52 protein-coding genes (1 of these 52 cut by a window edge) are annotated in these 56,298 nt (G+C 69.0%); 23 read left to right on the forward strand and 29 right to left on the reverse strand.

Annotated features, from left to right (window positions below):
- Window positions 1–858: 858 nt before the first annotated feature.
- Window positions 859–1,338: a cysteine dioxygenase gene (locus ACZ5ZX_RS09300; protein ID WP_465501638.1), complete on the forward strand. Its 480-nt coding sequence runs from the start codon at window positions 859–861 to the stop codon at window positions 1,336–1,338.
- Window positions 1,339–1,355: 17 nt separating this feature from the next.
- Here ACZ5ZX_RS09300 and ACZ5ZX_RS09305 read toward each other — a convergent pair whose 3' ends face one another.
- From ACZ5ZX_RS09305 to ACZ5ZX_RS09330, 6 genes are read right to left on the reverse strand one after another with little or no spacing between them, the layout of a single operon-like run.
- Window positions 1,356–2,366, reverse strand: coding sequence for an asparaginase (locus tag ACZ5ZX_RS09305; protein WP_465501492.1), 1,011 nt, complete (start codon window positions 2,364–2,366; stop codon window positions 1,356–1,358).
- Window positions 2,367–2,401: 35 nt separating this feature from the next.
- The gene (locus ACZ5ZX_RS09310) at window positions 2,402–3,226 is read right to left on the reverse strand and encodes a class I SAM-dependent methyltransferase (protein WP_465501493.1); all 825 of its coding nucleotides are present in this window, start codon (window positions 3,224–3,226) and stop codon (window positions 2,402–2,404) included.
- On the reverse strand, window positions 3,223–3,603 hold the full coding sequence (locus ACZ5ZX_RS09315) for a VOC family protein (RefSeq protein WP_465501494.1): 381 nt from the start codon (window positions 3,601–3,603) through the stop codon (window positions 3,223–3,225). Before ACZ5ZX_RS09315 ends, ACZ5ZX_RS09310 begins: the two co-directional genes overlap by 4 nt.
- Window positions 3,604–3,645: 42 nt before the next feature.
- The gene (locus ACZ5ZX_RS09320) at window positions 3,646–4,383 is read right to left on the reverse strand and encodes an FAD:protein FMN transferase (RefSeq protein ID WP_465501495.1); all 738 of its coding nucleotides are present in this window, start codon (window positions 4,381–4,383) and stop codon (window positions 3,646–3,648) included.
- The gene (locus ACZ5ZX_RS09325; protein WP_465501496.1) at window positions 4,380–4,799 is read right to left on the reverse strand and encodes an FMN-binding protein; all 420 of its coding nucleotides are present in this window, start codon (window positions 4,797–4,799) and stop codon (window positions 4,380–4,382) included. The genes ACZ5ZX_RS09320 and ACZ5ZX_RS09325 overlap by 4 nt, the downstream gene beginning before the upstream one ends.
- An 18-nt stretch (window positions 4,800–4,817) precedes the next feature.
- Window positions 4,818–6,164: a ferredoxin reductase family protein gene (locus tag ACZ5ZX_RS09330; protein WP_465501639.1), complete on the reverse strand. Its 1,347-nt coding sequence runs from the start codon at window positions 6,162–6,164 to the stop codon at window positions 4,818–4,820.
- A 145-nt stretch (window positions 6,165–6,309) separates the two neighbouring features.
- Between ACZ5ZX_RS09330 and ACZ5ZX_RS09335 the strand changes: the two genes are divergently transcribed.
- Both ACZ5ZX_RS09335 and ACZ5ZX_RS09340 read left to right on the forward strand, forming a co-directional pair.
- On the forward strand, window positions 6,310–7,005 hold the full coding sequence (locus ACZ5ZX_RS09335) for a response regulator transcription factor (protein ID WP_465501497.1): 696 nt from the start codon (window positions 6,310–6,312) through the stop codon (window positions 7,003–7,005).
- On the forward strand, window positions 7,002–8,438 hold the full coding sequence (locus tag ACZ5ZX_RS09340; protein ID WP_465501498.1) for a sensor histidine kinase: 1,437 nt from the start codon (window positions 7,002–7,004) through the stop codon (window positions 8,436–8,438). The genes ACZ5ZX_RS09335 and ACZ5ZX_RS09340 overlap by 4 nt, the downstream gene beginning before the upstream one ends.
- 78 nt (window positions 8,439–8,516) lie before the next feature.
- On the opposite strand, the gene ACZ5ZX_RS09345 is transcribed toward ACZ5ZX_RS09340, so the two are convergent.
- Window positions 8,517–9,170, reverse strand: a complete 654-nt coding sequence (locus ACZ5ZX_RS09345) for a pyridoxamine 5'-phosphate oxidase family protein (protein ID WP_465501499.1) — start codon at window positions 9,168–9,170, stop codon at window positions 8,517–8,519.
- Between the two features lie 90 nt (window positions 9,171–9,260).
- On the opposite strand from ACZ5ZX_RS09345, the gene pdxR reads away from it, so the two are divergent.
- Together pdxR and ACZ5ZX_RS09355 are read left to right on the forward strand one after the other, a co-directional pair.
- Window positions 9,261–10,622: a MocR-like pyridoxine biosynthesis transcription factor PdxR gene (gene pdxR, locus ACZ5ZX_RS09350; protein ID WP_465501500.1), complete on the forward strand. Its 1,362-nt coding sequence runs from the start codon at window positions 9,261–9,263 to the stop codon at window positions 10,620–10,622.
- Window positions 10,623–10,716: 94 nt separating this feature from the next.
- A complete protein-coding gene (locus tag ACZ5ZX_RS09355) occupies window positions 10,717–10,848 on the forward strand; it encodes a zinc-binding dehydrogenase (protein WP_465501501.1) in 132 nt (43 codons plus the stop codon).
- Window positions 10,849–10,854: 6 nt separating this feature from the next.
- Here the strand turns inward: ACZ5ZX_RS09355 and ACZ5ZX_RS09360 are convergent, their stop codons facing one another.
- Window positions 10,855–11,397 (reverse strand): DUF3515 domain-containing protein, encoded by a 543-nt coding sequence (locus tag ACZ5ZX_RS09360; protein ID WP_465501502.1) that lies wholly within the window; start codon window positions 11,395–11,397, stop codon window positions 10,855–10,857.
- Window positions 11,398–11,416: 19 nt separating this feature from the next.
- On the reverse strand, window positions 11,417–11,650 hold the full coding sequence (locus tag ACZ5ZX_RS09365; protein ID WP_061986752.1) for an Lrp/AsnC ligand binding domain-containing protein: 234 nt from the start codon (window positions 11,648–11,650) through the stop codon (window positions 11,417–11,419).
- 133 nt (window positions 11,651–11,783) lie between these two features.
- Here ACZ5ZX_RS09365 and ACZ5ZX_RS09370 point away from each other — a divergent pair, with 133 nt between their 5' ends.
- The gene (locus tag ACZ5ZX_RS09370) at window positions 11,784–12,740 is read left to right on the forward strand and encodes a thiamine-phosphate kinase (protein ID WP_465501503.1); all 957 of its coding nucleotides are present in this window, start codon (window positions 11,784–11,786) and stop codon (window positions 12,738–12,740) included.
- Here ACZ5ZX_RS09370 and ACZ5ZX_RS09375 read toward each other — a convergent pair.
- Window positions 12,737–13,486, reverse strand: coding sequence for a GNAT family N-acetyltransferase (locus ACZ5ZX_RS09375; RefSeq protein ID WP_465501504.1), 750 nt, complete (start codon window positions 13,484–13,486; stop codon window positions 12,737–12,739). The genes ACZ5ZX_RS09370 and ACZ5ZX_RS09375 overlap by 4 nt on opposite strands.
- A gap of 52 nt (window positions 13,487–13,538) precedes the next feature.
- On the opposite strand from ACZ5ZX_RS09375, the gene ACZ5ZX_RS09380 reads away from it, so the two are divergent.
- From ACZ5ZX_RS09380 to ACZ5ZX_RS09390, 3 genes are read left to right on the forward strand one after another with little or no spacing between them, the layout of a single operon-like run.
- Window positions 13,539–14,009, forward strand: a complete 471-nt coding sequence (locus tag ACZ5ZX_RS09380; protein WP_465501505.1) for a GNAT family N-acetyltransferase — start codon at window positions 13,539–13,541, stop codon at window positions 14,007–14,009.
- Between the two features lie 9 nt (window positions 14,010–14,018).
- Window positions 14,019–14,540, forward strand: a complete 522-nt coding sequence (locus ACZ5ZX_RS09385) for a gamma carbonic anhydrase family protein (protein WP_465501506.1) — start codon at window positions 14,019–14,021, stop codon at window positions 14,538–14,540.
- Window positions 14,541–14,560: 20 nt separating this feature from the next.
- Complete coding sequence (locus ACZ5ZX_RS09390; protein ID WP_061986757.1) at window positions 14,561–15,238, forward strand: uracil-DNA glycosylase; 678 nt, start codon at window positions 14,561–14,563, stop codon at window positions 15,236–15,238.
- A gap of 131 nt (window positions 15,239–15,369) precedes the next feature.
- On the opposite strand, the gene rpmB is transcribed toward ACZ5ZX_RS09390, so the two are convergent.
- Window positions 15,370–15,561 carry a 50S ribosomal protein L28 gene (gene rpmB / locus ACZ5ZX_RS09395; RefSeq protein ID WP_007031450.1) on the reverse strand — a complete coding sequence of 64 codons (192 nt, stop codon included), beginning with the start codon at window positions 15,559–15,561 and terminating at the stop codon, window positions 15,370–15,372.
- A 133-nt stretch (window positions 15,562–15,694) separates the two neighbouring features.
- Between rpmB and ACZ5ZX_RS09400 the strand changes: the two genes are divergently transcribed.
- The 5 genes from ACZ5ZX_RS09400 to ACZ5ZX_RS09420 all read left to right on the forward strand — a co-directional run bounded on the left by ACZ5ZX_RS09400 (window position 15,695) and on the right by ACZ5ZX_RS09420 (window position 22,485).
- Complete coding sequence (locus ACZ5ZX_RS09400; protein ID WP_465501507.1) at window positions 15,695–17,278, forward strand: DAK2 domain-containing protein; 1,584 nt, start codon at window positions 15,695–15,697, stop codon at window positions 17,276–17,278.
- Window positions 17,279–17,282: 4 nt separating this feature from the next.
- Window positions 17,283–19,436, forward strand: a complete 2,154-nt coding sequence (recG, locus tag ACZ5ZX_RS09405; RefSeq protein ID WP_465501508.1) for an ATP-dependent DNA helicase RecG — start codon at window positions 17,283–17,285, stop codon at window positions 19,434–19,436.
- An 81-nt stretch (window positions 19,437–19,517) separates the two neighbouring features.
- Complete coding sequence (locus ACZ5ZX_RS09410; RefSeq protein WP_465501509.1) at window positions 19,518–19,898, forward strand: hypothetical protein; 381 nt, start codon at window positions 19,518–19,520, stop codon at window positions 19,896–19,898.
- Window positions 19,895–21,979 carry a caspase family protein gene (locus ACZ5ZX_RS09415; protein ID WP_465501510.1) on the forward strand — a complete coding sequence of 695 codons (2,085 nt, stop codon included), beginning with the start codon at window positions 19,895–19,897 and terminating at the stop codon, window positions 21,977–21,979. Before ACZ5ZX_RS09410 ends, ACZ5ZX_RS09415 begins: the two co-directional genes overlap by 4 nt.
- A gap of 2 nt (window positions 21,980–21,981) precedes the next feature.
- Complete coding sequence (locus tag ACZ5ZX_RS09420) at window positions 21,982–22,485, forward strand: GNAT family N-acetyltransferase (RefSeq protein WP_465501511.1); 504 nt, start codon at window positions 21,982–21,984, stop codon at window positions 22,483–22,485.
- Here the strand turns inward: ACZ5ZX_RS09420 and ACZ5ZX_RS09425 are convergent.
- The 3 genes from ACZ5ZX_RS09425 to ACZ5ZX_RS09435 form a co-directional block, all read right to left on the reverse strand.
- Window positions 22,475–22,882 carry a hypothetical protein gene (locus tag ACZ5ZX_RS09425; protein WP_465501512.1) on the reverse strand — a complete coding sequence of 136 codons (408 nt, stop codon included), beginning with the start codon at window positions 22,880–22,882 and terminating at the stop codon, window positions 22,475–22,477. The two genes, ACZ5ZX_RS09420 and ACZ5ZX_RS09425, sit on opposite strands and share 11 nt — an antisense overlap.
- 926 nt (window positions 22,883–23,808) lie before the next feature.
- Complete coding sequence (locus ACZ5ZX_RS09430) at window positions 23,809–25,065, reverse strand: HNH endonuclease signature motif containing protein (RefSeq protein ID WP_465501513.1); 1,257 nt, start codon at window positions 25,063–25,065, stop codon at window positions 23,809–23,811.
- Between the two features lie 562 nt (window positions 25,066–25,627).
- A complete protein-coding gene (locus ACZ5ZX_RS09435; RefSeq protein ID WP_465501514.1) occupies window positions 25,628–26,236 on the reverse strand; it encodes a TetR/AcrR family transcriptional regulator in 609 nt (202 codons plus the stop codon).
- Window positions 26,237–26,267: 31 nt separating this feature from the next.
- Here ACZ5ZX_RS09435 and ACZ5ZX_RS09440 point away from each other — a divergent pair, with 31 nt between their 5' ends.
- From ACZ5ZX_RS09440 to ACZ5ZX_RS09460, 5 genes are all read left to right on the forward strand, one after another.
- Window positions 26,268–27,428, forward strand: a complete 1,161-nt coding sequence (locus ACZ5ZX_RS09440) for an erythromycin esterase family protein (protein WP_465501515.1) — start codon at window positions 26,268–26,270, stop codon at window positions 27,426–27,428.
- 45 nt (window positions 27,429–27,473) lie between these two features.
- Window positions 27,474–28,397, forward strand: coding sequence for a S8 family peptidase (locus ACZ5ZX_RS09445; protein WP_465501516.1), 924 nt, complete (start codon window positions 27,474–27,476; stop codon window positions 28,395–28,397).
- 88 nt (window positions 28,398–28,485) lie between these two features.
- Window positions 28,486–31,863, forward strand: coding sequence for a pyruvate carboxylase (locus tag ACZ5ZX_RS09450; RefSeq protein WP_465501517.1), 3,378 nt, complete (start codon window positions 28,486–28,488; stop codon window positions 31,861–31,863).
- 102 nt (window positions 31,864–31,965) lie between these two features.
- Window positions 31,966–32,760 (forward strand): arginase family protein, encoded by a 795-nt coding sequence (locus ACZ5ZX_RS09455; RefSeq protein ID WP_465501518.1) that lies wholly within the window; start codon window positions 31,966–31,968, stop codon window positions 32,758–32,760.
- A gap of 230 nt (window positions 32,761–32,990) precedes the next feature.
- Window positions 32,991–34,274, forward strand: coding sequence for a PucR family transcriptional regulator (locus ACZ5ZX_RS09460; protein WP_465501519.1), 1,284 nt, complete (start codon window positions 32,991–32,993; stop codon window positions 34,272–34,274).
- Window positions 34,275–34,286: 12 nt separating this feature from the next.
- Here ACZ5ZX_RS09460 and ACZ5ZX_RS09465 read toward each other — a convergent pair whose 3' ends face one another.
- On the reverse strand, window positions 34,287–35,654 hold the full coding sequence (locus ACZ5ZX_RS09465) for a DUF6801 domain-containing protein (RefSeq protein ID WP_465501520.1): 1,368 nt from the start codon (window positions 35,652–35,654) through the stop codon (window positions 34,287–34,289).
- Between the two features lie 70 nt (window positions 35,655–35,724).
- The gene (locus ACZ5ZX_RS09470; RefSeq protein ID WP_465501521.1) at window positions 35,725–36,351 is read right to left on the reverse strand and encodes a DUF6801 domain-containing protein; all 627 of its coding nucleotides are present in this window, start codon (window positions 36,349–36,351) and stop codon (window positions 35,725–35,727) included.
- Window positions 36,352–36,697: 346 nt separating this feature from the next.
- On the opposite strand from ACZ5ZX_RS09470, the gene ACZ5ZX_RS09475 reads away from it, so the two are divergent.
- On the forward strand, window positions 36,698–37,615 hold the full coding sequence (locus tag ACZ5ZX_RS09475; RefSeq protein WP_465501640.1) for an RCC1 domain-containing protein: 918 nt from the start codon (window positions 36,698–36,700) through the stop codon (window positions 37,613–37,615).
- 112 nt (window positions 37,616–37,727) lie between these two features.
- Here the strand turns inward: ACZ5ZX_RS09475 and ACZ5ZX_RS09480 are convergent, their stop codons facing one another.
- From ACZ5ZX_RS09480 to ACZ5ZX_RS09535, 12 genes are all read right to left on the reverse strand, one after another.
- Entirely contained in the window at window positions 37,728–38,384 is a 657-nt protein-coding gene (locus ACZ5ZX_RS09480; protein WP_465501522.1) for a hypothetical protein, read from the reverse strand.
- Window positions 38,385–38,446: 62 nt separating this feature from the next.
- Window positions 38,447–39,055 carry a hypothetical protein gene (locus ACZ5ZX_RS09485; protein ID WP_465501523.1) on the reverse strand — a complete coding sequence of 203 codons (609 nt, stop codon included), beginning with the start codon at window positions 39,053–39,055 and terminating at the stop codon, window positions 38,447–38,449.
- Window positions 39,052–39,555, reverse strand: coding sequence for a hypothetical protein (locus ACZ5ZX_RS09490; protein WP_465501524.1), 504 nt, complete (start codon window positions 39,553–39,555; stop codon window positions 39,052–39,054). The genes ACZ5ZX_RS09485 and ACZ5ZX_RS09490 overlap by 4 nt, the downstream gene beginning before the upstream one ends.
- Window positions 39,540–40,730: an MCE family protein gene (locus ACZ5ZX_RS09495; RefSeq protein ID WP_465501525.1), complete on the reverse strand. Its 1,191-nt coding sequence runs from the start codon at window positions 40,728–40,730 to the stop codon at window positions 39,540–39,542. The genes ACZ5ZX_RS09490 and ACZ5ZX_RS09495 overlap by 16 nt, the downstream gene beginning before the upstream one ends.
- Window positions 40,730–41,785, reverse strand: a complete 1,056-nt coding sequence (locus ACZ5ZX_RS09500; RefSeq protein WP_465501526.1) for an MCE family protein — start codon at window positions 41,783–41,785, stop codon at window positions 40,730–40,732. Before ACZ5ZX_RS09500 ends, ACZ5ZX_RS09495 begins: the two co-directional genes overlap by 1 nt.
- Window positions 41,785–42,777 carry an MCE family protein gene (locus tag ACZ5ZX_RS09505; protein ID WP_465501527.1) on the reverse strand — a complete coding sequence of 331 codons (993 nt, stop codon included), beginning with the start codon at window positions 42,775–42,777 and terminating at the stop codon, window positions 41,785–41,787. Before ACZ5ZX_RS09505 ends, ACZ5ZX_RS09500 begins: the two co-directional genes overlap by 1 nt.
- Window positions 42,774–43,763 (reverse strand): MCE family protein, encoded by a 990-nt coding sequence (locus ACZ5ZX_RS09510; RefSeq protein WP_465501528.1) that lies wholly within the window; start codon window positions 43,761–43,763, stop codon window positions 42,774–42,776. The genes ACZ5ZX_RS09505 and ACZ5ZX_RS09510 overlap by 4 nt, the downstream gene beginning before the upstream one ends.
- Window positions 43,760–44,761, reverse strand: coding sequence for an MCE family protein (locus ACZ5ZX_RS09515; protein ID WP_465501529.1), 1,002 nt, complete (start codon window positions 44,759–44,761; stop codon window positions 43,760–43,762). Before ACZ5ZX_RS09515 ends, ACZ5ZX_RS09510 begins: the two co-directional genes overlap by 4 nt.
- Window positions 44,758–46,017 (reverse strand): MCE family protein, encoded by a 1,260-nt coding sequence (locus tag ACZ5ZX_RS09520; protein WP_465501530.1) that lies wholly within the window; start codon window positions 46,015–46,017, stop codon window positions 44,758–44,760. The genes ACZ5ZX_RS09515 and ACZ5ZX_RS09520 overlap by 4 nt, the downstream gene beginning before the upstream one ends.
- Window positions 46,018–46,090: 73 nt before the next feature.
- A complete protein-coding gene (locus tag ACZ5ZX_RS09525) occupies window positions 46,091–46,945 on the reverse strand; it encodes an MlaE family ABC transporter permease (RefSeq protein ID WP_465501531.1) in 855 nt (284 codons plus the stop codon).
- Entirely contained in the window at window positions 46,945–47,739 is a 795-nt protein-coding gene (locus ACZ5ZX_RS09530; RefSeq protein ID WP_465501532.1) for an MlaE family ABC transporter permease, read from the reverse strand. The genes ACZ5ZX_RS09525 and ACZ5ZX_RS09530 overlap by 1 nt, the downstream gene beginning before the upstream one ends.
- A 423-nt stretch (window positions 47,740–48,162) precedes the next feature.
- Entirely contained in the window at window positions 48,163–49,158 is a 996-nt protein-coding gene (locus ACZ5ZX_RS09535; protein WP_465501533.1) for an LLM class flavin-dependent oxidoreductase, read from the reverse strand.
- A gap of 173 nt (window positions 49,159–49,331) precedes the next feature.
- Between ACZ5ZX_RS09535 and ACZ5ZX_RS09540 the strand changes: the two genes are divergently transcribed.
- A complete protein-coding gene (locus ACZ5ZX_RS09540; protein WP_465501534.1) occupies window positions 49,332–53,147 on the forward strand; it encodes an nSTAND1 domain-containing NTPase in 3,816 nt (1,271 codons plus the stop codon).
- Window positions 53,148–53,420: 273 nt separating this feature from the next.
- Here ACZ5ZX_RS09540 and ACZ5ZX_RS09545 read toward each other — a convergent pair whose 3' ends face one another.
- Window positions 53,421–55,535 (reverse strand): HelD family protein, encoded by a 2,115-nt coding sequence (locus ACZ5ZX_RS09545; RefSeq protein WP_465501535.1) that lies wholly within the window; start codon window positions 55,533–55,535, stop codon window positions 53,421–53,423.
- A 122-nt stretch (window positions 55,536–55,657) separates the two neighbouring features.
- Here ACZ5ZX_RS09545 and rsmD point away from each other — a divergent pair, with 122 nt between their 5' ends.
- Both rsmD and coaD read left to right on the forward strand, forming a co-directional pair.
- Window positions 55,658–56,212 (forward strand): 16S rRNA (guanine(966)-N(2))-methyltransferase RsmD, encoded by a 555-nt coding sequence (rsmD, locus tag ACZ5ZX_RS09550; protein WP_465501536.1) that lies wholly within the window; start codon window positions 55,658–55,660, stop codon window positions 56,210–56,212.
- A gap of 53 nt (window positions 56,213–56,265) precedes the next feature.
- Window positions 56,266–56,298, forward strand: the start of a protein-coding gene (gene coaD / locus ACZ5ZX_RS09555; protein ID WP_465501537.1) for a pantetheine-phosphate adenylyltransferase. Its footprint extends 450 nt past the window's final position; 33 of the gene's 483 nt are visible here — the first part of the coding sequence; its start codon is at window positions 56,266–56,268; its stop codon lies off the right edge, out of view.

Here is a 56,298-nt window from a genome sequence, read left to right on the forward strand (position 1 = left end):
TTTTCGTCCCGCGTGGTTGTGTGTGTTTGGGGGGGGGTGGGTGGTTTCGGTGTATAGGCTGTACAACCCGTAGCACAACACCACCACCCCCCCGCGCGGAACCGCACATAGCGTCATCAATCGGACACTCATTCCTCGAAAGATGTCCCTTGTGGACAGTTGCCCCCGTCTCTGCGGGGTCCTCGCCTGCCGTCAGGTGGCGAGACGAATACGCCACGTTTGAATGCCCCTCGATAGGCGGCTGCTTACGCCCAGTTTGACCGTATTCCTGAGTACGTGAAGGCCCCCTTCACTGCGCTGGACGCAGTGAAGGGGGCCTTCACGTAGTTACCTGATCGAGTCGGCGCGAAATCGCCATACGCGGGCCACTCCATCGCCCACTGGACCGCGGTCTTTGGCGCAAGCAGCCCCTGCCAGGGCGAGTTACCAGTCGTTCATGCGGGATCCTCCGTTGATCAACGACCGGAATCTCCCCACCCGAACGGACGGCACTTACCGGAGTCAGGCCACCCGACCTGGTCTACGCGGTCAAACAGCGATAATCCGGACATTTCGACTTGTGTCCCTTGAGGGGGTCGGGCACCCCGGTGCGCGCAAGCAAGACCGCACGATCGCGACAGACCAGGGCGGATTCGTGCTGCCAGCATGGTCGGTACGTGCGGAACTCATGGTCCACGGTATGAGATCGGTTGACCGCCGGGCTCCGCACTGGTTCGCTGTGGGCATGTTCGCACGTGGGATGACTGTGTCGCGGGGCCTCTCGGGTCTTGGCGCCGTCGCGTGTGTGCCGTGTCGCTGTTGTCGGTGAACCCCGCCCCGGCCCAGTTCGACACCCTTTTCTTCTGCGAGGACACCTCCATGTTCGCCGTCCCGGACAACACGCTCGTCATTCCCGAAAACCCCGCCCTGCGCCACCCGGTGCGCGTCGCGCTCGAGTTCGCGGCGGACCGTGACCGCTGGCGGCATCTGCTGCGCTACGACCCGGAGCAGCGGTTCTCCGCGCTCGTCGACAGCGACGAACTGCAGGAGATCTGGCTGATGAGCTGGCTGCCTGGCCAGCACACCGACCTGCACGACCACGAATTCGCCGCGGGCGCGTTCACCGTGGTCAGCGGGCAGCTGAGCGAGACCGTCGCCCGGCGCGCCGTCGACGGACGGGCGGTGACGGAGCTGCATTCGCTGTCGGCCGGTCAGTCACGCGTCTTCGGGCCCGGCTACATCCACGAAGTGCGCAACGAGGGCCCGGACCCCGCCGTCAGCGTGCATGTCTACCGGCACCAGCCGCGTGCCATGCGCCCGTACCACCTGGACCCCATCTCCGGCCCGATCCGGGAATGACCGCCGGGCGTCGCGGGTCAGGTGAGGTCGCCGCGTAGGCGGAATTCGGCCTCGACGCGCTCTCGCGGGGCACCGGTGGCGAGCAGGGTGTGCAGCAGGAGCCGGGATTTACGCGGATCGAGCCAGCCTGCCATGGTCGCGCCCATCGCGATCAGGTCCGACTCCGAACCACGGAAGCCATAGGTACTCCGGAACGTCGGCCCGGCGCCGGTGCGGCCGGCGACCACGATCGGCACCTCGGGCAGCGCGAGTTCGATCACGTCGGCGGTCGCGGCCGAAACGTGCCCGGCCCCGTTCGCGGCGAGCACCACTCCCTTGACCCCGGCCTTGACCAGCGTCTCCAGCAATTCCCCGGTGTCCTCGACGCCGCTCTCGACGATCGGCACCAACCCGGAGAAGTCGGCGTTCTCCACCGGCAACGCCTCCGGGCGCGGCGCGACCGGGTGGAAGTAGTGCACCGCGCCCTCCGCGAGCAGCCCGAGCGGTCCGGCGGGATGCGACGAGAACGCCTCGACGTGGCTCGAATGCGTCTTGCGGACCCAGCGCGCGAGGTGGACGTCGTCGTTGAACGCGACCAGCGAACCGCGTCCCCGGCTGCGGGGTTCGGCCGCGACGGTCAGCGCGGCGAGCAGGTTCGCCGCGCCGTCGGCGCTGGGCAGACTGGGATTGCGCATGGCGCCGGTGATGACGATCGGCGCCTCGGAAGCCCAGGTCAGCTCGAAGAAGTACGCCGTCTCTTCGAGGGTGTCCGTGCCTTGGACCACGACGACGCCTTGGGCGCCTTCGTCGACGGCTCGCGCGGCCCAGTCGCGGGTCTTGATCAGCGTCGCGAAGTCCATCGAGGCGCTGGAAATGCCCGCGAGCGTCTCCGCGCGGACGTCCATCTCCAGGTCCTCGCCGAGGCCGCCGAGCAGGTCCTTGGCGCTGAGGCGGGGGACCGCGTGCTCTTCCCCGTCACCGGGGACCATGGAGATGGTGCCGCCCAGGGCGGCGACGGCGACCAGCGGCCGTCGGGATTCACTCGACATACCTTCTATTCTTCACCACGCACGCATTTCGTCCTCTAAACGCGCTTGACGGCCTCGATGGTGAAGCTCGCCGCCAGTCGCTGAGGCTCCTCCGTCAGCCGCCATTCCTCCGTCGCGGGGTCCACGGTCATGAAGCCGGGCAGCGCTTCCCACGGCACGCTGTCGTGCTCCACCAGCCGGGTCAGCGTCAGTCCCGCGTCGAGCAGTGACATGACGATCTCGCCCAGCCCGTGGTTCCACTCGTGCGTCCGGTTGTTCCGGAACTCCACGTCGGTGTCCACATAGGTCCCCGGTACGTCGAAGACCAGCGGTTCGGCCTGCTCGAAATACGGGAACCGCGGCGTGATCACCGGCTGCGTTTCGTCGAGGGTGGCCAGCATCGGGTGCATGTCCCGGATGAACAGCCGCCCGCCCGGCTTCAGCAACTTCCCGACGACCTGTCCCCAGCGGGCGATGTCGGGAAGCCAGCAGATCGCGCCGATTCCGGTGTAGACGAGGTCGAACTCCCCGGCGCCCAGCACGTCGGCGGCACTGTACACATCGGACTCGTGGTAATCGATCTCCGCACCGGCCTCGGCGGCCAGCCGTCGCGCGATCTCCAGCGACGGCGGGGAAAAGTCGAGTCCGGTCATCCGCGCGCCGAGGCGCGACAGGGAAAGCGTGTCGGTGCCGATATGGCACTGCAGATGCACTCCGCGCAGACCGTCGACGTCGCCGAGCAGCGGCCGGTCGAAACGGACAACACCGCTGAGATGCGCGGGGTCCTTCACGAACCGTTCGTAGCCGTAATCCGCCGACGCCGCGTGCGCCGGGGCGCGTTCGTCCCAGTTCGCGCGGTTGAGGGTGAGGTACTCGCTCATGCCGTGGCCGCCTTTTCGTCCGCACTGCGCAGCACGCAGAACTCGTTGCCCTCGGGGTCGCCGAGGACGGCCCAGCCGGTGCCGTCCGGGTTGCGCCGGTCGTGCAGGAGGGTCGCGCCGAGCTTCAGCAGCCGCTCCACCTCCTCGTCGCGCGGGATGTCGGGCCGCAGGCAGAGATGGATGCGGTTCTTCACCGTCTTCGGCTCCGGGACCTGCCCGAAGAACAGCGTGACACCGTTGTCCATCTCAATGATCGCTTCGGGGTCTCCGGGCTGATCGTCGTCCGCCATCGGCTTGCCGACGACGCCGCTCCAGAACCGCCCCAGCTCGTAGGCGTCCGCGCAGTCGAAGAAGAAATTCTGTACGACAGAGGTCATGACGCCGCAGTCTGCCCGAGCCCGCGAAGCCCGGCCAACGGTTTAAGCGAGCCGAAGCCCCGGCGACCGGTGCACCTGCCGTTCCGCGTCGATGATCAGCACCTGGCAACCCGGCTGCGACGCGACCCAGGAGATCCCTTCGGTCCCCATCGCGAAAGCGGCCGTGGCCAGGGAATCCGCCGTGACGAGGTCGTCGGCGACGACCGTGACACTGAGCAGCCCGGTGGCCGGGAGCCCGGTCCGGCCGTCCAGGATATGCGCGCCGCGCTCGTATCCCGCCGACGTCGCGACGGCGCCGCCGGACGATTCCACCACGGCGCAGATCGCGTCCGGCTGTTCGGGATGCCGGATGCCCACCCGCCAGGGACGACCGGGTTCCGGTTCGCCGGAGGTGACGACATCGCCGCCCGCGTTGATACAGAAGACGTCCAGCCCTTCGGCCAGCAGCGACGCCGCCGACCGCTGCACCGCCCAGCCCTTCACCACCGCGTTCGGGTCGAGCCGCCGTCCGGGCAGCCGGGCGGTGAACGCCCCGCCGGACAGCCGTTCGTAGTGGTCGCACAGCGAAAGCACCTCGAGCAGGTCGTCACTCAGTGCCGACGGCGCGAGTTCGCCGCGGTCGTAGCGGCAGACCTCGCTGCCGTCCTTGAACGGGCTGAACCGGGCGTCGACCTCGCGCAGCCGGTCGAAGACGCCGTCGATCGCGCGCTCCACGAGGTGGCCGCCCGCCCGGACGTCGACCGAGACCGGCAGGCCCATCACCTGCTCGACGCGGTTCATCTGGCGTCCAGCGCCGCCTGCAGCGATTTGACGTACGACTCGCTCGTCGCCGTGGCCCCGGAGACGGTGTCGATGTCGGCGCTCTGCGCGGTCAGCGTTTCCTCCTGCAGGACGGGGATCGCGGCGACCCCGCGCCCGCTGGTCGGCCGCTGCAGCAGCCGGACTTCGGAGATCCTGTCCTCGGCCGAAATCACGAGCCGTACCTGGACGGTGCCGTAGCGGTTGCTTTCGACCGAGCCGTCCAGTGTGCGTTCGGATCCTTCGGACGCGCCACCGTCTGAAGTGGACGTGCTCGGTGCCGCGGGTGCGGCGACGGCCACGGTCTCCGAACCGAGCGGACCCGGTTCGTACAGCCAGACACCGAGGAAGCCGGCGGCCGAAAGGGCGACCGTGGCGGCGACGATGGTCTTCTTCATGATCGGGGACTCCCTGACTCAGGCGGCGAGGCTGAAGCGTTCGGCGTGGACCTGCTGATTCGGCACCTGCAGTTCGCGCAGGCTGCGCAACGTCGCCGACGTCATCCCGGGCGGGCCGCAGACGAAGACGTCCCGCTCCGTCACGTCCGGCACCATCCGGCGCAGGTTGTGCGGCCCGAGCACCGGACCGTGCGGGCCGGACAGATCGGACGGTCCACTGAGGACACGGACGACCGCGCCGCGCGCCCGTGCCAATCCCATCAGTTCCGGCAGCAGGACGGCGTCGTTTTCGCTGCGCACGCGGTAGAGCACCACGACATGCCCGGAGATCTCCTCCAGCAGCGCGCGGATCGGCGTGATCCCGACCCCGCCCGCGACCAGCAGCGCGTCCGGTTTCCGTTGGTGCATAGTGGTGAACGCGCCGTACGGGCCTTCGGCGAACACCCGCGTGCCGACCTTCAGTGACCGCAACGACGCACTGCCGTCACCGGCCGCCTTGGCGGTCAACCGCAGGGTACGGCCGTCGGGCGCGGCCGACAGTGAGAACGGATTGGCCTGCCACCAGCGATCCCTCGTCATGAAGCGCCAGAGGAAGAACTGTCCGGCCTTCGCGGGCATCTTGTCGAGGTGTTTGCCGGTCATGTACACCGAGACGACGTCGTGGGATTCGGGGACCACGGCGACGACCTTCAGCTGGTGACGCAGATTCCGCGCCAGCGGCAGTACCACGCGGCCGGCGATCACCGAGCCGAGTGCGACACCCCACATCGCCCACCAGTAAACCTGTGCCCCCGGCGACGACGCGAACGATCCGCCCAGCGCGATCTGATGGGTGAAGGCCAGTACGACCGCGGCGTAGGTGTAGAGGTGGATGAAATGCCAGGTTTCGTAGGCCAGGCGGCGGCGGGCGAAGCGCGCGGAAACGGCGCCGACCAGCAGGATGAGCGCGAACGCGACGACCGCGCGCAGGATCCCCTCCAGTTTGGTCACCATCGTGACGAACTCGTCCACCACGCCGTTGTCCTCGACCTGCGCGTAGCCGAACACGATGAAGACGAAGTGGGCGAGCAGTGTCCACAGGAGGCTGAACCCGGTCCAGCGGTGCCACACGGTGAGCCGGTCCATGCCGAGACGGCGGTCCAGCCACGGCAGCCGGGCGACCAGGAGCAACTGGAACGCCATCGCCAGCGCCCCGTACAGCCCGGCCAGCCTGCCGATGCTGATGAGCACGTTGTCCGACGGCCCGGCGGCGAAGAAGAGCATGGTCACGGCGGCCACGTTGGCCCCGAGGAAAATGAAGAGCCCGGCGCGTGCGGCGATCCTGGGACGGATCGCCGGGCGCGGTTTCACGGCGGTCTGCGTCATGGTGGTCACACGTGGTCCCTTCCGGTCCGGTTCAAGTACCGAGCCTGCGGTGCCAACCTGTGACCTTTCTTGGCGGAAGCTGTCGGCTTCCTGTCGTGTGCGCTCCCGCCTCGCCCTCGCGCGCGCGTTCACGGAGGATGGGTTCGTGCACACCGAGAACCCCGTCCGCCTGCTCGTGGTGGACGACGAGCCGCATATCGCCGACCTGGTGGCCACCGTCGCCAGATACGAAGGCTGGCAGGCCGTCACCGCCGGCTCGGGTGAGGACGCGCTCGCCAAGGCCGCCGCGTTCGCGCCCGACATCGTCGTGCTCGACCTGATGCTGCCCGGCATCGACGGGTTCACCGTGCTGGACAAACTCCGCGAGGCGGGGACGGCCGTCCCGGTCGTCTTCCTCACCGCGAAGGACGCGACCGCGGACCGCGTCGCCGGGCTCACCCGCGGCGGCGACGACTACCTCGTCAAACCGTTCTCGGTCGAGGAGCTGATGGCGCGGCTGCGCGCGGTCCTGCGGCGGAGCACGAACCAGGCCAAGGCGGCGCTGTTGCGGGTCGGTGACCTGACCCTGAACGAGGACACCCGCGAAGTCGCTCGCGGCGGCGAACCCGCCGAGCTGACGCCGACCGAGTACGAACTGCTGCGCTACCTCATGCGGCGTTCGCCCTCGGTGCTGACGAAGGCGCAGATCCTCGACCACGTCTGGGAATACGACTTCGGCGGCCGGTCCAATGTGGTCGAACTCGTCATCTCGCATCTGCGCCGCAAACTCGACGCCGGCCACGAGCCGCTCATCCACACCGTGCGCGGAGTGGGCTACGTGGTCCGGCAGGCGGCGAGATGAAGATACTGCGCCGGTGGTACGACGCCTGGCGCTCCTCCAGGCTCGGCACCCGCCTGGCGCTCGGGCTCGGCGTGCTGGCGCTGGTCGTGTTCGCGGTCGTCGGCACCGTGATGGTCGGCATCATGAAGGGCTACCTGGACGACCGGCTCGACGAACAGCTCGCGAAGACCCAGATCAGCCAGGTCCCGTCGTTGCGGACCACACACGGTGGGAAACCGCAGCAGTCCTACGGCTGGTTCTCGGCGGTGTTCTCGGTGCGGAACGGCGACGCCCTGCCGCAGGCGGGCGGTTCCCTGCCGCCGGACACGAAGGCGCTCGAAAAGGTCGCCGAGGACGCGACGCGGACCGAGGTGCTGCGCACCGTCTACATCGAGGACATGGGCACCTACCGCGTCCGGGCCTGTCCGATCGAGCCGAGCCAGAACATCGTGCTGGTCAGCGCCGCGCCGCAGGCGGATCTGGACCGGACGGTGAGCCAGCTGGTGATGGTCGAGGTCGTCGTGTTCCTGCTGGCGCTGGCGGTGCTGGTGATGGTCGGACGGCTGGTGCTGCGGCGCGGGCTGCGGCCGCTGAGCGACATGGCCGGGACGGCACACGACATCGCTTCGCACGATCTCACCACGAACGCCGATCTCCCGGTGCGCGCCGAGGCGAACGGCGGCGGCGCCGAGGTCGAGGAACTGCGGACGGCGTTCAACGTGATGCTGGCGCACCTCGATTCCTCGCTGGCCGCGCGCCGGGAGGCGAACGAACGGCTGCGGCGCTTCATCGCCGACGCCTCGCACGAACTCCGCACGCCGCTGACGTCGATCCGGGGCTACGCCGAGCTTTTCCGGTACGCGGCGGCGAACGAACCCGCCGAACGCGACGCGCATCTGTCGAAGATCCGTGAAGAGACCGAGCGGATGAGCGTGCTCGTCGACGACCTCCTGCTGCTCGCGCGCCTCGACGCGCCGGAAACCGAAGCGCCGCTGCGACTGGTGGACGTCGACGTCGCCGAGCTCATCACCGACGCGGGCGAGGCCTTCGCCGCCGGTCGCCCGGATCATCCGTTGACCGTCGGCCCGCTACCGGAAGGTGTTGTCCTGCAAGCGGATCCCGTGCGCCTGCGGCAGGTGCTGGACAATCTGCTCGCCAACGCCGCGGTGCACACGCCGCCGGGGACGGCGGTCACGCTGTCGGCTTCGGCTTCGGCTTCGGAGGTCGTCCTGCGGGTGAGCGACGTCGGGCCGGGGATCCCGCCGGACGCGCGGGACCGGATCTTCGACCGGTTCTACCGGGTCGACACCGCCCGCACCCGCGGCAACGGCGGGACCGGGCTCGGGCTTTCGGTGGTGCTCTCGCTGGTCTCCGCGCACGGCGGGACGATCGAGGTCGAGAGCGTGCCGGGGTCGACGACGTTCACCGTGCGGCTGCCACGCCACCGCCCGTAATCCCCCCAGCGCGCGCAATGAAAGGACCTTTCCTTGCAAAATTTGCGAGGAAAGGTCCTTTCCTGGCGCGCGTGAGCGCTACCCGACCCGCGCCTTCACGTGATCCGGCACCACCCACTCCGAAGCCAGGTCCGCCGACGGCTCCGGCTCTCCGAACACGGTCCGCACCGGCAGCACCCCCGCCCACGACAGATCCGCCGCGACCTCGTCCTCGGGATCGTCGGGACCTTCGCCGCGCATCTTCACCGACGCCTCGGTGAGGTCCAGTTCCAGCACCGAAACCGACGCGAACTCTTTCGCGTTGACGTCCCGCGCGTGCTCCCACGAGCCGGGCGCGAGATGGTCGGTCAGCACGCGGAGACCGTGCATCTTCCGCTCGGCGTCGGTCACCGCGGTCGCCTTGCCCAGGATCACCGCGCTGCGGTAGTTCATCGAATGGTTGTTGACCGAGCGCGCGTAGACGATGCCGTCGAGCAGGGTCACCGTGACGCAGACCTCGACGCCGTCGGAGTCGCGCATACTCCTCGCGCCGGTCGATCCGTGCAGGTAGAGCGTGTTCCCGTCGCGGCCGTAGCCGGTCGGGATGACCAGCGGGAAGCCGTCGCGCACGACGCCGAGGTGGCAGATCAGGGCTTCGTCGAGCACCGCGTACAGCGCCGCGCGGTCGGTGAGCGCGCGGTTCTTCTTGCGGCCGAGGGTGGTTCGGTCGGTGGGAGAGAGCGGGGTGGACATGCGAGCAGTCTCACCCACGAGAGTGGCCTGTAATAACGGCCAATTCTCCTATACTCGAGAAGGCCACTTCTCGGAAGCGCGGAGTACAGCATGTCCGACACCGCTCTGCCGGTCAGCCTCGACCGCGATTCCGCCGTCCCGCTCGCGGTCCAGCTGGCCGACGCCTTGCGCGCGGCCGCCGGCGACGGGCATCTGCGCGGCGGTGACAGGCTGCCCTCCACCAGGGCGCTCGCGCACCGGCTCGGCGTCAGCCGCACGGTGACGTCGGCGGCGTACGAGCAGCTTCACGCGGAAGGCTGGATCGCGGGCCGTCACGGCTCCGGCACCTATGTCACCACCACGCCGCCCGCGGACAGGCCGTCGAAAGGTCCCGCGCCCGGCGCGCCCGCCACGCCGCCGACGCTGGTCGACCTCACCCCCGGCGTGCCGTGGGCCGACGGACTCGAGAAGGCGGCCTGGCGCCGCGCGTGGCGGGCCGCCGCCGACCCGCGGCCGACCTATCGCGAGGACAGGTCCGGTCTGCCCGCGTATCGCGACACGGTCTCCGAACATCTGCTGCGGCACCGCGGCCTCGCCGCCGGAACGGTCTTGGCCACCGGCGGTACGACGGCGGCGGTGATCGAACTCGCGGGCGCGGTCCTCACGAGGGGGGACCGGGTCGCGATCGAGGAGCCGGGCTACCAGCGCGCGGTGCAGGCGTTCCGGCGGGCGGGACTGGAGGTCGTCCCCGCCCCCGTCGACGAGGAGGGCCTGCGCCCGGACGCGATCCCGGCCGGCGTCCGCGCCGTCTACTGCTCGCCCGCGCACCAGTACCCGCTCGGCAGCCGGATGAGCGCCTCCCGCCGGGTCGAGCTGGTCGAACTCGCCCGGACCGAGGGCATGCTGGTGATCGAGGACGACTACGACGGCGAGCTGCGGTTCGACGTCGCGCCGCTGCCGTTGCTGGCCGCGCTCGCCCCCGACGTCGTCGCGCATCTCGGGACCACGAGCAAGATCCTGACCCCGGCGCTGGGCGCGGGCTGGATGGTCGCACCGCCGCCGGTCGCGGCCGCGGTGCTGGAATACCGGGAAGCGACCGGGACGCGCCCGTCACCGGCAGGTCAGCGGGTGCTCGTCGAGCTGGCGCGGCACGGTGATCTGGGACGCCACTTGCGGAAGCTCCGGCGGGAACTGTCGGAACGCCGGTCGCTGGTTTCGGATGCCTTGACCTCGGCCGGTATCCCGGTGCTCGGCGACGACGCGGGCGCGCATCTGGTCGTCCCTTGTGGATCGGCGCCCGAGGAGGCGGCGCGGATGGCGGCGGCGGAACGCGCCGGGATCCGGCTCGACGGTCTCGCCCGGCACTTCGCCGGGACACCGACGGTGTTCGGGAATCTCATCGGCTACGCGGGTTGTTCGCGAGAAGCGCTCCAGTCCGCGTTGAAACCGCTGATCTCCCTGCTCGGCGGCTGATCTTGACCTCCAGTTCGCTGGAGGTCGTAGCTTGCGCTCTGTCCAGCGGTGCCGAGACCGTGCTCGGCGACGCCGACCGCGCCGGGTGCGGGAAGTGCTGCGGCTGGCCGCCGACGGCGCGCTGACGCCGGTCATCGGCCGGACGTATCCGCTGGCGGAGGCGGCCGCCGCGCATTCGGACATCGAGGCGCGGCGCTACACCGGGAAGAGCCTGCTCGTGCCCTGACGGCGATCAGAAGCGCAGCGGTACCGCAGGGAGATTGGCGGCGATGACGTCCGAAATGGTCTGGAGCGGACCTGTTCCCGCGGTACCCGGCACGGTGAGCGCCGTGTAGACGGGGCGGTCCACCACGAACCAGGTCGCACTGCCCTCGCCCTCGACCTGCAGCCACTGGACGCCGTTGATCGTCCGCAGCTGCGAGGTCGGGGTCAGCTCCGGCGGTTTGCCGAGCCCGCAGCGCAGGACCACCGGGTCGCCGGTGCCCCAGCCGACCGTCGCCTCGGGGGCGGGGTCGGCCAGCTTCCGCCGGACCAGGGTGTTCCCGGACGACGTGAGCTCGTGCGGCAACGCGCCGACGAGTTTCGCGCATTCGGGTGACCCCGACTGCGGCGCCGGGACCGGGACGAGCGGAAGGGGGTCGTCGGCGGCCGGGGCGCCGGAATCCGCGCCCCGGGTCAGCCCGAAGACGGCCACACCCGCGACGAGCAGGATCGCCAGGCAGGCGGCCGCGATCAACAGTGGTTTCGGGGGAGCGCCGGTGTCCGTGTCAGCCACCGCACCACTACACCATTTGTCAAAGATTGACGACCGGGCAGGTCAGCGTCCGAGTGATGCCCTCCACGTTCTGCACCTTGGCGACCACGAGCTGGCCGAGCTGATCGACGGTGTCGGCCGCGGCCTTGACGATGACGTCGTAGGGACCGGTGACATCCTCCGAACTGGTGACACCGGAGATGGTGGAGATCTCCGCGGCGACCGCGGCGGCTTTGCCGACCTCGGTCTGGATGAGGATGTATGCGTGGACCACGGCGCGCCCCTTCGTAAAAGTCGGCTCAAGGTAGGAACGTTGTAGCAACGTATCGCCAGCCCCGGGAAAAACCTAGGGCTTCCGACTATCGGTGATCGACATTTGTCCGGACAAGGGAAAGTGGAGGTGACGGGTGTCACCGAATGACGGCACGGTCGCCGGGACCGGTGAATTCCGGCTGATCGAAGCGGTGACGGCCGGCCGGAAACAGCCGGAGACGACACTGCTCGGACCGGGGGACGACGCGGCCGTCGTGGCCACCCCGGACGGCCGGACGGTGGTGTCCACCGACGTTCTCGTGCAGGGAGTGCATTTCCGTCTCGACTGGTCCAGCGCCGAACAGGTCGGGCGCAAGGCGGTCGCGGTGAACCTCACCGACATCGCCGCCATGGGCGCCCGCCCGACGTCCGTCCTCATGGGATTCGCCTGCCCGCCGGACACCGAGACGGCGCTCGTCACCGAACTCACCCAGGGCATGTGGGCCGAAGCCGACCGCGCCGGCGTCGGGATCGTCGGCGGCGACATGGTGCGAGCCGACCAGATCGTGATCAGCGTCACCGCGCTGGGTGACCTCGGTGGCCGGGAACCGGTGACGCGGTCCGGCGCCCGCCCCGGCGACGTCGTCGCCGTCTGCGGACGGCTCGGCTGGGCGGCCGCCGGGCTCGCCGTGCTCGGGCGGGGTTTCCGCTCCCCGGTCAGCGTGGTCAACGCGCAGCGCTGCCCCGAACCGGACTACGAGGCCGGGATCCGCGCGGCCGACGGAGGCGCGACCTCGATGATCGACGTCTCCGACGGCCTCCTGTCCGACCTCGGCCACATCGCCACCGCCTCCGGCGTCGGGATCGACGTGCGGACGGCGGATCTCGACGTGTCGAGCAGGCTGACCGAGGTCGGCACCGCGCTCGGCGCCGACCCGCTGAAATGGGTACTCACCGGCGGTGAGGACCACGCGTTCGCGGCCACCTTCCCGCCGTACGGCGAGCTACCTGAGGGCTGGTCGGAGATCGGGGTCGTGACCATGCCGGATTCGGGGGTGACGGTGGACGGGAAGAAGTACGGTCACCACAGCGGCTGGGAGCACTGGCGCTAGGAGCGGGTGGCCCACCAGGTCGAGGGCGCGGCAAGGGTGAAACCGAGGGATTCGTACAGCGGCCTGCCGAGCCGGGAAGCGGTGAGGGTGACCGGCAGCTCCGCCAGCGGGGCGAGCGAACCGAGCATCACCGCCCGTCCGACACCGCGAGAGCGGAAGGCCTCGGGCGTGCCGACCCAGTAATGGCTGCCGAAGCCGTCCTCGACGAACGTGACGCACGCCCCGGCGACCTCGCCGTCGAGCCGCGCGACGAATACGGCGACCCCCGGCTGTTCGAGAATGGCCATGGGGAACATCTCACCCGGCCGGAAGCGCGCCGCCAGTTCGAAACCCTCGATCACGGCACGTTCCGCCGCGCGCAGCTCCGCCTCCTCGACCACCCGCGTCACCGCCATGGCGGGTTCGGCGACCGGGGCGGGCGGGCGCAGCATGACGGGCATCTGCCAGCTGCGCATCTCCCCCAGGTGGTTCAGGTCGGTGGCGCTGAAGGGATCTTCGGCGTCCACCGGGCCCGCTGCCCGCTCGGCGAGCTCGGTGATCTCCGCCACCTCGTCGGCGGTGAGCTCGGGTTCCTGGATCAGGACGCGGAGACCGGCGCGCTCGTCACCGGCGACGGCGAGAAAGCCGCGTCGGCGGATCACCTCGTGGCCGCGGGAAAGACCGGTCGCGGCCCAGAACGCCGCGGAGTTGCGGGCCTGGCGCAGTGGTGCCTCGGCGAGGCCGGTGGTGGGGACTTCGATCGACATGAGCGCAAATCTACGGTGGGGAACGGCCCCTCCACTCGCTAATCTCGCGCTCATGGACATTCGCGTGCTGCCCTACGATCACCCCGACGCGGCGAAGCTGCTGGCCGAAGCCCAGCTCGAGCTGACCGCCCGGTACGGCAGCGAAGACGAGACGCCGATGGACGCGGCGCAGTTCGCCTCGCCGAAGGGACTGTTCCTGGCCGCCTACCTCGACGACGTCCCGGTCGCGTGCGGCGCGTGGCGATCGCACGACGGTCCCGAGCCGCTGGTGCCCGGTGACGCCGAGATCAAGCGCATGTACGTGACGGCTTCGGCGCGGGGGCGCGGGCTCGCGCGGGCCGTCCTCGCCGAGCTGGAGCGGACGGCCGCCGAGGCCGGGCGGCGGCGCATGGTCCTGGAGACCGGTGACAAACAGCCGGAAGCCATCGCCCTGTACGAGTCGGCGGGCTATCGGGAGATGCCGGGCTTCGGGTACTACAAGGACGAGCCGGAAAGCATCTGCTACGCCAAGCCGCTGGTTTAGGGAGAACACATGCCGATCTACGCACTGGGTGATCGCGAACCCTCGATCCACCCGGACGCCTACGTCCATCCCGACGCGACGGTGATCGGCGACGTCCGGATCGCGGCGTTCGCGTCGATATGGCCGCAGACGGTGCTGCGCGGCGACTTCGGCTACATCGAGATCGGCGAGCGGTCCAACGTCCAGGACGGCTGTGTCCTGCACTGCACCCGGAACGAACCGACGGTGATCGGGAACTCCTCCGCCGTCGGGCATGCCGTGCACATCGAGGGCGCGCGCATCGGCGAGGGCTGCCTGATCGCGTCGGGATCGGTGGTGCTGAACGGAACCGTCGTCGAGGACGGCGGGATGGTCGGCGCGGGCGCGGTCCTCTCCTACGGGTCCCATGTGGACAGTGGGCAGATCGCGCTCGGCGTCCCGGCGAAGACGCGGCCGAACACGTCGTTCGGGCCGGACAAGATCAAGCTCGTCGTCGACGGCTATGTCGAGCGTGCGGCACGGTTCCGGGTCGAACTCCGGCGGCTCGCGTGACGTGAGTAAGCTCGCACGCCGTGACCGCACGACCGCTGCAGGACATCGTCGAAGCAGGCTGGGCGCAGGCCCTCGAACCGGTGGCGCCGCAGGTCGCCGCGATGGGGGAGTTCCTCCGCGCGGAGATCGCCGCGGGCCGGACCTACCTCCCGGCCGGGGAGCACGTGCTGCGGGCCTTCCAGCAGCCGTTCCACGACGTGCGGGTGCTGATCGTCGGGCAGGACCCGTACCCGACGCCAGGGCACGCGGTCGGGCTGAGCTTCTCGGTGGCGCCGGACGTCCGGCCGATCCCGAAGAGCCTGATCAACATCTACAAGGAGTACTGCGAGGACCTCGGGCACCCGTTGCCGTCCAACGGTGACCTGACGCCGTGGGCCGAGCAGGGGGTGCTGCTGCTCAACAGGTCGCTGACGGTGCAGCCCGGGAAGTCGAACTCGCACCAGGGCAAGGGCTGGGAAGCGGTCACCGAACAGGCCATCAAGGCCCTCGCCGCGCGGGACGAGCCGATGGTGGCGATCCTGTGGGGCCGCAACGCGCGGAACCTGAAGCCGATGCTGGGGAAGGTGCCGTGCATCGAGTCGGCGCACCCGAGCCCGCTCTCGGCGCACGCCGGTTTCTTCGGCTCGCGTCCGTTCAGCCGGGCGAATCAGCTGCTGGAGCAGCAGGGCTCCGCGCCCGTGGACTGGAAGCTCCCCTAGCCTTTTGTCGCGCGTGAAGGCCCCCTTCCCTCGGCTGAGCCGAGGGAAGGGGGCCTTCACGGAACGGCGAAGGGGCCCATAAAAAATGGCGGATGCTCCGAAGAGCACCCGCCATTCCCCAAAAACCCGGCTCAGCCGCGAACGACCTTGCCCGCCTTGATGCACGAGGTGCAGGCGTTCAGGCGCTTGCGCTGGGACAGACCGATCTTGGCGTGAACAGTCTGGATGTTCGGGTTCCACCGGCGGTTGGTACGCCGGTGGGAGTGCGAGACCGACTTGCCAAAGCCCGGTCCCTTGCCACAGACGTCGCACACGGCAGCCACGTCGAACTCCTCTGGATCTGGGACAAAGAATGACGCGCCCAGCATGCTGGGCAACTCGACCATAGTAACCAGTGGCTCAGCGGCCTCCGGCACCGGGTCGATACCCTCGCTGGAACAGCTAGGAGGTTACGGGGTGCGGGTGCTGGACGTGGCGGCGGTGTCGGCCTGGTCGGCGGCCTGTGTGCACAGCTTGGCGGTGCTGCGGCCGTCGATCGACGGCATCAACGTCTACCCGGTCGCCGACTCCGACACCGGCTCCAACCTGCTGTTCACCATGACCGCCGCCCGCGACGCGCTGGCCGGGGCCGAGCCGGAGGACGCCGCCGAGGCGCTGTCGGCCTTCGCCAAGGGCGCGGTCGCCGCGGCCAAGGGCAACTCCGGCGTGATCATGTCGCAGGTCGTGCGCGGTATCGCCGAGACGGCCGCGGCCAGGGAACTCGACGGGCCGGGGCTCGCGGCGGCGCTCGACTGCGCCGACAAGGCGGCGACGGGGGCGGTGAGCCGTCCGGTCGCCGGGACCATCCTCACCGTCCTCCACACCGTCGCCGCCGCCGTCCGCGACGCGACCGGGTCACTCGAAGAGGTGGCCGCGACGGCGGCGAGCGTCGCCGCCGAAGCACTGGAAGAGACCCCGAAACAGCTTCCCGTCCTGGCCGTGGCCGGTGTGGTCGACGCCGGTGCCCGCGGCCTGGTCGCGGTCCTCGACGCCCTGTCCGGCGTGATCTCCGGCGGCGTCACCGAACCGGAGCATCCGCTCGAAGCGCATCACCATCACGCGATCGAGTCGCCGACCGCCTGGGAGGTCATGTACCTCCTCGACGGCGTCGACGAGGAAAGCCTCCCCGCGCTGCGCAAGACCCTCAGCGGGCTCGGCGACAGCGTCACCGTCGCGGGTGACGGCGCGGGCGGCTTCGCCGTCCACGTGCACTGCGCCGACATCGGCGCGGCGCTGGAGGCCGGGATCGAGCTGGGCCGTCCTCGAAAAGTCCGGGTCGAGCCGCTGATCACGCCGACCCCGGTCGAGGTCGGCGGCGGACTCGATCGTTCGGTGGTCGCCGTGGTCCACGGCGGGCCGCTGGCGGAACTGCTGCGCGCGGAGGGGGTCGCGGTGCTGTCCGTGCCGCACGGGGTCTCGCCGACGGTCGAGGAGATGCTGGGCCTGATCAACGAGGCCGCCGGGCACCACGTCACCGTCCTCCCGGGCGGCAGGCAGCTGACCGCGGCGGCCGACGCGGCGGCGGGCCACGCGATGGCCGCCGATCGCGACGTCGTGGTCATCCCGTGTGTCTCGCCGGTCCAGGTACTGGCCGCGCTGGCCGTGCACGATCCGGACCGCCGCACCAACGACGACGTGGTCGCGATGGCCGAAGCGGCCGCCGCGACCAGGCGTGGCGAACTGCGGATCGCGCAGGAGGAATCGCTAACCTGGGTGGGCAGGGCGCAGGCCGGTGACGTCGTCGGCCTCGTGGACGGCGAGGTCGTGTTGATCGAGCCCGCGCCCGCCTCGGAGACGAACCTGGTCGCGGCCGCGGTCAGCGTGCTGAACCGGATGCTGGCCCTCGGCGGGGAACTGGTCACCGTGCTGACCGGGATCGACGCGCCGGTCCGGCTTCCCGGTGAGCTCGCCGACCAGCTCCGCCTGGAACATCCCGAGATCGAGCTGACGAGTTACGCCGGCGGCCAGTCCGACGCCGTGCTGCTGATGGGGGTGGAGTGACCGCATGACGAACCTGCGCGCGGACCTCAAGCTGGTCGTGGGCGCGGCGACGGCGAAGGCACTCGCCAACGGCCTCAAGATCGAAACGGTCAGCGACCTGCTGCGCCACTATCCGCGCCGCTACGCCGACCGCGGCCAGCTCACCGACATCGCCGGACTCGAACTCGGTGAGCACGCGACCGTCATGGCGCGGATCGAACGCGTGAACAAGCGCCGGATGAAGGCGCGCAACGGCACCCTGCTGGAAATGGTGATCACCGACGGCAAACGCCGTCTGCAATGCACCTTCTTCAACCAGGCCTGGCGTGAGAAGGAACTCGTCCCCGGCAAGAACGGTCTCTTCGCGGGCAAGGTCACCGCCTTCCGCGACGTCCTGCAGCTGGCGAACCCCGAGTACGAACTGTTCGGCGCCGAGCGGCAAGCGGAGGCGATGGACGACTTCCTCGCCGAGATCATCCCGGTCTACCCGGCGGCGCAGGGAATCCCGACCTGGGTGATCGCCAAGGCCGTACGGCAGGTGCTGGACGTACTCGAGGTCGACGAGGACCCGATGCCGACGGAGCTGCTGGCCCGATATGGCCTGCCCAGCCTGGAAAGCGCGCTCCGCGGTATCCACCGCCCGTCGAGCTGGGAGGCGCTGAACTCGGCGCGCCGGCGGCTCAAATGGGACGAAGCCATGGCGGTGCAGCTGATCTTCGCGCAGCGGCGGCATTCCCTGGTCTCCCGGCCCGCGAAAGCCTGCCCGCACACCGAGGACGGCATCCTCGCCGCCTTCGACAAACGGCTCCCGTTCGAGTTGACGGCGGGGCAGCGCGAGATCGGCGAAGAGATCGCCCGCGACCTCTCGACCGAGCATCCGATGAACCGGTTGCTGCAGGGCGAGGTCGGTTCAGGCAAGACCGTGGTCGCGCTGCGCGCCATGCTGCAGGTCGTCGATTCCGGACGGCAGGCGGCGATGCTGGCGCCGACGGAGGTGCTCGCCGCGCAGCACGCGCGCTCGCTGCGCGAGATGCTCGGGGACCTCGGGCAGGCCGGTGAACTCGGCGGCGCGGAGAACGCGACGCGGGTGACCCTGCTGACCGGTTCGATGGGCGCCAAGGAACGTAAGAAGGCTTTGCTGGAGACGGTCAGCGGCGAGGCCGGGATCATCGTCGGCACGCACGCGCTCATCCAGGACACGGTGTCCTTCGCGGACCTCGGCCTGGTGGTGGTCGACGAGCAGCACCGGTTCGGGGTGGAGCAGCGGGACGCGCTGCGCTCCCGCGGTGCCGACGAGACCAGCCCGCACGTGCTCGTCATGACGGCGACGCCCATCCCGCGCACGGTCGCGATGACCGTCTACGGCGATCTGGAGATCTCCGCGCTGCGCGAGATGCCGGTCGGGCGGTCGCCGATCAAGACGTCGGTCGTGCCGGTGGCGGAGCGGCCCGCGTGGCTGGACCGGGCTTGGCAACGGGTCCGTGAGGAATGCGGCAAGGGACATCAGGCCTACATCGTCTGCCCGCGCATCGGTGACGAACCGGCGTCGGACAAGGGCGACAAGCGGCCGGCGCTCGCCGTCCTCGATGTCGCGCCCGAACTGGCCGAAGGCCCGTTGAAGGGACTGAAGATCGGGGTCCTGCACGGCCGGATGCCCGCCGACGACAAGGACGCCGTGATGCGGGCGTTCTCCGCTGGCGACCTGGACGTCCTCGTCGCGACCACCGTGATCGAGGTCGGCGTGAACGTGCCGAACGCGACCGCGATGGTGATCATGGACGCGGACCGGTTCGGCATCAGCCAGCTGCACCAGTTGCGCGGCCGGGTCGGCCGGGGCAGCGTGCCGGGGCTGTGCCTGCTGGTCACCGAAACCCTGGACGGGACGACGACCCGCGAGCGGCTGGCGGCCGTCGAGTCCACAACGGACGGTTTCGAACTGTCCAGAATGGACCTCGAACTCCGCCGCGAGGGTGACATCCTCGGCGCCGCGCAGTCCGGCAAGAAATCGACGTTGAAACTGCTGTCACTCCTGCGCGACGAGGACGTCATCGCCGAGGCGAGGGCCCGCTCGTTGGAAATCGTCGAAAAGGATCCGGCCTTGGGGAATTTCTTGGGGCTCGCGCATATGATCGCCGACCTCGTCGACGAAGACCGCGTGGAGTATCTGGAAAAAAGCTGACGTGAGGATTTCTGCCCGATCGGACCTTGTCGCCGGACGGGCGGAGAGGTTCCCTTGTGGTGCGGGCGAGGGAGGCCATCGATGACGTCAGCGGTGCGGGTTCAGCTCGGCGAGGACGGCGCCGACGCCGAGCGGGTCGACCAGCTCGCCGGATACCTTCGCGGGGAACTGATCGAACGCGGTGTCGCCGACGTCAAGGCGCTGCCCTCCGGTCCAGCGCCGCCCGGGTCACGCGGATTCGATGTCGCTACGGCAGGCGGGCTGCTGGTCACGCTGGGGAAGTCCGCCGACGGCCTGCGCTCGGTCGTCGCGGCCGTACGGGAATGGCTGTCGCGCGGCGGGCGGGTCAAGCGCACGGTGCGCCTGGAAATCGACGGCGACGTGCTGGAATTGTCCGAAGCGAGCCTCAGCGATCAGGACAAGCTGGTCGACCTCTTCGTGCGCAGGCATTCGGGATCATGACCGGCGAGCGGCGTGCCCTGATCATCGCGAACGGGGAGTACGACAACCCCGGGTTGAGCGCGTTGCGGTCCCCGGCCGCCGATGCCGAGGCACTCGCCGAAGTCCTCGCCGATCGCACCATCAGCGAGTTCGACGTCCAGGTGGTGCGGGACGAAACCGCGCACGTGATCGCGAGCCGGGTCGAGGATCTGTTCGCCGACAGCGCGCCGGACGACGTCCTGCTGGTGCACTTCTCCTGTCACGGCTTGAAAAGCGAGTCGGGCGAGCTGTTCTTCGCCGCCCGCAACACCCGGCCGGAGCGGCTGGCGTCGAGTGCCGTGCCCGCCGATTTCGTCCAACGCTGTATGCGGATGAGCCGGTCTCGCAGCATCGTTTTGCTGCTGGACTGCTGCTACGGTGGCGCTTTCAGCCAAGGGGTCGCGGTACGCGCCTCCGGCGAGGCGGGAGTTCTCGACGCCTTCCCCGGCGGCGGTTTCGGTGGCCGCGGCCGCGCGGTGATCACCGCGTCGAACTCCATCGAGTACGCCTTCGAAGGCGATCACCTCGCCGACGATCACGCCCGGCCGTCGGTGTTCACCTCGGCACTGGTCGACGGGCTCCGTACCGGGGACGCGGACCGCGACGAAGACGGCTGGATCGCGCTCAGCGAGCTTTACGACTACCTGTTCGACAGCGTCCGCGAGCGGAACCCGAACCAGACGCCCAGCCGCGACATCGAAATGCAGGGCGAGCTGTACCTGGCCAGGAGCAGGCGCCGCCGGATCAAACCGTCACCCGTCCCGGCCGATCTGCGCGCGGCGAGCGAGGATCCGAACATGTTCACCCGCCTCGGCGCGGTGACGGAACTCCAGCGACGGCTCACGAGCGAGAACCTCTCCGTCGCGATCGGCGCCCACGAAGTCCTCACCACGATGGCGCAGAACGACATCCAGCACATCGCCGACGCGGCGGCCGCGGCACGGGAGGAAGCGCGGGTGCGCACCGAGCCCGAGGTGCTGCGCTTCGGCCAGGTCGTCCGGGGATCGCGGCCGGTGGCGCGGATCCGGCTCACCGGGCCGCCGATCGCGCGAGCCTGCCGGTTCGCGTCGTCGCATTCCTGGCTGCAGGTGACCGAAGTCGCCGACGGGGCCGAAGTTTCGCTGGACCGCGTGGAGGCCGGGCCGTTCGACGGCCGGGTCACCGTGACCGGGCCGACCGGGGAGGTGGAGGTGCGAGTCGAGGGCGAGGTCATCCAGGAACCGGAGACGCGGCCGGCCCCCGAACCCACGCCCGTGCCGGAACCCGAGCCCATACCGGAACCAAGGCCGGTGCACGCTCCCGCACCGATGCCCGAGCCCGCCCGGCGACCCGCGCCCTCTCGAACGAAACCTGACCCGTATGCCGTCGCAGCCGCCCTGTTCGCCTTCGTGGCCGCGGTCTACCTGGTGGCCATCGCGTTCTCGCTCAGCAGCAGTGCGGAGGACTTCTTCGAGGACGGCGGCTGGACCATCATTCCGCTCGTCGCACTCGCGACCGGGGCGGGGATCGCGATGTTCCCGGCGAAAACGCGCCGGATGACCGGGCCGGGGCTGGTGTGCGGGCTGGCGCTGCTCTCGATGATCCCGTTCGGCCCGGTCGCCCTCGTGACCGCCGACGGCTGTCTGCTCGTCGCGGCCGTCTGCGCGCTGGTGTCGGTGCGACGTGACCGGAGTTTCCGGCTCGGGCTGGGGAAACCGCAAGGCGCGCTCACGGTGGCGGCCCTCGTTTCCGGGAGCTGCGCGACGCTCGCTCTTGTGCTGGAGGCGATCGAGCTGTTCGATTACTCGTCGTCCCGGGCCGACGAGGGCGCCATCTACGTCATGGTCTCGGTGGTCCTCCTGATCGGCACCGTGCTCGGCGCGTTCCTGCGGCCGGTGGCGTTCGGGGTCGCCTTCCACGGAGGAGTGGCCGGTGGCGGCCTCGCGATAGTGGGCGCGCTGTTCTACGCGATGCCGCACAGTTCGAGCGTGACCGGTGCGGGCTGGGGGATCGCACTGTCGATGGTGACCGCGCTCGCCGTCGTCACCGCCTTCGCCGCGCGCAAGGCATCGGCGAAGAACTGACGATGGCCACGATCCGGCCCGCGACCGTCGAGGACGCCTGGCCCATCGCCGAGGTGAACGTCCGGTCATGGCAGTCGGCGTACCAGGGCCTGCTGCCCGAGGTCTACCTCCGCGATCTCTCGGTCGAGGGCCGGGCCGCCCGCTGGCAGCGGATCCTCGCCGACCCCGCCAACCGAGGCGACATCCTGGTCCTCGCCGAGGACGATGCCCTCCTCGGTTTCACCGCCGTCGACCGGCTCCGCGGCGAACTGCGCGCGATCTACCTCGCGCCGGAGCGCTGGGGCACGGGACTGGGCAAGCTGCTACACGACACCGCCATCGCCGCCCTGCGGGACGCGGGGCATCGCGAGGCGACGCTCTGGGTGCTCGACACCAACGAACGCGCCCGGCGGTTCTACGCCGCCGCGGGCTGGGTGCCGGACGGGGCGAAGAAATCCGACACCATGCCCGGCGAGGACGTCCTGCTTTCCGAGACGCGCTACCGGATCGACCTCGTCAGCGGGTGAACCAGGCGCGTTCCTCGGGTTTGTTGAGCGTGACGATGATCCCGATGGCGATGCCCATCCCGATCAGCTGAGTGATCGGCCCGCCGCTGATCAGCCCGATCACCGCGATGACCACGGTCAGCGCCTCCACGACGATGACCGCCATCCGCACCCAGGGCGCCCCGCGGGAGATCCGCACCGCGCTCGCGATCAGCACCACGGCGACCACGAAACCGAGCAGCGCCAACACCAGTGCGAGGCCGGCCTCCTCGTTGCCGTGGTCGAGTTCGTTCATCGCGACCGCGGTCACGAGCGCGCTGACGAGGATGTTGAGGACCGCCTGGAGCCAGAGGAAGCCACGGACGAATTTGAGCTGGCGCGGCATTTCCAGCGGCCGGTTCCGGACTTCTTCGGTCATGACGGTCTCCCTCTCTCGGCACGAGGAGAACAGTGTGGGCGCGAACGGCGTGGGTGTTGACGGCAAAACTGACCTCCAACGGTGGCGAATGGGTGCCGGTGGCGGTGGGCTGGTGGGGTTCTCCACTTAGTGGCTGTGTTGGCTCGCTCGGCTGTGTCGGCTGTGTCGGCTCGCTCGGCTCGCTCGGCGAGCGGTGCAGTGAAGGCCTCGTTGAGGGGCTCGCAGTTGCTTGCCCACTGGTGTGGGGCTTGTGTGGGTTGCCGGGGCGGTCCGGGTGGGGAAGATTTCGGCCGTTGAGCGTCCGGAATCTTCCCCGCTCGGTCGCCGGTCCACCGGTCGTGGTCGAGCTTGATCAACGGCCGTTGAGCGGCCCGGATCTTCCGTTGATCAAGGGACGAGACCGGGCGACGATGCCCGCGGAACCACCCTCGTCCAGGTCAGGCGTAGGTACACAAGTGCGGGTGCTCCTTGAGGGACTTGTAGTCCGCAAGGAGGCCTTCAATCGGATGAATCGACCCTCTGTAGATCCTTTGTGGACAGTTTGAGAGCCTCAGGAACCGCCGCCTATTGAGGGTAAGTTAAGGTGTCGTGAATGTGAGCCGTCTGTTCGCCGGGGTAGCGGCCGAGCGAAGGCGTGACACGCGTGCTCAGACACGGGACACGGTGCCTGGATCCCGCACTCGGGTGTTCCGGCTTCAAGCACGCGAGACCCGGCTCTGAGCACGCGAGTGCGGTGTCACGTCACCCAGGTCGCCATCCTGCCCGAACGTGCCACCTTTGGCTTGCCCCTCAATAAGTTCCTGGCAGTGCCCCTGAGGGTAGGGAAGGAGGCCTTCACGGCTTCGACGCGTTCTCTAGAGCGGTCTGTGGGCATGATGAGGGGCCCGTCGCCGGTGTGGCTGGCGGGCTCCTCGGGTCGTGCGGGGTTAAGCGGCGCGGTGGAGGGTGTTGCGCCGGGGTCTTCGTAACGGATCCAGATACTGCGGCGGTGTGAACTCCGGTAGCCCGTCGGCCGCCATGCGGACTTCCCAATCCCCATGGTGGATCAGCCGGTGGTGGAAGCCGCAGAGCAGGGTGAGGTTGCGGAGGTCGGTGGGTCCGCCGTCGGCCCAGTGATCGATGTGGTGGGCGTGGCAGTGTTTCGGCTGCCGATGACAGCCCGGGAACGCACAACCCCGGTCTCGGATGTTCAACGCCCGTCGTTGCCCGGGGGTGACGAACCGTCGCAGCCGCCCCATATCAAGGGGTTCCCCAGCGGCGCTCAGCACCACGGGCAGCATCAGGCAGTCGCAGGCCGCGAGTCGGGCTTCGCGGGCGGTCATCTCCCCGACGAAGTCCAGGCACGCGGTCCCGATCCCAGACTTGAGTTCGTCGAGCCCGATGGTGACGTGCACCAAGGTCCGATATCCGCTGGTGCCGGGCTGGTCCGGGCACGCGATCGCCAAATCCAGCACCTCGGCGAGGGCGTCACCCTGGCGTTCCGCTTTGGTGCGGGGATCCGTTTGGCCGAACTCATCGACCGGCCGTGGTTTCGCGTAGGCATCGAGCACGGCCGCGGTGCGGGCACCCAACTCGTCGTCGAGGAGGCCGGTGAGTTTCCAGAACCCGTCTTTGCGGCGTTCCAGGGTGACTTCCCGTACGGGTGGGGCGGGTTCGGGGTCTTTGGGTTCCTTGCCGTCGGGGTCGAGCCAGCCGAGCAGGTTCTCCTCGGCTTTCCCGAGCTGTTTCGGCCCTGCCTCCCGGGCCAGATCGGCCAGGACTTTCTCCGCGTACTCCCGGTCCTCCGGGGCTGTATCCGCCGGGATCTTCTTCAAGATTTCCAGGATCTGATCGATGCGATGCTCCCCGATCACCCCCTCGGCAGCCGCCGCCGCGGTCGCCGGAGCGAACGCCGGGATCTCCGTGCCATCAAGTGCGCGGGTCGGGTTCAACGCGATCGCCCGACGCACGATCGCGCCCGCCTCACCTCGGGTCAACCCCGCCACATCAGCAAGCCACGACGCCGTCGAACCGTAGCTGTACAAGTCTTTCGGGCCCCGGGACTCGATCTCCGCCAGAAACTGCCCCAGCGCGGCGGAGGCGATCCGGATCACCTGCAGGGTCTGCTGCACGCCATGGGCAAGCTCCAGCCTGCCGGCACGCCACAACTCCTGCGGGAGTTCAGGAAGAAAAGTCTCGGACACCTCTCAATAATACCAAACAATGCTCGAACATGTGTTCGTAATTTTACGTAACAATGAATCGGCGCATTGACCACTGAAGGGTGATATCACCAGGCAAGCGCGGCTACTGTGCGAAACTCCGCTGTTGGCCGACTTTGTGTCACATGGTCAGTGCGCCGGCTCGGACGATGATTCGGCGGCGAACGGCGTTCCGTGTCGTGCGGCGTTCCGCTGCGCCAGCACCTTCCCCCGGCGAACAGGGTCGCTCGATGTCGTCGTGGACGCCCTCGACGACCAGTCCACAGCAGCCGCCGGGACCGAACCGGTCGGCATCGCCAGGTAGTCCCGCTATCGTGCGGCGTTCCGCTGCGCCAGTACCTTTCCCCGGCGAACGTGGTCATTGGATGTCGTCGTGGACGCCCTCGCCGACCAGTCCACGGCGGCCGCCGGGATCGAACCGGTCGGCATCGCCAGGTAGACCCGCTATCGTGCGCCGTTCTACTGCGCCAACACCTTCCCCGACAAACAGGCCACTCGAGTATTCACGAGAAACCACCCGTTGCGAAAACCCGCATTTAACCGACTAAATACGAAAGACCACAAAAGCGCCTTCCCGCGCCGCCACTGCCACCGCCCGCGCCGTCACCCGCGCGTCCGCCGGCGTGACGCCCTCCCGCGACACGAAAAGCCGGTAGAACACCGGCCCGCACACCGCCCGCACCACCTCGACCGCGTCGGTCCCCTCGGGGACCTCGCCCCGCGCGATGGCCCGCTCCACGATCGGCGTCATGCGTTCATGCCGGTCCTGATAGAAGCCGTGCAGTGCTTCAGCCGCTTGTGGAGACTGGAACGCCGCCAGTACCGACGCCGTCGGAAGTTCCTTCAGCGCCGGTTCGGTGAAGTACCGCACGACCTCCGCCGCCACCTCGTACAGATCGTCTTCGACCGATCCGGTGTCGGGCGCCTTCCAGTCGTCTTCGGTGCCCATCCGCAGCGCGGCGGCGACGAGACCGTCCGGTGACGACCATCGCCGGTACACCGTCGTCTTGTGCACTCCGGACCGCTCGGCGACCGCGTCCACGGTCAGCTCGCTGAACCCGCGTTCGGCCAGCAGGTCGAGGGTGGCGTGCAGGACGGCGAGGCGCGTGCGTTCGGTCCGGCCGCCGGGCCGCTGGGTGCCGGAGGTTGCCAATTGCTACTCCTGTTGCGTTAGTGTGCTCAGTATGTCAGACCCAGCCGAGATCGCCGAACTCGTCGGTGACGCGAAGATCGTCGCCATCGGCGAGAACAACCACCACATCCACGAGTTCGGGGAGCTGCGCAAGCGTTTGCTCCAGCATCTCGTCGAACAGCACGGCTTCCGCGTGATCGGCTTCGAATCCGGCTTCGCCGAAGGGAAGCTCGTCGATGAGTGGCTGAAAGGAGGCCCCGGCGACGTCGCCGAAATCGGCCGTGACGGCTTCACCTTCTCGCTCGGAGAGTCGCCCGAGGCGCACGAAATGCTGACGTGGCTTCGTGAACGCGGTGACGTCCGCTACTTCGGACTCGACTTGCCGAGTTCCGCGGGTTCGCCCGTGCCGTCGCTCGACGCGGTCCGCGCCTACCTGTCCACTGTGGACGAGTCCGCCACGGGCCTTGTCGACGCGGCGATCGAGGCCACCAGCGGTTACGCGTCGGTCAGCAGCGCGGACGCGCCTGCCAAGTACGCCGCCCTCGACGCCGCCGCGAAAGACAAGGCGACCGCGGTACTCACGCGGCTCAAGACGCATCTGACCTCGTTGCGTCCCGTCTACGGGGATACAGCCGTCGTGGAGCATCACGCCGAAGGCGCGCTGCGCGTCGACACCTACCTCGCGGAGGTCGCCGCGATGATGTCCGGTGGCGCGCCCGCCCTGCAGAGCGGTTCGCGCGACCTGTACATGGCCGAAACCGTCCGGCTGATCCGGCGGCTTCACGGCGACGACACGAAGATCGTCGTGATGCTCCACAACGGACACCTCCAGCGCGTGCCGTTCTCGCCGTTCCCCGGGCTCACCGCACCTTCGGCGGGCACACATCTGGCCGCCGAGTACGGCGACGACTACTTCGCGCTGGCGCTCACCGCGGTCACCGGCAAGACCACCGGCCTCAAGCCGGATCCGGCCGCACGGCTCGGGTTCACCGTCTACGAACAAGATCTCGACGGCCCGGTCGACGGGAGCGTCGAAAGCGAAGGCCCCGGACTGGTGGACCTCCGTGCGCGACGCGGTACCGAAGGACCCCGGAGCATCCGGCACGCGCATGTGTTCAACCCCGTCGACGTCGTCGACGCCTTCGACGCGCTCGTCTGCTTGCCGGAATCGACGGTCAGTGGCCACGTCGGACAAGACAAACCGAACGGGTGACACTCCGGGGTTGCCGCTCCCCGGGGACAGGCGTAGAGCCAAGGCATGATCATTCGACTGGTACGAGTCATGGCCGCGCTGGCCCTCGTGATCTTCCTGGCGCAGCCTGCCTCCGCGACGGAAGTCCAGCAGAACCCGCCGAACTGGGGACTGGACCGGATCGACCAGCGAACGGGCCTCGACCAGCTCTACCACTACGAGACCGACGCCCAGGACGTCACGGTCTACGTGATCGACAGCGGTGTCGACGCGGCGCACCCGGACTTCGGCGGCCGGGTGAAGCCCGGTAAGGACTTCATCGACGGCGGCACCGACACCTCCGACACCAACGGGCACGGTACCTACCTGGCCGGGGTCGCCGCGTCGAAGACCTTCGGCGTCGCCAAGGGCGCGCAGATCGTCCCTGTCCGGGTGATCGACGCACAGGGTGGCGGCGCGACGGACAAGATCATCGCGGGGATCGACTGGGTGACGCAGAACGCGCGGCAGCCCGCCGTCGCCGTCCTCGGCATCGGCGGCGCGCCGAACGACCAGCTCGACGCCGCGGTCCGCGCGCTCGCGGCGGTGGTCCCGGTCGCCCTCCCGGCGGGTGGCGAGGCCACCGACGCGGGCCAGTTCTCCCCCGGCCGGGTGACCGAAGCGCTCACGGTCGGGTCGACCGACGCGAGCGACCAGGTCGGGCCGACGTCGAACTACGGCGAGGTCGTCGACCTGTTCGCCCCCGGCGTGGACGTGCCGGGACCCAACGCCGGAGGCAGCGGCGGCAGGGTGCTCAGCGGGACGTCGTCGGCCGCCGCGCATGTCGCCGGGGTGGCCGCGCTGTACCGGTCCCTGCACCCCGCGGCCCCGGCGGCGGACGTCGCGAAGGCGCTTGTCGACGGCGCCGCGGCCGACGTCCTGACCGGGGTCCACGAGGGCACCGGGAATCGGTTGCTGCAGAGTCCGGGTACGCAACTCAAGCGGGGATGATGTCCATCACCTGGGCAACGGCTCCCGCCCTCCGGGAGCGAGCAGGTAACGTGCCTCACCTACCGATCCGATGATGGGAAGGACCGGCATGTTCCGCAAGGTACTGGTCGCCAACCGGGGTGAGATCGCCATCCGCGCGTTCCGCGCCGGATTCGAGCTCGGCGCGGGCACGGTGGCTGTGTTCCCGCACGAAGACCGCAATTCGCTCCACCGGCTGAAGGCCGACGAGGCCTACGAGATCGGCGAACCCGGTCATCCGGTGCGGGCCTATCTGTCGGTCGAGGAAATCGTGGCGGCCGCGAAGAAGGCGGGCGCGGACGCCGTTTACCCCGGCTACGGCTTCCTCTCCGAGAACCCCGACCTCGCGCGCGCGTGCGAGGAAGAAGGCATCACCTTCGTCGGGCCGAGCGCGGACATCCTCGAACTGACCGGGAACAAGGCCCGCGCGGTCAAGGCCGCCCGCGAGGCCGGGGTGCCGGTGCTGGGCTCGTCCGAACCCTCCTCCGACATCGACGCGCTGGTGGCCGCGGCCGAGGAGATCGGCTTCCCGGTCTTCGTGAAGGCCGTCGCCGGCGGTGGCGGGCGCGGGATGCGCCGCGTCGGGGACCCGGCACAGCTGCGCGAGTCCATCGAGGCCGCCGCGCGCGAGGCCGAGTCGGCCTTCGGCGACCCGACGGTGTTCATCGAGAAGGCCGTCGTCGAGCCGCGCCACATCGAGGTCCAGATCCTCGCCGACGGCGAGGGCAACGTGATCCACCTCTTCGAGCGCGACTGCTCGGTCCAGCGTCGGCACCAGAAGGTGATCGAGCTGGCCCCCGCGCCGAACCTGCCGTCCGAGTTGCGGGACCGGATCTGCGCGGACGCGGTCAAGTTCGCCCGCCAGATCGGCTACCGCAACGCCGGCACCGTCGAGTTCCTGCTCGACCGGGACGGCAACCACGTCTTCATCGAGATGAACCCGCGCATCCAGGTCGAGCACACGGTGACCGAGGAGGTCACCGACGTCGACCTCGTCCAGTCGCAGCTGCGCATCGCCTCCGGCGAGACACTCGACGACCTCGGGCTCTCGCAGGACAAGGTGTACCTGCGCGGCGCCGCCCTGCAGTGCCGCATCACCACCGAAGATCCCGCCAACGGGTTCCGCCCGGACACCGGCATGATCAGCGCGTACCGCTCGCCCGGCGGTTCCGGTATCCGCCTCGACGGCGGGACGGCGTTCGCCGGCACCGAGATCAGCGCGCATTTCGACTCGCTGCTGGTGAAGCTCAGCTGCCGCGGCCGCGACTTCAAGACCGCCGTCGGCCGCGCCCGCCGCGCCGTCGCCGAGTTCCGGATCCGCGGGGTGGCCACGAACATCCCGTTCCTGCAGGCCGTCCTCGACGACCCGGACTTCCGCGAAGGCCGCGTCACGACCTCGTTCATCGAGGAGCGCCCGCATCTGCTCACCGCGCGCCATTCGGCCGACCGCGGGACCAGGCTGCTGACCTATCTCGCCGACAAGACGGTCAACAAGCCGCACGGCGAGCGTCCGCGCACCCTCGACCCTCAGGTCAAACTGCCGAAGCTGCCCAAGGACCTCGAACCGGCCCCCGGCTCGAAGCAGAAGCTCACCGAACTCGGCCCGGACGGCTTCGCGCGCTGGCTGCGGGAGTCGCCGACCATCGGGGTCACCGACACGACCTTCCGTGACGCGCACCAGTCCCTGCTCGCCACCCGCGTGCGGACCAAGGACCTCCTCGCCGTCGCGCCGGTGGTCGCGCGGACCACTCCGCAGCTGCTCTCGCTGGAGTGCTGGGGCGGGGCGACCTACGACGTCGCGCTGCGGTTCCTCGCCGAGGACCCGTGGGAGCGGCTGGCCAAGCTGCGGGAAGCGGTGCCGAACATCTGCCTGCAGATGCTGTTGCGCGGCCGCAACACCGTCGGTTACACGCCGTACCCCACCGAGGTCACCCACGCCTTCGTCGAGGAGGCGACGGCGACCGGTATCGACATCTTCCGGATCTTCGACGCGCTCAACGACGTCGAGCAGATGCGCCCGGCGATCGAGGCCGTGCGCGAGACCGGATCCGCCGTCGCCGAGGTCGCGCTCTGCTACACCTCGGACCTGTCGGACCCGGCCGAGAAGCTGTACACCCTGGACTACTACCTCAGGCTGGCGGAGCAGATCGTCGGCGCGGGGGCGCACGTCCTGGCCATCAAGGATATGGCGGGCCTGCTGCGGGCACCGGCGGCGGCAAGGCTGGTTTCCGCGCTGCGCAAGGAATTCGACCTGCCGGTGCATATCCACACGCATGACACGGCGGGTGGCCAGCTGGCCACCTACCTCGCCGCGATCCAGGCGGGCGCGGACGCCGTCGACGGCGCTGTCGCGTCCATGGCGGGCACGACGTCGCAGCCGTCCCTGTCGGCGCTCGTCGCCGCCACCGACCACTCGGATCGGCCGACCGGGCTGGACCTGCAGGCCATCGGCGACCTGGAGCCGTACTGGGAGAGCGTGCGCAAGATCTACGCGCCGTTCGAGGCAGGGCTCGCCTCGCCGACCGGACGCGTGTACCACCACGAGATCCCGGGCGGGCAGCTGTCGAACCTGCGCACGCAGGCGATCGCGCTCGGCCTCGGCGAGCGGTTCGAGGACATCGAGGCGATGTACGCGGCCGCCGACAAGATCCTCGGCCACCTGGTGAAGGTCACGCCTTCGTCCAAAGTGGTCGGTGACCTCGCGCTGCACCTCGTCGGCGCGGGTGTCTCGCCCGCGGACTTCGAGGCGGAGCCGAACAAGTTCGACATCCCCGACTCGGTGATCGGCTTCCTGCGCGGTGAGCTGGGCGACCCGCCCGGCGGCTGGCCGGAACCGTTCCGCACCAAGGCCCTCGAAGGCCGCGCGCAACCGAAGCCGGTGCAGGAACTGTCCGAAGAGGACCACAAGGGGCTGGCCGAGAACCGCCGTTCGACGCTGAACCGTCTGCTGTTCCCCGGTCCCACGAAGGACTTCGAGGCGCACCGCGAGCAGTACGGCGACACTTCGGTGCTGCCGTCGAAGGACTTCTTCTACGGGCTCCGCCCTGGCGAGGAGTACTCGGTCGACCTGGAACAGGGTGTCCGGCTGCTGATCGAGCTGGAAGCCATCGGTGAGGCCGACGAGCGCGGCGTGCGCACGGTGATGGCCACGCTCAACGGCCAGCTGCGCCCGATCCAGGTCCGCGACACCTCGATCGCGTCCGACATCCCGGCGACGGAGAAGGCCGACAAGTCCGACCCGAAGCAGATCGCCGCGCCGTTCGCCGGTGTGGTCACGCTGCAGGTGTCCGAGGGCGACGAGGTCGAGGCCGGTGCGACGGTCGCGACCATCGAGGCGATGAAGATGGAGGCGTCGATCACCGCGGCAGGCGGCGGCAAGGTGTCGCGGCGCGCGATCAACACCGTCCAGCAGGTCGAAGGCGGAGACCTGCTGCTCGTCCTGGAGTGACGTGAGCTGAAAGGGCCCTTCACCGCATGCCACGCGGTGAAGGGCCCTTTCGTCGCGTCTTATGCGGGGAAGGGGGCCTTCACGCGCACTAGGCTGTGCCGGGTGCTGATCAACGCCGTACCCCAGTTTCAGGGCGCGCTGACCGAGCGAGCGCCGGAGTTGCCCGAAGGCTGCGTCGCGCTCGCCGAACTGGCAGGCCACGTGCTCGGCGCACCGGTGCACCACATCCGGCAGACCCGCGAGACCTCACCCGTGGTCGACGGCGTCGCCAACCGCGAGGTCCTCACCGGCGAGAACCGGGCCGCGCAGCTCGCCGCGCTGGAGGCGCCCGGCGGGCCGGTGCTCACCATCGGCGGGGACTGCGGTGTCGAACTCGTCCCGATCGGCGTCGCCCGCTACCGGTTCGGGCCCGGTCTCGGCGTCGCCTGGTTCGACGCCCATGCCGATCTCAACACCGCCCGGACCTCGCCGTCGGGCGCGTTCCACGGCATGGTGCTGCGGTCGCTGCTGGGCGAGGGCGATCCGGAGTTTGCCGCCGACCCGCCGATCGAACCCGGCCGCGTCGTGCTCGCCGGTACCCGGGTCTTCGACGAAGCCGAGCGGGCCGTGGTCGACCGCGGGCTCGTGGTGGAGACCGCCGATGTCGCCGCCGGGCTGGCCGGTGCGGACAAGGTGTACGTCCACCTCGACCTCGACGTGCTCGACCCGGGCGAGTTCGACGGCTTGAACTATCCGGAGCCGGGTGGCTTGACGATCGAGCGCCTGGTGACGATGCTTCGCGGGCTGAGCGGCTTCGAGGTCGTCGGCGCGGGGATCACCGAATGCGCCGGAATCGAGGTCCGCGGCCTCGAGCCGGTGATCGAGGTGCTGGGGGAACTGCTCACCGGAAACCAGTGACGCTCCGTCACGGCGGTATCCCTTTCGGCCGTTCGTACGTACCGCGCGAGGCGTTTGCCGGGCAGTTGTCAGCAAAACGCCAAGAGAACGCGTGATTTTGTCACATGGTGACAAGAAATCGGTTTCTTCTGCGAAAGGTGACACATTCACCCCCACATCTCCGATGTGTTCGTTGTCACCTCACGACGAACGTGGGATGTCAGGACGCTGGGCGGAGCAAAGGAGCTGCGATGTCGGTGGAGCGCGGAATCGAACACGCTGCGCAGCCTCCCGCGGCACTTCCCCGCAAGCTCGCCGACATCCTGCGCCCGGAACTGGGCAGTCTCGCCAACGAGATCGTCGACGAGATCCGGGCGACGATTCCCGCGTACGCGCGCCCGCTCGACGGGCCGTACGGGAAGTCGATCCGCGCCGGCGTCGAGTACGCGATCACGTTGTTCGTCGCGCAGATCGCGGACCCCTCCGTCTCGAAGGAACAGTCACACGAGGTCCATCACCGGCTCGGGCAGAACGAGATGCGGGAAGGCCGCAGCCTCGACACCCTCCAGTCGGCGTACCGGGTCGGCGCCCGGGTTTCGTGGCGGCGCATCATGCGTGTCGGCAGGCGCAGCGGACTCTCGTCCGCGGTGATGTCGCAACTGGCCGACGCCATGCTCGCGTTCATGGACGAGCTGGCGTCCGTCGCGTTGGACGGCTATCTCGAAGCGAAGGCACGCACGGCGGGGGCGCTGGACACGTGGCGCCGCAAGCTGCTGCACCTGGTGCTGGAAACCCCGCCCGCGCCGTCGAAGGCGATCGCGGAACTCGCGCAGCTGACCGGCTGGACGGTGCCCGAACGCGCGACGCCGGTGGTGCTGCAGCCGATCGACGACACCGTCAGGCCCCGGCGGCACAACGTGGTGGATTCGGACGTCCTGGCCGAACTCGACTGCGCTGAGCCGCGTCTGCTCGTACCCGGCGAGATCTCCGGTGCCCGCCTGAGCACCCTGCAGGCCGCGCTGCCGGACTACCGGCTTTCGATCGGGCCGTGCCGACGGCTGGACTCCGTCGCCGATTCACTCCGCTGGGCTCGCGACGCCCTGCGCCTCTCCGAACGCGGGATCATCCAGGCCCGCCGCGTGATCCGCGCCGAAGAGCACCTCTCGACCTTGCTCGTGAACGCCGACACCGCGTTGACCTGCCTGCTGCGCGACCGCCTTTTCGCCCCGCTCGCCGAGATGACCGGGAAGCAGCAGGAGCGGCTCCTCGAAACCCTTCGCGCCTGGCTGGACAGTCAGGGCAACGTCGTCGACATCGCCGAGCGGTTGCGGGTCCACCCGCAGACCGTCCGCTACCGCATGCGGCAGTTGCAGGCGACCTTCGGCGAGCACCTGCGTGACCCGGGGGCACGGTTCGAAATGGAACTCGCGTTGCGGGCGGGTGTCGCGCCTGCCGCGTCGTCGGCGGGATACGCGCTGCCGGAGTTGCTGCCGTCGCCGCGCACGAGTCCACAGTGGACGCCCAGCGGGTCCTGAGGTGCGACGGCCTCAGCGGCGCGCCACCGGCGGTTCCGAGTTCGGGCACTTGCGGACGTCGTCCCAGGGCAGGCCGACCTGGTTGACCCCGACACAGGCCTGGTTACCCGGGCCCGACCCCATTCCGGTCAGCAGCGAGTCGAGGTCTTCCTTGACCCCGCAGCCGGAGAAAGAGGGCAGGGTGAAGCCCCGGAAGGCGGGCTCCGGGTCGTTCGGATCGGTACGCAGCACGCCGCCGTTGAACGGGTCCCAGTTCGGCCCGCGCAGGTTCAGCACGATCGGCTCGCTGGTCATGCAGTGGTCGCCGACGTCGAGGGTGACGCCGTTGATGGTGATGTTCTTCAGTTTCCCGAAGAGTTCGAGCCGCAAGACGGCCGTCGTCGTGGTGTCCCCGTGCAACATGGTCTCGACGTCGATGACGGTGTTGCCGGTCTTGTAGTCGGTCGGCAGGAGTTCCATCGTCCCGTTGATCGGCACGAAACCGAAGCCGAGGATCTTCACCTCGCTCGCCGGCATCATCGTGGAGCCGGTGGTGCGGTGCGGTGGCTCCGGGTAGAGGTAGTAGAAGGCGTTGAAGATGAACGAGGGGGTCAACCGGACGAGCGCGCCCAGTTTCGCCACTGTCGACGTGCCTTGAGTTTCGAAGGGCTGCAAGGGAATCACGGCGATCGGCTCGGGCGCTGGTTCTTCGTTCGCGGCGCGCGCTCCGGGCTCGGGCTTCTGCCCGGCCTTTCCGGGCTGCGGCTTCACGGCGTTCAGCTTCATCAGCGTGACGCGGCCCAGTTCGCTGTTCTGCTCCGGAGCCTGCGCGCAGGTGATCGGTTTCAGTGGCGGGTCCGCCGGTACCCCGGTCAGGGTGAGGGACGGCGCGCCCGTGGTGAGCCGGAGTTCGCCGGGGAGGCTCACCACGATGTCGGGCACCTTGCCCGTCGCGACCAGTTTCAGCTCACCGGCGGCGGGCACCTTGGTCGAGGGGATCTCGAGGGTCACCGGAACCGGGGTCTTCTTGTCCTCGTGCGTGGCCGTGAGTTCGAGCGTCGCCGCGCCCGCTACTTCGGTGAGGCCGGCCAGCGCGCCTTCGCCGATGGTGAACGTGAGAGAAAAGTCCTTGACCTGCAAAGGTTTTCCAGTCGGGACGACCTTCGGCAGGGTGGCCTGGACGTCCATCGTGACCGGACGCTCGCCGGCCGGATCCGCGAAGACGCAGGTGTTCGTCAGTGTCTGCCGCGCGGGCGCGGCGCCCTGCGGCAGCGGCGGCCTCGGCGAGGTCGGCGGATCGGTCGCGGCCGAAGAGGCCAGCGCGCCGTTCACCCCAGCGAGCAGGATCACGCCCGCCAGAACGGGAAACCTCCCGAGTGCCCGGCGAACCTGCTGCGTCATCTGGGTTCCTCTCGTGTCCGGTGGTGGAGACCGTGCGGGGCGGGCGTCCCCGCCCCGCACGGATGGTTCATCAGGTGATGGTGATGGACGGGGTGAACGCCCGGTTCTGCGCCGGGTTGGTGTTCTTCACGGTGCAGTTGAAGCTCCAGGCGGTCCAGGAACCGTCCTTCTTGTGGAACTCCAGCGGCGCGCTGATCGTGGTGCCGAGGCTGGCCGTCGCGGAGCCGGGCGTGCCGGCGGTGAAGGTGGGAACGCCGGTGCCCGCGTCCTGCACGATGTTGAACGTCCGGGTGCCCGGCACGTACGGGTTGATCTGGGTCGGGACGTCGAGGTTCGTCACCGTCGCCGAAGCGGGGGTGGCGTTGGTGACGGTGACCGGCATGTTCACCTTGCCGCGGACGCCGTCGTAGTTGGCGCTGTTGAGCAGGGCGTTGATGGTGGCGCTGATCGTCGCCGTGCCCGAGACGTTCGCCGGGGTCACGGTGCCGCCCGACGCGACCGAAGCCGGTCCGTCGAACTTGGCCGTCACGTCCAGCTGCTGCTGGCCGATGGCGGGAAAGTTGCACATGTACGCGACTTTGCCCGTCGTGTAGGGGGTGAGGGCCGAGGCCGTTCCGGCGGTGAGGCCTGCGACCGCGCCGAACACGACGGCGGTGGTGGCGACACCGGCTGACAACCTGCCAAGTCTGCGGGACATACCTGTCATCTCCTTTGATCCAGTTTACGTCTCGGACGGCTTTCCCCATGCGCCTTTCGGCGATATTTTCTGATCTTTTATGCTCGACTCGAGTCGACTATCTCGGTGGTGGGGTAAACCGAGGTTACCCGCGAGTTATGTACGTAACAAGGATTCATGTCGACATGTTTCCGGGTGGGTGAGGGATCCGTTCTTTCTTGTCAGCGGGTGCTGAATGCGATTATGAAGTTTGTCCGAGGATGACAAAGCGGCGGCCGATCGGCGGAATCGGGTTAACATTCCGCGTATGGCTTCAGTCAATCGACGATCCGCGACCCGGCGCGTGGCGAGTACCGCGATAGCCGTGATGATCGCCACGGTTTCCCTGTCCGGTACCGCCGACGCCGCGCCGACCGGCGAACCGCGCCCGTGGGGAAGCAACGACTACCAGCAGGGGCAGGGCACGGTGCCTGCCTCGGCGTTCGGCGCGAGCGCGGTCTCCGCCGGCGGGATCACCCATCTGGCCCTCAAGGACGGCGGCGTCGTCGCCTGGGGCAACAACAGCTACGGCCAGGCCACCGTGCCGGCCGCGGCCACGTCGGGGGTCTCGGCGATCGCCGCGGGCTGGGCACACGGGCTTGCGCTCAAGAACGGCGGTGTCATCGCCTGGGGCAACGGTTTCTACGGCCAGAACGTCGTCCCGGCCGCCGCGACGTCCGGCGTCACCGCGATCTCCACCAACGCCTACTTCAATCTCGCGCTCAAGAACGGGGGAGTGCTGAGCTGGGGTTCGCGGACCACCGTCCCCAGCACGGTTTCCTCGGGTGTCACCGCGATCGCCGCCGGCGTCGACCACGGCCTCGCCCTCAAGAACGGCGGCGTGCTCGGCTGGGGCGGCAACTCGAAGGGGCAGATCACCGTGCCCTCGGCGGCGGCGTCCGGGGTGACGGCGATCTCGGCCGGGTTCCGCCACAGCATCGCGTTGAAGAACGGCGGGGTCATCGCCTGGGGTGACAACACCTACGGCCAGGCCACGGTTCCGCCGGAGGCGCAGTCGGACGTCGTCGCCATCGACGCCGGCTACAACCACAACGTCGTGCTGAAGGCCGACGGAAGCGTCTTCGCCTGGGGCAGCAACCTGAAACAGGAGAGCCGGGACACCAGTTCGGAACCGCCGATGGACATGTGGAAGTTCTCCGGCGTATGCGCTCCGGTCTACGCCGTTTCCGCTGGTGACGGCACCGGGGTCGCCCTGGTCGACCCCGCGGCGCCGCAGTTCTGCTGAGGCGAGGGAAACGCTGGTAGTGAAGGCCTCCTTGCGAAGTACGTGAAGGCCCCCTTCCTTGCGCTAGACGCGAGGAAGGGGGCCTTCATGTACTTCGGCCAGCCTTACGCCCTCAGAGGTTCGACTTCATGTCCAGGTTGATCGTGTTGCCCGGACCGGAGATCAACGCTCCCAGCGCCAGGTCGTTGATGAAGCAGTCCTTGAACTCCGGGATGGTGAACACGCCCGACGACGGGATGGACGGGGCGAACAGGTCGACGTTCTTCGACACCAGGGTCAGGTCGAGCGGCTTGACCGTCTTGCAGGCGCTCGGCGCCGTCGGCAGCGGGATGACCGGCCAGAACAGGCCGACCACGATGTTGTCGATCAGCATGTTCGCCTGCGAATGCGTGGTCAGGTCGCCGTTGGCCAGCGTGCCGGTGACCGGGCCGGTCGGCTCGATCCGCACGCGGGCCTTGATCTTGAAGACGCCCGAGACCAGCGAGATGTTCGCCGTCGAGGGCGGCAGGGACAGGTTGCCTCGGATCCCGACGTTGTCACCGTCGATGACGAGGGCGCCGTCGAGCTGGCCGGGGCCGAGGTCGAGGGTGCCGCCGGTCTTCTTCACCGTGGTCTTGCCGGTGACGGTGTAGGACACCGGGATCTCCACCGGATCGTCCGCGAGGGCGGGGGTGGCGGCGAGGCTGCCCGCCACGGCGATCGCGGAAGTGAGCGCGACGACCGTTCCGAGACGGCGACGGGCGGTTTTCGGGCGCGTTCGACCGAACATGGGTATCTCCTCGTTTTCTCTCCTGTTTTATAACGCGGACGAAAGGGGGATCGACCGGTTTGTCACCGGGGGACGAGCTCGGTGATGACCCAGTTTTCGCCTTCACGTTCGGCGGTGACCGAAAGCTGCGCGGCGGCCGTTGACGACGAATTGTTGTCGGCTCTCGTCGCCGCTTGATCGAGGAATACCAGCAGCCGCGCTTTGCCGCCGCCGAGTTCCTGGACCGCTGAAGACGAGACGCGGGTCGTGAGGACGAGTTTCTGCGCCGGAGCCTTTTCCCTGACCTGGGTGAACAACTGGTTGTAGGACTCCAGCGCCTTACCTCTCAGCGCCGAGGCGGCCGCCTTTTCGGTGACATCGGTCCGGTCGTAGGAATAGGAGAAGATCTTGTCGAGCGCCACCGTCACCGCCGAGTTCACCTCGGCCGTCGCGCCGACGTCGGTGAGCGCGGTGTTGGCCGCCGACGGCGTCGCCGAGATCGACTTCGCCTCCAGGGTGAACCACACCCCGGCCGCCGCGATCACGACCGCCGCGACCAGCAGGATCAGCGGCAGCTTCGGCCGTCGGCCCGGCGTTTCGGTGACCTCGTCCGTGACGGCTTCGGTCTCGGTCTCTGCCTCGGCCTCTGCCTCGGCGGTGGGTTCGGCGTCGGTGTCGGCGGTGGCGGTCATCGCGCACCCACCGGGAGCTGGTCGAGCGCGCTGATCTTCCAGCCTTCGCCGGTCCTGGTCAGCCCGGCGGCGAACCGGTTGCGCTTCGTCGTCGGCGCCGCGCCCTCCTTCGCCATGGTGATCTCCACCGAAGCCAGCATCTTGGCCGTTCCCGCGTGGTCGTCCAGTTCGCTGATCGCCGCGTCGAGCACCTTGCCGGTCGACACCGTCGCGTCCTTGGCCAGCGTCTGCTTCGTCGCGTCGTCGGTCTTGCCCAGCTGATCGCGCAGCGGACCGGTCGACGCGGCGAGCCAGTCGGCGATGCCCTGGTCGACGCGGTGGTGGTCGAGGCTGGTCAGCCGGGCGACCAGTTCACGGCCGGTCTTCAGCGCGTCGTCCCGCGAGCTCCCGTAGGTCACGGCCTCGGACCCTTTCGCGGTGAACCAGGTGTACCCGGCCCATCCGGTGAACGCGCAGGCCGCGGCGAGCACGGCGATCGCGATCTTCAGTTGCGCAGCCACAACATCTCCTCGAGGCTGGTGGACGTCGGCTGGCCGTCGGCGCCGAATCCGCCGGGGACGGCGGCGGGCGGTACGCCGCCCTTCGGCGCGTTCTGCGAGCCGCGGACCGAACTCGGGTTGCCCTTTTCGAGCGTGCACGAGGCACCGGTGTTGAACGGCAGCGCCGAAAGTTCCCGGCTGCTGCGGATCTGCGTGCCGCCGTAGCCCTTCGTGCACGGCATCGGGTCGAAGAAGGTCAGTACCAGGCCGATCTTCCCGGTCTCGTCGATCGCCGTGTCGACCGCGGAGACCGCCTTCGGGGTGTTGATCAGCAGCTGCCGGAGACCGTCGGTCCGCGCGGAGAACACGTGCGAGGTGGTGAGCAGGTTCGCCAGCAGGATCGGCAGTCCCGGCTCGTTGTCCCGCAGCAGCCCCGAGAGTTGCGTCGCCGCGTCAGGGGCGGTCGCGATCAGCTTGCGGAGGTCACCGTCCGAACGGGACAGCTGCTCGGCGAACTGCTTGGCGTTGTCGCTGAACCGCCGCCACGCCTGCGACGAGTCGACCTGGGTCTTCAGCACGGTCGAGCCGTCGGTGAGCAGTTTCTCCGTCTGCGGCAGGTGGTTCGCGGCCTGCTTGGTGAAGTCGGTGGTGGAGTCCAGCAGCACCTGGAGGTTCGCGCCGGAACCGCGCAGGGCGTTGTCGAGTTCGTCGACGACGATCCGCAGATCCTCGGTCGGCACGGACGCGGTCAGTGAGTTCAGGTCGGTCAGCAGATGCTGCACCGGAAGCGGGACGGCCGTCGCCTCCCGGGGGATGACCGAACCGTCGGTGAGGAACGGCCCGTCCCCGGTCCGCGGCTGCAGGTCGACGAACTGCTCGCCGACCGCGGACCGGTTCGCCACGACGGCGCGTGAGTTCGCCGGGATCGGCGGCGCGTCGTCGTCGATCAGCAGATCCGCCTCCATCCCGCCTTCGGTGAGCCGCAGGTCGCCGACCCGGCCGACGGCGACGCCGCGGTAGGTCACCTCGCCGTTGGTGAACAGCCCGCCGCCGTCGGTCAGCGCGAGCCTCACGGTGTACCCGCTCGCCCCGAAAAGCCGGTCGAGCCCCGCGTAGCTGGCCCCGACGAACGCCGTCGTCGCGAGCGCGATGATGACGAAGGCGAGCACCTGGATCCGGACACGGATGGTGAGCATCAGCTACCTCCGGTGGGCGGTAGCGGCAGGGTCGGGAGTCCAGGCGGGACACCTTCACCGGGCGGCGGGAGTTCGACGCCCGGCGCGGGGATCATCGACGCGTAGACGTTCAGGTAGTCACCCTTGATCCCGTCGAGGACCGCGTCGGTGAACGGGAACGTCGGCAGGATCTCCAGCGACCGCGGCAGGCTCTGGCCCGCGTCGGCCAGCCGCTTGAGGATCGGCGCGAGCGCGGTCAGATCCGCGACGAGGTCGTCCCGGCTCTTCTTGATCACGTCGACGCCGACGCCGGAAAGCCGGTCGAGCGACTGCAGCATCGAAACCAGCTGGGTGCGCTGTTCCGACAGGCTCTTGAGGCCGGGGGTGAGGTCGGTGAGGGCGCCCTCGACCTGCGTCTTCCGGTTGGCCAGCGTCGCGGACAGCCGGTTGAGCCCGTCGAGTGCCGAGGTGATGTCGGAGCGGTGCGAGTCCAGGTTGGACACCAGTTGCTCCACAGTGGACAGGAACGAGCGGATCTCCTCCTCGTTGCCGTCCATCACCTTCGACAGCTCGCGGTTGATGGTCTGCAGCTGGCCGATCCCGCCGCCGTTGAGCAGCAGGGAAAGCGCGCCGAAGATCTCTTCGAACTCGGGGTTGCGGTTCGTGCTCGCGACGGGGATCACCGCGCCGTCGCCGAGCCTGCCTTCCGCCTTCGCCGCACTCGGCGCGAGTTCGATGAACTTCTCACCGAGGAGGCTGGATTGCCGCAGCCGCGCGATGGCGTTGGCGGGCAGGAGGACGTCGCCGTTGACCGCCAGTACGGTTTCGGCCGTCCAGCCGTCCTCGCCGAGCTTGATCGTCTCGACCCGGCCGACCGGGACGTCGCCCACCTTCACCGCGGCCTGGGGGACCAGGTCGAGGACGTCGGCGAACCGCACGGTCACCCGGTACGGATGGTCGCCGATGTCCGCGCCGCCGGGAAGCGGCAGGTCGTAGACGCCCTTGAAGTCGGAGGAACAGCCGGTGAGCGCGACGCAGCAGGCGGCGAGCACGGCGATGGCCCGTTTCGTGGTCATCAGCGCCCCCCGACGTAGGTGTCACCGGTGGACGGCAGCGGGAGCGGCGCGTATTCGAGCAGGTTGCCCCGGCTTTGCAGCTTCCCGGTCTTCGGGTCGACGGCTTCGAGCACGTTCGTCACCGCCAGCGGGATCGTGTCGAGGGTTTCGGCCAGCGCGGCGCGTTTGTCGACCAGCGTCCCGGTCGTCACCGCGAGCTTGTCCACATTGGACTTGATCAGGGCGCGGTTGTCGCGGATGAACTGCTGGATCTCGGCCAGTGCGCTCCCGAGACCGGTGAGCGCCTTGGCGAGTTCGTCCTTGTTCTGGGCCAGCGTGCCGGTCACCGAGGCCAGCTGCCGGTTGATCTCGCTGACGTTCCGGTCGTTGGTCGCCAGCATCGAGGTGAACCGCTGCAGTTCGTCGACGGTGGCGAACAGGCTCTCCGAGTTCCCGGACAGCGTTCTGGCGAGATCGGCGAAGTTGCGCACGGATTCGTTGAACGGCTTGCCGTTGCCCTGCAGGTTCTTCGCGCCGGTGCGCAGCAGCTCCGAAAGCGCGCCGTCGGCGTTCGCGCCCTTGGGACCGAGTGCCTTGGCGAGGGCGTCGAGGCTGGAGTAGAGCTGGTCGAGTTCCACCGGCGTACCGGTGCGCTCGACCGGGATCACCGCGCCGTCGTCCAGCCGGTTCCCCGTGCGGGTGAGTTTGGTGAACTGGACGTACCGGTCGGCCACCACACTCGGCGCGACGACCAGGACGCCGGAGTCGGCCGCGATCGGTGTCGATCCCTCGACCGTCAGGACGACCTTGACCTGTTCCCCTTCCGGCGTCACCGATTCGACCTGGCCGACCCGGACGCCGAGCACCCGGACGTCCGATCCACTGTAGACACCGACCGCGCGGGAGAAGTACACGGTGACGCGGTCGAGCCCGCTGCCGGAGAAGATCCACCAGAGGCCGCCGACGACGACCAGGGCCAGCACGAGGGCCAGCGTGACGAACCTGCTGATCATCGGCCACCTCCCGGCAGCTTCGGGGTGCACGGGTCCCGGTTCTCCGGGACGAGCCCGCACAGGTAGCTGTCCACCCAGCGTCCGTTGCCGAGCGAGTTGTTCACCACGCGGAAGTACGGCCCGGCGAGGTCGAGACTCTTGGCGAGATTGTCGTTCTGCCGCTGCAGGATGTCGGTCACCTCTCCGAGCTGGCTGAGCGCGCCGCCGAGCTGGTCCTTGTTGTCCGCCACCAGTCCGGAAAGCTGGGTGGCGAGCTCTTGCGAGCCGGTCAGCAGGTCGTGGATCGCCTGCCGCCGGTTGTCCAATTCGGTCAGCAGGAGATTGCCGTCCGCGAGGAGCTTGGCGAAGTCGTCGTTCGAGTTCGCGAGCGTCGTGGTGAGGCCGTGTGCGTTGGACAGCAGGCCGGCGAGCTCGTTGTCCCGCGACGACACGGTCTTCGACAGCGACGTCAGCCCGTCGAGTGCCTTCCGGATGTGCTCCGGCGAGTTCTTGAACGTGTCGCTGAGCGTGGTGAAGCTTTCCGCGAGCCGGCCGGTGTCGATCGCGCCCGCGGTGTCGGCCAGTCCGTTGAACGCCTCGGTGACGTCGTAGGGGGTCACGGTCCGGGTGCGCGGGATGACCTGCTTCGGGTTCTGCACCGTCTCACCGGTGGGGCGTAAGGCGAGGAACTTCCGGCCCAGCAAGGTCTTGATCTTGATCTCGGCGGCGGTCTTGTCGCCGACCCACGCGTCCTTGACCCGGAAGCTGACCAGGACGTGGTCTTCGGCCAGCTCGACGGCGCTCACCTCGCCGACCTTGATCCCGGCGATACGGACCTCGTCGTCGGCCTGCAAGCCGGCCGCTTCGGAGAATTCCGCCTGGAAGGTGGTCCCGGCGCCGATGATCGGGAGGTTCTCGTAGTTCAACGTCGCGACCAGCAGCCCGGCCGCGACGGCGCTGCCGACGAGACCGACGACGATCGGGTTCCGTTCCTTGAAGGGTTTCACGAGGTGCACCTCTCCGCCGTCGCCGGTACCCCGCGGGGAGGGGTGCTCCGGAGCACGGCCGAGCACAGATAGAAGTTCATCCAGGATCCGTAGGAGCTGATCCGCCCCAGTTCGTTCAATTTCTTCGGGAGCACGGTGAGGGACTGCTCGACGTCGTCCTTGCCCTTCACGAGCTGCCCCGAGAGCAGGCCGAGGCCGTTGATGCTGTCCTTGAGCGGCTGTCGGCCCTGTTCGAGCAGCCCGGCCGTGGCGGTGGTGAGTTCGGCGAGGCCGGAGACCGCTTCCCCGATCTCGGCGCGGTCACCGGCCAGCCCGGAGACCAGCTCCCGGAGCGTGGAGACCAGGGTGGCCAGTGCGTCGCCTTTGCCGTTGATGGTCTTCAGCACCGTGTTCAGGTTCGTGATCACGTCACCGATCACCTTGTCGCGGCCCGCGAGTGTGGTGGTCAGCGAACCCGTGTGCGCCAGCAGGCTTTCCACGGTGCCGCCCTCGCCTTGGAGCACCTGGACGATCTCGCCGGAGAGCTGGTTGACGTCCTTGGGCGACAACGCCTGGAACAGCGGTTTGAAGCCGTTGAACAACTCCGTGAGGTCCAGCGCGGGCGTGGTGCGCTCCAGCGGGATCTCGGCTCCGGGCTCCAGCAGCCCGCCTGTGCCCTTGCCGCGTTCGAGTGCGATGTAGCGCTGGCCGACCATGTTGCGGTACTTGATGACGGCGTTCACGTCGGCGGGCAGCCTGCGCTGGGAGTCGAGGGAGAACTTGACGCGCGCGTAGGCGTGGTCGGCGATCTCGAGTTCCTCGATCTGGCCGACCCGCACCCCGGAGATCCGGACGTCGTCCCCGACGTTCAGCGACGTCGCGTCGAGGAATTTCGCGCTGTAGGTCCTGGTGTCGCCGAGGCCCGTGTTCGTGATGGACACCGCCAGCAGCACCGTGGCCAGTGTCGTGACGACGACGAAGATCAGCCCCTTGATCAGCGGGCTCACGAAGTTCCTCATCGCAGCGTCACCTCCGTGCCCCGGTAGAGCGGCCCGACGAGCACGCTGCCCCAGGCGGGGACCTGATCGGCCGGGACACCGACCGACGGCGCGACCAGGGTGGAGATCAGTTGCCGTTCCTGTGGCGAGTTCGCGAGGCCGAGGTCGCCTTGCACTCCAGGCGTCGAAACGGAACCACCTGCTTCGATTCCTTGTCCCATCAGGCCGTTCGAGGGATAGCAGCGTGGTTCGCCGGTGGCGTTGTAGACCGGGTCGTCCTTGCCGGGGACGTATTTCCCGCGCGGCTGGCTGATGGTGATCTCCGCGTGCAGCCCGGGTTCGTCGGTGCCCGCGCCCAGTACCTTGTCCATCTGCGGCTTCAGCTTGGCCAGCGCGTCCAGTGTGCAGGCGAAACTCGGCGAATACTTCGCGCCGATCTCCAGCGGTGCCCGGCTGTCGACCGCGAGCGCGATGATGTTGGCACGGTTGTTGGCGAGGAACGTCGTGACGTGCTGCGAAGACGACGTCACCTGCTGGTACACGGTCGCCAGTTCGGCTCGTTTCTCCTGGACGGTGTCGAGGGTGACCGCCGAGGCGCTCAGCGCGTCGAGCAGATCCGGCGCGATGTCGCCGTACAGCTGGGAAACCGTCGCGAGGTCGCGGATGTTCTCGTTCAACGTCGGGAGGTTCGGGTTGAACTTCTGGAGATAGCCGGCCGCGGTGGCCAAGGTGTCGCCGATCTGGTCGCCGCGGCCTTCCAGCGCGGTGGCTACCGTGGTCAAGGTGGTGGCGAGCTTCTGCGGCTGCACCGCTTTGAGCAGCGGCAACAGGTTGTCGAAGACGCGCTCCAGTTCGATCGCGTTGGCCGAGCGGTCCTGCGTGATCACGTCACCGGAGGCGAGCGGCTGCGCCTTCGAACCGTCCGGAATGGACAGTTGCACGTACCGTTCGCCGAAGAGGGTCTTCGGCACGAGCAGCGCGGACACGTTCTTCGGCAGCTGGGACACCTTGCCGGGCTCCATGGCCAGGTCGATCTCCGCGCCGCCCGGCGTCGCGCGGACGCCGCGGATCTCGCCGACCACCACGCCGCGCGCCTTGACCTGCCCGCCGGTGCGCAACTGGTTGCCGACGCGGTCCGCCTGCAAGGTCACCGGGACCGACTCGACGAAGTCCTTTTGATAGATCTTGATCGACAGCAGCACGAGGGCGGACATCACCACCAGGAACAGCACCCCGGCTGTCCTGACCCCGGCCTTGCGCAGCCCGCGCCGGCTCATGCCTCCTCCTCGTACGGGGTCACTTCGCGTCGCATGAGCGGGCACTGTGTTGATGATTCGCTCGCAGGCTCGCTCATCCGGCCACCTGCACCGTCGTCGTCGCGCCCCAGATCGCGAGGCTGAGGAAGAAGTCCAGCACGCTGACCGCCACGATCGCGGTCCGCACGCCGCGGCCGACGGCGACCCCCACCCCCGCCGGGCCGCCGCTCGCGCGGAAGCCGTAATAGCAGTGGGCGAGCACGATCACGACGCTGAACACCAGCACCTTGCCGAACGACCAGAGCACGTCACCCGGTGGCAGGAACAGCAGGAAGTAGTGGTCGTAGGTGCCCGCGGACTGGCCGTAGAACCAGACGGTGATCTGGCGTGACGCGAGATACGAGGTCAGCAGGCCGATCGCGTACAGCGGGATGACGGCGAGGAAACCGGCGATGATCCGGGTGGTCACCAGGTACGGGACGCTGGGGATGCCCATCACTTCGAGCGCGTCGATCTCCTCGGAGATCCGCATCGCGCCCAGCTGCGCGGTGAAGCCGCAGCCCACGGTGGCGGAAAGCGCGAGACCGGCGACGAGCGGCGCGATCTCGCGGGTGTTGAAGTACGCGGAAACGAATCCGGCGAACGCCGACGTGCCGACCTGGTTGAGCGCCGAGTACCCCTGGAGCCCGACGACCGTGCCGGTGAACACGGTCATCCCGATCATCACGCCGATCGTGCCGCCGATGACCGCGAGCGCTCCGCTGCCGAAGCTGACCTCGGCCAGCAGACGGGTGATCTCGCGGAGGTAGCGGCGCACCGCGCGCGGCACCCAGGCGAGTGCCTTGAGGAAGAAGAGGATCTGGTCGCCGAGCGTGTCCAGGAAACCGAACCTGCGGTCCACGGCCTCGCGGACGCGTGCCGCGCGGGTGGGTGAAGTCGTCGTGACCATCAGCTGCCCTTCGCCGGGACGAGCTGCAGGTAAAGCGTCGTCAGCACCAGGTTCAACAGGAACAGGAGCAGGAACGTGATCACCACGGATTGGTTCACCGCGTCACCGACGCCTTTCGGGCCGCCTTTCGGATTGAGCCCGCGATAAGACGCGACGATCGCGGCGACGAAACCGAAGATGACCGCCTTGAGCTCGCTGATCCAGAGGTCGGGCAGTTGCGCGAGCGCGGAGAAACTGGCCAGATACGCACCCGGTGTCCCGTTCTGCATGATGACGTTGAAAAAATAACCGCCGAGGACGCCGACCACGCTGACCATTCCATTGAGGAATGCGGCGACCCCCATCGCGGCGAGCACCCTCGGCACGATCAGGCGCTGGATCGGGGAGACCCCGAGCACCTCCATCGCGTCGATCTCCTCGCGGATCGTGCGGGAACCGAGGTCCGCGCACATCGCCGACCCGCCCGCACCCGCGATCAGCAACGCGGTCACGATCGGGCTGGCCTGCTGGATGATCGCGAGCACGCTGGCCGCGCCGGTGAAGGACTGCGCGCCGATCTGCGCGGTCAGCGACCCGATGTGCAGCGCGATCACCGCGCCGAACGGGATCGCGACCAGCGCCGTCGGCAGGATCGAAACACTCGCGATGAACCAGAACTGCTGGATCAGTTCGCGGGCCTGGAACGGCCGCCGGAAAGACAGGCGGACGACGTCGAGGCCGAGTGAGTAGAGCCTGCCGGTCTCCCGGAGCGCGCCCGCACCGGGAAATGAGGGTGCGTCAGTACGGACGCCCACGCCGACCCTCCAGTTTTCCGGGCACGGCGAATACACCCCAGGTTGCGCAATTCCTTTGCTCCGAATGGCGGAACGGAATCGTTGAATAGGGTCAACGGGGTGTTACCGTGCGGTTTCCTACTGGTCGGTACGCTAATCACGTGCCTGCTTGGTGACAAGAACTTCGGTGTGATCAAGACATCACGTCCTGGTAACCGGTGAATTCTTGTTCTTTTTTGACAAAGGCGGGCGGGGATGTTGTCGGTTCTTTCGTGCTCGGTGGCGCGCTGGGCCGTTCGTGGCGCGCCCGGCGGTGTCACTCGGGGTGGTCGCGCGGAGCTGAAGGGGCCTTTCCTCTCATTAGACGCGGCGAAGGGCGCTTTCCTCGCATGAGATGCGGGGAAAGCGCCCTTCAGCCCCGTTCGTGGCGCGAGGGAGGCAGGGTCACCGGGCCAGCTCGGCCACCAGTTCGTACGACCGCACCCGGTCCGCCTGGTCGTGCACCATGGTCGTGATCATCAGCTCGTTCGCGGCAGTGTCGGCCAGCAGCGTCTCGAGTCCCTTGTGGACCGTCTCGGGCGACCCGATGATGCTGCTCGAAGCCCGGTCCTCGATGAACACGCGCTCTATGTCGGTGTACGGGTACGCCGCGGCCTCCTCCGGCGTCGGCAGTGGGATGGGGCGGCCCTTCCGGAGGCTGAGGAACGTCAGTCCGCTGGGGCCTGCCAGGTACTGGGCCCGCTCGTCGGTCTCGGCGGCCACCACGGACACGCCCAGCATCACGTACGGCTCGTCCAGGACGTCCGACGGTTTGAACGAGTCACGGTAGAGCGCCACGGCGGGAAGCGTGTTCTCGGCGCTGAAGTGGTGCGCGAACGAGAACGGCAGGCCCAGTTCGCCCGCCATCCGCGCGCTGAAGCCGCTCGACCCGAGCAGCCACACCGGCGGCTTGTTGCCCTCGGCGGTCACGGCGTTGACCGCGCGCTGGTCGGAGTGCTCGAAGTAGCCGAGCAGTTCCGCGAACTGCTGCGGGAAGTTCTCCGCGGTGAGCCCGCCGGGGCCGCGCAGCGCCAGCGCGGTCCGCTGGTCGGTGCCGGGCGCGCGGCCGATGCCGAGGTCGATCCGGCCGGGGTGGAACGCCTCCAGGGTGCCGAACTGCTCGGCCACCACCAGCGGCGCGTGGTTCGGCAGCATGACCCCGCCGGAGCCGACCCGGATGCGTTCGGTGGCGGCCGCGACCTGGCCGATCATCACGGCGGTCGCGGAACTCGCGATACCGGGCATGTTGTGGTGCTCGGCGAGCCAGTAGCGGTGGTAGCCGAGCGCCTCGGTCCGGCGGGCGAGATCGAGGGTGTTGCGCAGCGATTCGCCAACGCCGCCCCCGGCCACGACGGGCGAGAGGTCGAGTACGGACAGCGGGATGTCAGGCAAGGAGGTCACGCACCGGTACAACGCGTCCGGCCCCCGATCCCTTCCCGTGACTCCGGACACCTGTCAAGCGATCGAAATTAACCGACGCGAGGGAACCGGTACCCGGCGGACTTCCACCGTTTCCACGGTACGGTTGCCCCTTATACGGCTGTGGGAAAACCACTGAAAAGAAAGGATTAAGGGTGCCGCGTCCGGAGCGACCTTTGGACCCCGGGGACGATCCGTTGCTGGAGTTCGCCGCCGATCTCCGGCGGCTGCGGGAGAAAGCCGGAAACCCGACGTACCGCGAGCTGGGCAGGCGCGCCCACTACTCGGCGGGCACCCTGTCCGAAGCCGCCGGTGGGAAGAAGATGCCCAGCTTGGCGGTGACCTTGGCCTACGTCCGGGCCTGCGAGGGCTCCGAGGCGGAGTGGGAGGCTCGATGGCACGACGTGACCGAGCGGACGCGCCGTGGAGTCAGCGATTCACCGGTTGCCCCGGTCAATGGGGAATCGGCCCCTTATATCGGCTTGACCGCATTCGGGCCCGCCGACGCGAGCCGATTCTTCGGTCGCGAACGACTTGTCGAAAAACTCGTCACCCGGCTATCGAGGCAACGATTTCTCGCGGTTCTGGGAGCATCCGGTTCCGGTAAGTCGTCTTTGCTCCGGGCGGGTCTGCTGCCCGCCGTCGCCGAGAACTCGGTCACGCTGCTGATGACCCCCGGTTCGCGTCCGCTGCAGGAGTGCGCCGTCCAGTTCGGCGCCGCGCTCGGACTCGCGCCCGGCGGCCTGCTCACCGAGTTCACGGAGCATCCGCGCAACCTCGGTCTCGCCGCCCGCCAGCTGGTCGCCGACCGCGATGGCGACGTCGTGCTGGTCGTCGACCAGTTCGAAGAGGTCTTCACGCTCTGCCAGGACGCCGAGGAGCGGGCGGCCTTCCTGTCCGCGCTCGCCATGGCGACGACGGAGCCGGAGAGCCGGACCAGGGTCGTCCTCGGCATCCGCACCGACTTCTACACGCACTGCGCGCGGCATCCCGAGCTGGTCGAGGCCATGCAGGACGCGCAGATCCTCGTCGGCCCGATGAGCACCGAGGAGCTTCGGCAGGCCATCTCGCGGCCGGCGATCGACGCGGGATACCGGGTCGAGAACGCACTGGTCTCCCGCCTCGTCGCCGACGCGACCGGGCAACCCGGCGTGCTGCCGCTGCTCTCGCACGCCCTGCTGGAGACCTGGCGCCGCCGTCAGGGCAACACCCTCACCCTCGCCGGCTACGAATCCACCGGCGGCATCGAACGCTCGGTCGCGCAGACCTCCGAGCACACGTTCACCGCGCTGAGCGAACGTCAGCAGCGGCTCGCGAACCAGATCTTCCTGCGGATGACCGCGCTCGGCGAAGGCACCGAGGACACCAAGCGCCGCATCACCCGCGACGAGGTGGACGCCGACGATCCGGATGTCGCCGTCGTGCTGGACAGGCTGGCATCGTCGCGGCTGGTCACCCTCGACGACAACGGCATCGAGATCGCGCACGAGGCGCTGATCCGCGGCTGGCCGCGCCTGCGCGAGTGGCTCGCCGAGGATCGCGAGGGCCTGCGCGTGCACCGCCAGCTCACCGAGGCCACCGACGCCTGGGAATCGGTCGGCCGCGACGAGGGCTGGCTCTACCGCGGCGCGCGGCTGGCCATCGCCATGGAATGGGCAGGCGAGCACGAAAGCGCTCTCTCCCAGCGTGAACGCCGGTTCCTCGACGCGAGTGAGGCCATCGAGAACCACGAGCAGGCCATCGCGCGGCGCCGCACCCGGCGACTGCGCCAGCTGGTCGCGCTACTGGCCGTGCTGCTGGTGCTCGCGACGGCCGCGATGGTCTACGCCGTCCGTGCCGAGCAGACCGCGACCAGCCAGCGCAACAGCGCGCTCGCGCAGAAGGTCGCCGGACAGGCCCTCGCGATGCGCGCGACGAATCCGGCGCTGGCCGCCCAGCTCGCGCTGGCGGCGTACCGCGTCGATCCGAGCGTGGACACCCGCGGCAGCGTGCTCGGGATGCTCGAGTCGCCGTACTCGACCCGCGTCGCCGGGCATGGCAACCGGGTCAACTCCGCCGCCCTGCGCGGTGACGGTCAGGTGCTGGTGACCGGGAGCTGGGACCAGACGGCCAAGCTGTGGTCGGTCAAGGACCCCCACCGTCCGGTCGAACTGGCCACGCTGTCCGGGCACACCGCCAACGTCAACTCGGTGGCGTTCAGTGGTGACGGCGGCGCCGTCGCGACGGCGGGCTGGGACAAGACCGCGCGCCTGTGGAACGTCACCGATCCGGCGAAACCGGGACCGGGTGTGGTGGTCGGGGAACATCCGAGCCGGGTCAACGCGGTCGCGTACAGCCCGGTGGCGGCGGTACTCGCCACCGCGGACGGCGACGGCACGGTCCGCCTGTTCGACGTCCGGGACCTCGCGAAGCCGGTGCTCGTGGCCACCCTTCCCGGGCACACCGGCAACGTCAACGGCCTCGCCTACGCGCCCGACGGGCGGACACTCGCCTCGACCGGCGCAGACAAGACCGTGCGGCTGTGGGACGTCGCCGACCCGCTCAAGGCCAGGCCGCTCGGGGTGGCGACCGGGCACACCGGCATCGTCCACGCCGCCGCGTTCAGCCCGGACGGCCGGACGCTCGCCACCGCGAGCGCGGACCAGACCTCGCGCCTGTGGAACATCGCCGACCCGATGGCGCCGCAGCCGCTGGGGACGATGGCCGCGCACAAGAGCATCGTGCGGTCCGTGGCCTTCAGTCCCGACGGGATGACGCTGGCCACGACCGGTTTCGACCGCAACGTGCGACTGTGGGACGTCGCCGATCCGCAGAAGCCCCGCGAGAAACTGCCGCTCGCCGGGCACACCGCCGCCGTGGTCTGGTCGCTGTTCTCCCGTGACGGCCGCACGCTGGTGACCGCGAGCGACGACCAGACGGCGCGGCTGTGGGATCTGCCCGGCCCCGCGATCAGCGGGCCGTCGAGATCGGCGTGCCGGGCGGTGTTCAGCGCCGACGGGAAACTGCTGGCCACCGGCAGCCAGGACGGCGCGGTGCGCCTGGTCGACGTCTCCGACAAGCGGAACCCGCGCGAACTGAGCAAGGTCACCGGCTTCGGCCAAGGCGTCTGCGGTCTCGCGTTCAGTCCCGACGGCCGGGCGCTCGCCGCCGGCGCCTGGGATCACACGATGCGGCTGATCGACGTCACCGATCCGCGCAAGCCGGTCGACGCGGGCGTCTTCTACCGCCCGGAGGACGAAATCGACCCGGTCGCGTTCAGCCCGGACGGCCGGACGCTCGCGACCGCGGGCACCGGGCACACGGTGAAACTGTGGGACGTGGCCGACATCCGGCGCCCCGTCGAACTCGCGACCCTCACCGGACACGACGACGACGTCCACTCCATCGCGTTCGGCCCGGACGGGCGGACCCTGCTGAGCGGCGGCTGGGATCACACCGCGAGGTTGTGGGACATCTCAATCGTGAAGGCGCCGAAGCAGCTTTCGGTGCTGAAGGGACACTCCGACACGGTGTTCTCGGTGGCCTACAGCCCCGACGGCAAACGCGTCGCCACCGGCAGCGCCGACCGCACCGCGCGGATCTGGGACGTGACGGATCCGGCGGCTCCTCGTGAGGCCGCGCTGCTGGCCGGGCACACCGACAACGTCATCTCGGTGTCGTTCAGCGTGGATCAGAAAACCTTCGCGACCGGCAGCTACGACCGGTCCGTGCGACTATGGGATGTCTCCGATCCCGGGGTCGTCCGCGAGTCGGCGATCCTGACCGACGATGTCGACAGGGTCAACGCGGTGACGTTCGCACCGGACGGGCACACCCTCGCGGGCTCCGTCGCCGATGGGAGCGTGCGGTTGTGGGAAACCAGCCCGGACCAGGCTGCCGAACGCATCTGCGCGACCGTCCACCCGCGGATCACGCCCGCGGAGTGGGAGCAACACCTGCCGGGGCTCGATTACCGGCCGCCGTGCCCGTGACCACCGCGGATTCGTTGTTCGGCGTTGTTGTTCGGTGGCGACGCCGTGACACCGAACAACGAATTGGCGCTAGAAATACCCCTGGACGTGCGATGCGTCCCCACATCGTTCACTCACCGGGGGTCTGAAGGGCTCCTTCAGGACATTCACCAGTGCCCTGAAGGAGCCCTTCAGCTTTTTCACGCCCGTGCCCACCTGCTCGCAGGCGTAACTCGCGTGCCTGGATCGCGCACTCGCGTGTCCCGGCTTCAGGCACGCGAGTTCCGGCTTCGGTCAGGCCGCCGGGATCCAGTCGGGGTTCGAGGCGAGCACCGTCAGCTGCTGGGTCGCCCGAGTCAGCGCCACGTACAGCACGCGACGTCCGGTCGTCGACTCCGTGATGAGGTCGTTCGGCTCCACCAGGACGACGGCGTCGTACTCGAGGCCCTTGGAGTCGAGGCTGCCGACGACCTTGAGCCGCTCGTCCGACAGTTCGGCGAGCCAGCCCTCGACCTCGGGCACCCGGTCCATGGCGGTGATCACGCCGACGGTGCCTTCGACGGCGCCCAGTAGCTCCTTCACCGCGGCCTGCGTCGCCGCCTCCAGCCCGGCGGCCTCGACCGGCCGGACCTCCGGCGTGATGCCGGTCTGCCGCACCGCGCGCGGCAGCTCGTCGGCTTCGGCGTGCCCGGCGACGACCTTCGCGGCCAGGTCGAAGATCTCCGCCGAGTTCCGGTAGTTGGTGCGCAGGGTGAACCGGCGCCGCGTCGTCTTGAGCCCGAACGCCTGGTCGCGCGCCATCGCGGCCTCGGCCGGATCCGGCCACGAGCTCTGCACCGGGTCGCCGACCACGGTCCAGCTCGCGTACTTGCCGCGCCGCCCGACCATCCGCCACTGCATCGGCGAAAGGTCCTGAGACTCGTCGACGACCACGTGCGAGTACTCGTCGTAGTGCTCGGGCCTGGTCGGGGCGCCGCCGCGCTCCGGGTTGACCTCGACACTCTGCCTGCCGCGGCGGCTCTTGGGCGGCTGTCCGATCAGGACGCGCAGCTCGTCGAGGAGTGCGACGTCCGCGATGGTCCAGCCGCGCGAGCGGTCCGCGAAATCGGCGGCGAGCATGGCGATCTCGGTGCGGTTGAGCAGGCCCTTCGCCGCGGCGGCGAGCCGCTTCTCGGTGCCGAGCCAGCGCAGGATCTGCGCCGGGTACAGGATCGGCCACCAGACCACGAGGAACCGGTGGAACTCGATGCGCTCGCCGAGTTCGGTGATCAGCTCGGCCTTGTCGACCTGACGGCCGTCGTCCTTGGCGTGCTGCTCGGCCTTCGCGGCGAGCGCCTCGAGCAGCAGCTCGGCGGCGCGGATCCGCGACCGGTTCGGCGGCCCGCCCGCGGTGTGCACCTTGCGGCGCACCTTGTCGAGCTCGCGCGCGTTCAACCGCAGCACCTCGCCGCGGTAGACGATCTTCATGTCCTCCGGCGCGTCCTCGGGCTTGTCCCGCAGCGCGCGCAGCAGGATCTTGCGCATCCGCAGCGACCCCTTGATCGCCGCCAGCGGCGCCGGGTCCTGACGGGTCGCTTCGAGGCCGTCGAGGACCTCACCGAGCGCGCGCAGTTCGACGTTCGTCTCACCCATCGACGGCAGCACCCGCGAGATGTAGCTGGTGAACACCCCGGACGGGCCGATCACCAGCACGCCCGCGCCGCCGAGCTGGCGGCGGTGGCGGTAGAGCAGGTACGCCGCGCGGTGCAGCGCCACCGCGGTCTTGCCGGTGCCGGGGCCGCCGGTGATCTCGGTGACCCCGCGCCACGGCGCCCGGATGACCTCGTCCTGCTCCTTCTGGATGGTCGCGACGATGTCGCGCATCTTCTCGCCACGCGAGCGTCCGAGCGCGGCCATCAGTGCGCCTTCGCCGACGATCTGCATGTCCTCGGGGACCGCGTCGGCGATCAGGACGTCGTCGTCGACGTCGAGCACGTTCTGCCCGGAGCACCGGATCACCCGGCGCCGGACGACGTCCATCGGCTCCTCGGCGGTCGCCTGGTAGAACGCCGCCGCCGCGGGCGCGCGCCAGTCGGTGACGAGGTTGTCGAACTCGGCGTCGCGGATGCCGAGACGGCCGACGTAGATGTGGTCGTTGTCGAGGTGGTCGAGCCTGCCGAACACCAGGCCCTCGTACTCCGCGTCGAGGGTCTGGAGGGTCTGGTTGGCGTGATAGACCATCATGTCGCGCTCGAACAGCATCGACGCCTGTTCGAAGATCGCTTCACGACCCGCGCCATGGCCGATCTCATAGCCCTTGGTACGCATGGCCTCAGCCTGGGCACGCAATTCGGCGAGCCGGGTGTAGACCCTGTCCACATGGGCTTGCTCGATGGCGATCTCGGCCCGTCTGACCCGAGGTTCGGACACGCAACGCTCCTAAACGCTTCTATCGCCTCCGAGGGCGAAGGACGACTCTACGCGAGGTGAGCGGCGGGTTCACCAAGTCCCGTCCTACGTCACGATGGATGTCGTTGAGGCACGATGCTCCAATGACCAGGATCGTGGCGGGGACCGCGGGCGGCAGACGGTTGAAGGTCCCTCCGAAGGGCACGAGGCCCACGTCGGAACGCGTACGCGAAGCGCTGTTCAACGCGTTGGAGGTCGCCGGCGAACTGCAGGGGACCCAGGTCCTCGACCTTTACGCCGGTTCCGGCGCACTCGGCCTGGAGGCGCTGTCGCGCGGGGCGGCGGGCGCGCTGTTCGTCGAGTCCGATCGCCGCGCGGTCGAAGTGCTCAAGGGGAACGTCGCCGCGCTGGGGCTCGGTGGCACGGTCCGGGCCGGGGCCGTCGAGTCCGTCGTCGCCGCGCCCGCGCCGGAAACCTTCGACGTTGTCCTCGCGGATCCGCCGTACGCCGTGGATTCCACCCGCCTGGGGGAGGTCATGGCCGCGCTCGCGGCGAACCGCTGGGTCACCGGCGGCGCGCTGGTGGTGATCGAACGGGCCGCGCGGGACGGCGAACCGGACTGGCCGCCGGGTTTCGAGCCGACGCGGACGAAGCGCTACGGCGACACCGCCCTCTACTGGGCGGAATATCAGGTGTGAGACGGCGCACGGATGAACGCGCAGGGGCCCCCGCTCCTTGGTAGCGTCCGCGCATGCGGCGTGCGGTCTGTTCCGGGTCCTACGAC

The sequence above is a fragment of the Amycolatopsis sp. NPDC033938 genome (assembly GCF_055575975.1).

Excerpts from the sequence above, each read along its gene's own strand:
- ACZ5ZX_RS09300 (WP_465501638.1), top strand. The coding sequence starts at position 859 with ATGTTCGCCGTCCCGGACAACACGCTCGTCATTCCCGAAAACCCCGCC.
- ACZ5ZX_RS09305 (WP_465501492.1), bottom strand. The coding sequence starts at position 2,366 with ATGTCGAGTGAATCCCGACGGCCGCTGGTCGCCGTCGCCGCCCTGGGC.
- ACZ5ZX_RS09310 (WP_465501493.1), bottom strand. The coding sequence starts at position 3,226 with ATGAGCGAGTACCTCACCCTCAACCGCGCGAACTGGGACGAACGCGCC.
- ACZ5ZX_RS09315 (WP_465501494.1), bottom strand. The coding sequence starts at position 3,603 with ATGACCTCTGTCGTACAGAATTTCTTCTTCGACTGCGCGGACGCCTAC.
- ACZ5ZX_RS09320 (WP_465501495.1), bottom strand. The coding sequence starts at position 4,383 with ATGAACCGCGTCGAGCAGGTGATGGGCCTGCCGGTCTCGGTCGACGTC.
- ACZ5ZX_RS09325 (WP_465501496.1), bottom strand. The coding sequence starts at position 4,799 with ATGAAGAAGACCATCGTCGCCGCCACGGTCGCCCTTTCGGCCGCCGGC.
- ACZ5ZX_RS09330 (WP_465501639.1), bottom strand. The coding sequence starts at position 6,164 with ATGACGCAGACCGCCGTGAAACCGCGCCCGGCGATCCGTCCCAGGATC.
- ACZ5ZX_RS09340 (WP_465501498.1), top strand. The coding sequence starts at position 7,002 with ATGAAGATACTGCGCCGGTGGTACGACGCCTGGCGCTCCTCCAGGCTC.
- ACZ5ZX_RS09345 (WP_465501499.1), bottom strand. The coding sequence starts at position 9,170 with ATGTCCACCCCGCTCTCTCCCACCGACCGAACCACCCTCGGCCGCAAG.
- pdxR (WP_465501500.1), top strand. The coding sequence starts at position 9,261 with ATGTCCGACACCGCTCTGCCGGTCAGCCTCGACCGCGATTCCGCCGTC.
- ACZ5ZX_RS09375 (WP_465501504.1), bottom strand. The coding sequence starts at position 13,486 with ATGTCGATCGAAGTCCCCACCACCGGCCTCGCCGAGGCACCACTGCGC.
- ACZ5ZX_RS09380 (WP_465501505.1), top strand. The coding sequence starts at position 13,539 with ATGGACATTCGCGTGCTGCCCTACGATCACCCCGACGCGGCGAAGCTG.
- ACZ5ZX_RS09385 (WP_465501506.1), top strand. The coding sequence starts at position 14,019 with ATGCCGATCTACGCACTGGGTGATCGCGAACCCTCGATCCACCCGGAC.
- recG (WP_465501508.1), top strand. The coding sequence starts at position 17,283 with ATGACGAACCTGCGCGCGGACCTCAAGCTGGTCGTGGGCGCGGCGACG.
- ACZ5ZX_RS09410 (WP_465501509.1), top strand. The coding sequence starts at position 19,518 with ATGACGTCAGCGGTGCGGGTTCAGCTCGGCGAGGACGGCGCCGACGCC.
- ACZ5ZX_RS09415 (WP_465501510.1), top strand. The coding sequence starts at position 19,895 with ATGACCGGCGAGCGGCGTGCCCTGATCATCGCGAACGGGGAGTACGAC.
- ACZ5ZX_RS09420 (WP_465501511.1), top strand. The coding sequence starts at position 21,982 with ATGGCCACGATCCGGCCCGCGACCGTCGAGGACGCCTGGCCCATCGCC.
- ACZ5ZX_RS09425 (WP_465501512.1), bottom strand. The coding sequence starts at position 22,882 with ATGACCGAAGAAGTCCGGAACCGGCCGCTGGAAATGCCGCGCCAGCTC.
- ACZ5ZX_RS09440 (WP_465501515.1), top strand. The coding sequence starts at position 26,268 with ATGTCAGACCCAGCCGAGATCGCCGAACTCGTCGGTGACGCGAAGATC.
- ACZ5ZX_RS09445 (WP_465501516.1), top strand. The coding sequence starts at position 27,474 with ATGATCATTCGACTGGTACGAGTCATGGCCGCGCTGGCCCTCGTGATC.
- ACZ5ZX_RS09450 (WP_465501517.1), top strand. The coding sequence starts at position 28,486 with ATGTTCCGCAAGGTACTGGTCGCCAACCGGGGTGAGATCGCCATCCGC.
- ACZ5ZX_RS09460 (WP_465501519.1), top strand. The coding sequence starts at position 32,991 with ATGTCGGTGGAGCGCGGAATCGAACACGCTGCGCAGCCTCCCGCGGCA.
- ACZ5ZX_RS09465 (WP_465501520.1), bottom strand. The coding sequence starts at position 35,654 with ATGACGCAGCAGGTTCGCCGGGCACTCGGGAGGTTTCCCGTTCTGGCG.
- ACZ5ZX_RS09470 (WP_465501521.1), bottom strand. The coding sequence starts at position 36,351 with ATGTCCCGCAGACTTGGCAGGTTGTCAGCCGGTGTCGCCACCACCGCC.
- ACZ5ZX_RS09475 (WP_465501640.1), top strand. The coding sequence starts at position 36,698 with ATGATCGCCACGGTTTCCCTGTCCGGTACCGCCGACGCCGCGCCGACC.
- ACZ5ZX_RS09480 (WP_465501522.1), bottom strand. The coding sequence starts at position 38,384 with ATGTTCGGTCGAACGCGCCCGAAAACCGCCCGTCGCCGTCTCGGAACG.
- ACZ5ZX_RS09485 (WP_465501523.1), bottom strand. The coding sequence starts at position 39,055 with ATGACCGCCACCGCCGACACCGACGCCGAACCCACCGCCGAGGCAGAG.
- ACZ5ZX_RS09495 (WP_465501525.1), bottom strand. The coding sequence starts at position 40,730 with ATGCTCACCATCCGTGTCCGGATCCAGGTGCTCGCCTTCGTCATCATC.
- ACZ5ZX_RS09500 (WP_465501526.1), bottom strand. The coding sequence starts at position 41,785 with ATGACCACGAAACGGGCCATCGCCGTGCTCGCCGCCTGCTGCGTCGCG.
- ACZ5ZX_RS09505 (WP_465501527.1), bottom strand. The coding sequence starts at position 42,777 with ATGATCAGCAGGTTCGTCACGCTGGCCCTCGTGCTGGCCCTGGTCGTC.
- ACZ5ZX_RS09515 (WP_465501529.1), bottom strand. The coding sequence starts at position 44,761 with ATGAGGAACTTCGTGAGCCCGCTGATCAAGGGGCTGATCTTCGTCGTC.
- ACZ5ZX_RS09520 (WP_465501530.1), bottom strand. The coding sequence starts at position 46,017 with ATGAGCCGGCGCGGGCTGCGCAAGGCCGGGGTCAGGACAGCCGGGGTG.
- ACZ5ZX_RS09525 (WP_465501531.1), bottom strand. The coding sequence starts at position 46,945 with ATGGTCACGACGACTTCACCCACCCGCGCGGCACGCGTCCGCGAGGCC.
- rsmD (WP_465501536.1), top strand. The coding sequence starts at position 55,658 with ATGACCAGGATCGTGGCGGGGACCGCGGGCGGCAGACGGTTGAAGGTC.